This is a genomic window from Clostridium senegalense JC122 (genome assembly GCF_000285575.1).
Classification (GTDB): domain Bacteria; phylum Bacillota; class Clostridia; order Clostridiales; family Clostridiaceae; genus Clostridium_J; species Clostridium_J senegalense.
Genome location: NZ_HE611050.1, coordinates 105,668 through 163,338, shown reverse-complemented (window position 1 = coordinate 163,338; position 57,671 = coordinate 105,668). Strand labels below are relative to the sequence as shown.

The 57,671-nt window shown below is 26.8% G+C and carries 69 protein-coding genes; 67 read left to right on the top strand and 2 right to left on the bottom strand.

From position 1 onward, the window contains the following. The first annotated feature begins 509 nt into the window (after positions 1-509). From CSGHG_RS01205 to CSGHG_RS01165, 9 genes are all read left to right on the top strand, one after another. Complete coding sequence (locus CSGHG_RS01205; protein ID WP_010291958.1) at positions 510-779, top strand: CD3324 family protein; 270 nt, start codon at positions 510-512, stop codon at positions 777-779. Between the two features lie 177 nt (positions 780-956). Then, positions 957-1,370 (top strand): RidA family protein, encoded by a 414-nt coding sequence (locus CSGHG_RS01200; RefSeq protein WP_010291957.1) that lies wholly within the window; start codon positions 957-959, stop codon positions 1,368-1,370. A gap of 276 nt (positions 1,371-1,646) precedes the next feature. Further along, a complete protein-coding gene (locus tag CSGHG_RS01195) occupies positions 1,647-1,937 on the top strand; it encodes a DUF3795 domain-containing protein (protein ID WP_010291955.1) in 291 nt (96 codons plus the stop codon). After that, positions 1,934-2,296 (top strand): MmcQ/YjbR family DNA-binding protein, encoded by a 363-nt coding sequence (locus CSGHG_RS01190; protein ID WP_010291952.1) that lies wholly within the window; start codon positions 1,934-1,936, stop codon positions 2,294-2,296. The genes CSGHG_RS01195 and CSGHG_RS01190 overlap by 4 nt, the downstream gene beginning before the upstream one ends. Positions 2,297-2,533: 237 nt before the next feature. Further along, on the top strand, positions 2,534-2,878 hold the full coding sequence (locus CSGHG_RS19490; protein ID WP_010291950.1) for a hypothetical protein: 345 nt from the start codon (positions 2,534-2,536) through the stop codon (positions 2,876-2,878). Positions 2,879-3,374: 496 nt separating this feature from the next. After that, a complete protein-coding gene (locus CSGHG_RS01180) occupies positions 3,375-4,478 on the top strand; it encodes a GNAT family N-acetyltransferase (protein WP_010291947.1) in 1,104 nt (367 codons plus the stop codon). 442 nt (positions 4,479-4,920) lie between these two features. After that, positions 4,921-5,319 (top strand): hypothetical protein, encoded by a 399-nt coding sequence (locus tag CSGHG_RS01175; RefSeq protein WP_010291945.1) that lies wholly within the window; start codon positions 4,921-4,923, stop codon positions 5,317-5,319. A gap of 342 nt (positions 5,320-5,661) precedes the next feature. Beyond that, positions 5,662-6,282: an NUDIX hydrolase N-terminal domain-containing protein gene (locus tag CSGHG_RS01170; protein WP_010291943.1), complete on the top strand. Its 621-nt coding sequence runs from the start codon at positions 5,662-5,664 to the stop codon at positions 6,280-6,282. A gap of 475 nt (positions 6,283-6,757) precedes the next feature. Next, entirely contained in the window at positions 6,758-7,150 is a 393-nt protein-coding gene (locus tag CSGHG_RS01165; protein ID WP_010291942.1) for a membrane protein, read from the top strand. A gap of 299 nt (positions 7,151-7,449) precedes the next feature. On the opposite strand, the gene CSGHG_RS19485 is transcribed toward CSGHG_RS01165, so the two are convergent. Beyond that, complete coding sequence (locus tag CSGHG_RS19485) at positions 7,450-8,031, bottom strand: TetR/AcrR family transcriptional regulator (protein WP_010291939.1); 582 nt, start codon at positions 8,029-8,031, stop codon at positions 7,450-7,452. A 227-nt stretch (positions 8,032-8,258) separates the two neighbouring features. Here CSGHG_RS19485 and CSGHG_RS01155 point away from each other — a divergent pair, with 227 nt between their 5' ends. From CSGHG_RS01155 to CSGHG_RS00945, 43 genes are all read left to right on the top strand, one after another. Beyond that, the gene (locus CSGHG_RS01155) at positions 8,259-8,969 is read left to right on the top strand and encodes an ABC transporter ATP-binding protein (RefSeq protein ID WP_010291936.1); all 711 of its coding nucleotides are present in this window, start codon (positions 8,259-8,261) and stop codon (positions 8,967-8,969) included. A 2-nt stretch (positions 8,970-8,971) separates the two neighbouring features. After that, a complete protein-coding gene (locus tag CSGHG_RS01150) occupies positions 8,972-11,284 on the top strand; it encodes an ABC transporter permease (RefSeq protein WP_010291934.1) in 2,313 nt (770 codons plus the stop codon). 432 nt (positions 11,285-11,716) lie between these two features. Further along, positions 11,717-12,187 (top strand): GNAT family N-acetyltransferase, encoded by a 471-nt coding sequence (locus CSGHG_RS01145; protein ID WP_010291932.1) that lies wholly within the window; start codon positions 11,717-11,719, stop codon positions 12,185-12,187. 27 nt (positions 12,188-12,214) lie between these two features. Further along, positions 12,215-12,466 carry a hypothetical protein gene (locus tag CSGHG_RS01140; protein WP_010291930.1) on the top strand — a complete coding sequence of 84 codons (252 nt, stop codon included), beginning with the start codon at positions 12,215-12,217 and terminating at the stop codon, positions 12,464-12,466. 272 nt (positions 12,467-12,738) lie between these two features. Beyond that, positions 12,739-13,215 (top strand): GNAT family N-acetyltransferase, encoded by a 477-nt coding sequence (locus CSGHG_RS01135; protein ID WP_010291929.1) that lies wholly within the window; start codon positions 12,739-12,741, stop codon positions 13,213-13,215. Between the two features lie 47 nt (positions 13,216-13,262). Beyond that, entirely contained in the window at positions 13,263-13,712 is a 450-nt protein-coding gene (locus tag CSGHG_RS01130) for a GNAT family N-acetyltransferase (protein ID WP_010291927.1), read from the top strand. A 145-nt stretch (positions 13,713-13,857) separates the two neighbouring features. Continuing rightward, positions 13,858-14,310 carry a GNAT family N-acetyltransferase gene (locus CSGHG_RS01125; protein WP_010291925.1) on the top strand — a complete coding sequence of 151 codons (453 nt, stop codon included), beginning with the start codon at positions 13,858-13,860 and terminating at the stop codon, positions 14,308-14,310. Between the two features lie 93 nt (positions 14,311-14,403). Continuing rightward, positions 14,404-15,312: a DUF2268 domain-containing putative Zn-dependent protease gene (locus tag CSGHG_RS01120; RefSeq protein WP_010291923.1), complete on the top strand. Its 909-nt coding sequence runs from the start codon at positions 14,404-14,406 to the stop codon at positions 15,310-15,312. A gap of 188 nt (positions 15,313-15,500) precedes the next feature. Beyond that, on the top strand, positions 15,501-15,743 hold the full coding sequence (locus tag CSGHG_RS01115; RefSeq protein ID WP_010291920.1) for a hypothetical protein: 243 nt from the start codon (positions 15,501-15,503) through the stop codon (positions 15,741-15,743). Between the two features lie 54 nt (positions 15,744-15,797). Next, a complete protein-coding gene (locus CSGHG_RS01110; RefSeq protein ID WP_010291919.1) occupies positions 15,798-16,016 on the top strand; it encodes a hypothetical protein in 219 nt (72 codons plus the stop codon). A 347-nt stretch (positions 16,017-16,363) separates the two neighbouring features. Further along, positions 16,364-16,834 (top strand): NUDIX hydrolase, encoded by a 471-nt coding sequence (locus CSGHG_RS01105; RefSeq protein ID WP_010291916.1) that lies wholly within the window; start codon positions 16,364-16,366, stop codon positions 16,832-16,834. A gap of 47 nt (positions 16,835-16,881) precedes the next feature. Beyond that, on the top strand, positions 16,882-17,730 hold the full coding sequence (locus tag CSGHG_RS01100; protein ID WP_010291914.1) for a hypothetical protein: 849 nt from the start codon (positions 16,882-16,884) through the stop codon (positions 17,728-17,730). Positions 17,731-17,766: 36 nt separating this feature from the next. Next, entirely contained in the window at positions 17,767-18,285 is a 519-nt protein-coding gene (locus CSGHG_RS01095) for a GNAT family N-acetyltransferase (RefSeq protein WP_010291910.1), read from the top strand. A 220-nt stretch (positions 18,286-18,505) separates the two neighbouring features. Next, positions 18,506-19,009: an HIT family protein gene (locus CSGHG_RS01090; protein WP_010291908.1), complete on the top strand. Its 504-nt coding sequence runs from the start codon at positions 18,506-18,508 to the stop codon at positions 19,007-19,009. 41 nt (positions 19,010-19,050) lie between these two features. Then, the gene (locus tag CSGHG_RS01085; RefSeq protein ID WP_010291906.1) at positions 19,051-19,521 is read left to right on the top strand and encodes a GNAT family N-acetyltransferase; all 471 of its coding nucleotides are present in this window, start codon (positions 19,051-19,053) and stop codon (positions 19,519-19,521) included. Between the two features lie 197 nt (positions 19,522-19,718). Next, positions 19,719-20,093, top strand: a complete 375-nt coding sequence (locus CSGHG_RS01080; protein WP_026022166.1) for a hypothetical protein — start codon at positions 19,719-19,721, stop codon at positions 20,091-20,093. A 52-nt stretch (positions 20,094-20,145) separates the two neighbouring features. Beyond that, positions 20,146-20,895, top strand: coding sequence for a GNAT family N-acetyltransferase (locus CSGHG_RS01075; protein ID WP_010291903.1), 750 nt, complete (start codon positions 20,146-20,148; stop codon positions 20,893-20,895). Between the two features lie 134 nt (positions 20,896-21,029). Continuing rightward, positions 21,030-21,548, top strand: a complete 519-nt coding sequence (locus CSGHG_RS01070; RefSeq protein WP_010291889.1) for a GNAT family N-acetyltransferase — start codon at positions 21,030-21,032, stop codon at positions 21,546-21,548. A 163-nt stretch (positions 21,549-21,711) separates the two neighbouring features. Next, positions 21,712-22,344: a class I SAM-dependent methyltransferase gene (locus CSGHG_RS19480; protein ID WP_010291885.1), complete on the top strand. Its 633-nt coding sequence runs from the start codon at positions 21,712-21,714 to the stop codon at positions 22,342-22,344. Positions 22,345-22,419: 75 nt separating this feature from the next. Continuing rightward, positions 22,420-22,641, top strand: coding sequence for a hypothetical protein (locus CSGHG_RS01060; protein ID WP_010291884.1), 222 nt, complete (start codon positions 22,420-22,422; stop codon positions 22,639-22,641). A gap of 207 nt (positions 22,642-22,848) precedes the next feature. Then, complete coding sequence (locus tag CSGHG_RS24015; protein ID WP_235700113.1) at positions 22,849-22,950, top strand: DUF6440 family protein; 102 nt, start codon at positions 22,849-22,851, stop codon at positions 22,948-22,950. 432 nt (positions 22,951-23,382) lie between these two features. Then, a complete protein-coding gene (locus CSGHG_RS01055; protein WP_010291883.1) occupies positions 23,383-24,006 on the top strand; it encodes an HD domain-containing protein in 624 nt (207 codons plus the stop codon). Positions 24,007-24,056: 50 nt separating this feature from the next. Then, a complete protein-coding gene (locus CSGHG_RS01050) occupies positions 24,057-24,905 on the top strand; it encodes a Nif3-like dinuclear metal center hexameric protein (protein ID WP_010291882.1) in 849 nt (282 codons plus the stop codon). Positions 24,906-24,969: 64 nt separating this feature from the next. After that, on the top strand, positions 24,970-25,512 hold the full coding sequence (locus CSGHG_RS01045) for a flavodoxin domain-containing protein (RefSeq protein ID WP_010291880.1): 543 nt from the start codon (positions 24,970-24,972) through the stop codon (positions 25,510-25,512). Between the two features lie 107 nt (positions 25,513-25,619). Next, positions 25,620-26,159, top strand: coding sequence for a GNAT family N-acetyltransferase (locus tag CSGHG_RS01040; RefSeq protein ID WP_010291876.1), 540 nt, complete (start codon positions 25,620-25,622; stop codon positions 26,157-26,159). Positions 26,160-26,218: 59 nt separating this feature from the next. Beyond that, complete coding sequence (locus CSGHG_RS01035; RefSeq protein WP_010291874.1) at positions 26,219-26,710, top strand: GNAT family N-acetyltransferase; 492 nt, start codon at positions 26,219-26,221, stop codon at positions 26,708-26,710. Positions 26,711-26,796: 86 nt separating this feature from the next. After that, complete coding sequence (locus tag CSGHG_RS01030) at positions 26,797-27,267, top strand: ASCH domain-containing protein (RefSeq protein WP_010291873.1); 471 nt, start codon at positions 26,797-26,799, stop codon at positions 27,265-27,267. A gap of 75 nt (positions 27,268-27,342) precedes the next feature. After that, complete coding sequence (locus CSGHG_RS01025) at positions 27,343-28,050, top strand: GNAT family N-acetyltransferase (RefSeq protein ID WP_010291872.1); 708 nt, start codon at positions 27,343-27,345, stop codon at positions 28,048-28,050. A gap of 189 nt (positions 28,051-28,239) precedes the next feature. After that, positions 28,240-28,776 carry a GrpB family protein gene (locus CSGHG_RS01020; RefSeq protein WP_010291871.1) on the top strand — a complete coding sequence of 179 codons (537 nt, stop codon included), beginning with the start codon at positions 28,240-28,242 and terminating at the stop codon, positions 28,774-28,776. Positions 28,777-28,908: 132 nt separating this feature from the next. Continuing rightward, complete coding sequence (locus CSGHG_RS01015; RefSeq protein ID WP_010291870.1) at positions 28,909-29,760, top strand: cell division protein; 852 nt, start codon at positions 28,909-28,911, stop codon at positions 29,758-29,760. A 69-nt stretch (positions 29,761-29,829) separates the two neighbouring features. Beyond that, positions 29,830-30,012, top strand: coding sequence for a hypothetical protein (locus CSGHG_RS01010; RefSeq protein WP_010291867.1), 183 nt, complete (start codon positions 29,830-29,832; stop codon positions 30,010-30,012). A gap of 163 nt (positions 30,013-30,175) precedes the next feature. Beyond that, entirely contained in the window at positions 30,176-30,805 is a 630-nt protein-coding gene (locus CSGHG_RS01005; RefSeq protein WP_010291866.1) for a CatB-related O-acetyltransferase, read from the top strand. Positions 30,806-31,125: 320 nt separating this feature from the next. After that, a complete protein-coding gene (locus CSGHG_RS01000; RefSeq protein WP_010291865.1) occupies positions 31,126-32,553 on the top strand; it encodes a serine hydrolase domain-containing protein in 1,428 nt (475 codons plus the stop codon). 169 nt (positions 32,554-32,722) lie between these two features. Beyond that, positions 32,723-32,914 (top strand): hypothetical protein, encoded by a 192-nt coding sequence (locus CSGHG_RS00995; protein WP_010291864.1) that lies wholly within the window; start codon positions 32,723-32,725, stop codon positions 32,912-32,914. Positions 32,915-32,960: 46 nt separating this feature from the next. After that, a complete protein-coding gene (locus tag CSGHG_RS21620; protein ID WP_010291861.1) occupies positions 32,961-33,317 on the top strand; it encodes a YopX family protein in 357 nt (118 codons plus the stop codon). A gap of 133 nt (positions 33,318-33,450) precedes the next feature. Next, complete coding sequence (locus tag CSGHG_RS00985; RefSeq protein WP_010291860.1) at positions 33,451-33,882, top strand: VOC family protein; 432 nt, start codon at positions 33,451-33,453, stop codon at positions 33,880-33,882. Between the two features lie 417 nt (positions 33,883-34,299). Next, positions 34,300-35,277 carry a C45 family autoproteolytic acyltransferase/hydolase gene (locus tag CSGHG_RS19470; protein ID WP_010291858.1) on the top strand — a complete coding sequence of 326 codons (978 nt, stop codon included), beginning with the start codon at positions 34,300-34,302 and terminating at the stop codon, positions 35,275-35,277. Between the two features lie 148 nt (positions 35,278-35,425). Then, entirely contained in the window at positions 35,426-36,298 is an 873-nt protein-coding gene (locus CSGHG_RS00975) for an AraC family transcriptional regulator (protein ID WP_010291855.1), read from the top strand. Between the two features lie 684 nt (positions 36,299-36,982). Beyond that, positions 36,983-37,528, top strand: coding sequence for a GNAT family N-acetyltransferase (locus tag CSGHG_RS00970; RefSeq protein ID WP_010291853.1), 546 nt, complete (start codon positions 36,983-36,985; stop codon positions 37,526-37,528). A 386-nt stretch (positions 37,529-37,914) separates the two neighbouring features. Beyond that, the gene (locus tag CSGHG_RS00965; protein WP_010291852.1) at positions 37,915-38,619 is read left to right on the top strand and encodes an alpha/beta hydrolase; all 705 of its coding nucleotides are present in this window, start codon (positions 37,915-37,917) and stop codon (positions 38,617-38,619) included. Between the two features lie 254 nt (positions 38,620-38,873). Further along, entirely contained in the window at positions 38,874-39,413 is a 540-nt protein-coding gene (locus CSGHG_RS00960) for a nitroreductase family protein (RefSeq protein ID WP_010291851.1), read from the top strand. Positions 39,414-39,477: 64 nt separating this feature from the next. Next, on the top strand, positions 39,478-40,401 hold the full coding sequence (locus CSGHG_RS00955) for an AEC family transporter (protein ID WP_010291849.1): 924 nt from the start codon (positions 39,478-39,480) through the stop codon (positions 40,399-40,401). Between the two features lie 465 nt (positions 40,402-40,866). After that, positions 40,867-41,856 carry an alpha/beta fold hydrolase gene (locus CSGHG_RS00945; protein WP_010291838.1) on the top strand — a complete coding sequence of 330 codons (990 nt, stop codon included), beginning with the start codon at positions 40,867-40,869 and terminating at the stop codon, positions 41,854-41,856. 439 nt (positions 41,857-42,295) lie between these two features. Here CSGHG_RS00945 and CSGHG_RS00940 read toward each other — a convergent pair whose 3' ends face one another. Continuing rightward, positions 42,296-43,597: a TraB/GumN family protein gene (locus tag CSGHG_RS00940; RefSeq protein ID WP_010291836.1), complete on the bottom strand. Its 1,302-nt coding sequence runs from the start codon at positions 43,595-43,597 to the stop codon at positions 42,296-42,298. A gap of 483 nt (positions 43,598-44,080) precedes the next feature. Here CSGHG_RS00940 and CSGHG_RS00935 point away from each other — a divergent pair, with 483 nt between their 5' ends. From CSGHG_RS00935 to CSGHG_RS19465, 15 genes are all read left to right on the top strand, one after another. Continuing rightward, entirely contained in the window at positions 44,081-44,479 is a 399-nt protein-coding gene (locus tag CSGHG_RS00935) for a hypothetical protein (protein WP_010291834.1), read from the top strand. Between the two features lie 501 nt (positions 44,480-44,980). Beyond that, on the top strand, positions 44,981-45,679 hold the full coding sequence (gene pduB / locus CSGHG_RS00925) for a propanediol utilization microcompartment protein PduB (RefSeq protein WP_010291832.1): 699 nt from the start codon (positions 44,981-44,983) through the stop codon (positions 45,677-45,679). 227 nt (positions 45,680-45,906) lie between these two features. Then, the gene (locus CSGHG_RS00920; RefSeq protein WP_010291830.1) at positions 45,907-46,641 is read left to right on the top strand and encodes an AAA family ATPase; all 735 of its coding nucleotides are present in this window, start codon (positions 45,907-45,909) and stop codon (positions 46,639-46,641) included. Positions 46,642-47,758: 1,117 nt separating this feature from the next. Then, positions 47,759-48,535 (top strand): ABC transporter ATP-binding protein, encoded by a 777-nt coding sequence (locus CSGHG_RS00915; protein ID WP_010291824.1) that lies wholly within the window; start codon positions 47,759-47,761, stop codon positions 48,533-48,535. After that, complete coding sequence (locus CSGHG_RS00910) at positions 48,525-50,555, top strand: ABC transporter permease (RefSeq protein WP_010291822.1); 2,031 nt, start codon at positions 48,525-48,527, stop codon at positions 50,553-50,555. Before CSGHG_RS00915 ends, CSGHG_RS00910 begins: the two co-directional genes overlap by 11 nt. Before the next feature lie 11 nt (positions 50,556-50,566). Continuing rightward, complete coding sequence (locus CSGHG_RS00905) at positions 50,567-51,250, top strand: response regulator transcription factor (protein WP_010291820.1); 684 nt, start codon at positions 50,567-50,569, stop codon at positions 51,248-51,250. Continuing rightward, positions 51,243-52,271, top strand: coding sequence for a sensor histidine kinase (locus tag CSGHG_RS00900; protein ID WP_010291818.1), 1,029 nt, complete (start codon positions 51,243-51,245; stop codon positions 52,269-52,271). Before CSGHG_RS00905 ends, CSGHG_RS00900 begins: the two co-directional genes overlap by 8 nt. Positions 52,272-52,654: 383 nt before the next feature. Continuing rightward, positions 52,655-53,002: a TIGR04076 family protein gene (locus CSGHG_RS00895; protein WP_010291815.1), complete on the top strand. Its 348-nt coding sequence runs from the start codon at positions 52,655-52,657 to the stop codon at positions 53,000-53,002. 77 nt (positions 53,003-53,079) lie between these two features. Beyond that, positions 53,080-53,271, top strand: coding sequence for a hypothetical protein (locus tag CSGHG_RS00890; RefSeq protein ID WP_010291814.1), 192 nt, complete (start codon positions 53,080-53,082; stop codon positions 53,269-53,271). Positions 53,272-53,465: 194 nt separating this feature from the next. After that, positions 53,466-53,729, top strand: a complete 264-nt coding sequence (locus CSGHG_RS00885) for a hypothetical protein (RefSeq protein WP_010291812.1) — start codon at positions 53,466-53,468, stop codon at positions 53,727-53,729. A 384-nt stretch (positions 53,730-54,113) separates the two neighbouring features. Beyond that, on the top strand, positions 54,114-55,088 hold the full coding sequence (locus tag CSGHG_RS00880) for an alpha/beta fold hydrolase (protein WP_010291808.1): 975 nt from the start codon (positions 54,114-54,116) through the stop codon (positions 55,086-55,088). Positions 55,089-55,189: 101 nt separating this feature from the next. Next, on the top strand, positions 55,190-55,711 hold the full coding sequence (locus tag CSGHG_RS00875; protein WP_010291806.1) for a cysteine hydrolase family protein: 522 nt from the start codon (positions 55,190-55,192) through the stop codon (positions 55,709-55,711). Between the two features lie 111 nt (positions 55,712-55,822). Continuing rightward, entirely contained in the window at positions 55,823-56,314 is a 492-nt protein-coding gene (locus CSGHG_RS00870) for a GNAT family N-acetyltransferase (RefSeq protein ID WP_010291804.1), read from the top strand. A 322-nt stretch (positions 56,315-56,636) separates the two neighbouring features. After that, positions 56,637-56,930 carry a PadR family transcriptional regulator gene (locus tag CSGHG_RS00865; RefSeq protein WP_412766357.1) on the top strand — a complete coding sequence of 98 codons (294 nt, stop codon included), beginning with the start codon at positions 56,637-56,639 and terminating at the stop codon, positions 56,928-56,930. Next, positions 56,920-57,480, top strand: coding sequence for a DUF2812 domain-containing protein (locus CSGHG_RS19465; RefSeq protein ID WP_010291792.1), 561 nt, complete (start codon positions 56,920-56,922; stop codon positions 57,478-57,480). The genes CSGHG_RS00865 and CSGHG_RS19465 overlap by 11 nt, the downstream gene beginning before the upstream one ends. Positions 57,481-57,671: the final 191 nt, after the last annotated feature.

Sequence of the window (57,671 nt, the reverse complement as noted above, 5' to 3'; positions counted from 1 at the left end):
GCTTGGATTTTACCATACAGGTGAAGTAGATGAAAATGAAATAATTATGGCTTTAGATTTTTAGATTAACTGCATATTTAAACTTAAAAAATAAAAGTAGGATATGATGTACATTTTAATTAAAGTGCGACAGAACCATTGAAAATAAAATACGAACGATACTCTTTGAAAATTGAAAAATGCAGTGTTAAAAAGGAAAGATATTTTACTTCTGTTACAAAAATAACCATATAAGACAGTGTAAATATGATATAATTACCATTAGTTAAATTGAAATAGTAAAAAATTGCATATCTTCTTAATAAACAATATAAATAGGGAGTGTGATATCATGAATATTAATTTCATGGATAGAAAAATGCTTAAAATACTCTGTGCAAAGTCTGTAGATATGAGTTTGGGCGACAATTTGCACAGAGATAGATATTTAGTCGCTTTTCATAAATAAATTCATACATATACAGGCTTTGTTTCCTTAATTAAATAATAAATTTAAGGAAGTGAGTTTTATGAAATATGTAAGAATTGATAGAATATTACCAGATGATTTAATTAAAGAAATTCAAAAGTATATTCAAGGTGAATATATATACATCCCTTCCCTTCCTGAAAAGAGAAAAAGATGGGGTGAAAAATCTAAAAGCCGAGATTATCTAAAAGCTAGAAATGAAAAGATATTAAACCAATATATAGGCGGGCAATCAATTAGCAATCTGGCTGAGGAATTCTTCCTTTCAGATAGTAGTATTAAGAAAATTGTATATAAAAAGGATAAGTAAGCTAAAGCTACCACTCTTTTAATGTGTGGTAGCTTTTGTGTAAAAGATGATATAGAAGTGATTATTATCTTTCTTAAAAAATATAGAAGCTTTAAAATGATATTAAATATAAAATTCATTTTTAAAATGAATTTGTAATTCTTGTCCTAGATATTAGAACAAAAGGAGAGAGTCAAAATGAATAAAAAAATATCATTAATTCATTCTACAAATTTAGCTCTAGTAGATTATGCTTACGTTGGACGTATACCTTCAGGAATGGACTTATTATTTTTAGCGGGAGCATGTCCTATTAATAGAGACGGAGAAGTACCCGATTTGAGTGATTATGAGCTTCAGGCAAAACTTTGTGTAGAGAATTTGAAGGAAGCACTGAGGGAAGGTGGGGCCACTTTAGAAGACGTTGTATATACCAGAGTTCTTGTAGCATCTCAAAATCAGTCAGATTTGGTAACTGCATGGGAAGCAATAAGAAAAGAATTTGGTAATCATGATGTTCCAAGCACCTTATCTGGAGTTACAGTATTAGGATATACAAATCAATTGGTAGAAATTGAAGCAGTAGCAGTAGTAGAAAATAATACAAAATGATTGAAGTATAAAGTTGAACTAATTCGCACCATTCTTATTTAACGTAACAACTAAAAGACGAACGATTTATTAAAACACTGTATTATTCAAATTTGAATTTTACAGTGTTTTTACGTCGTAATTCAAATAAAATATGAAGCAAAATGTTGTTTAAAAATTGAACAAACAAAGTATTTACAAAATATGTTATAATTGATTCATGATAATAAAATAATCTTAAGTAAAAATTATTTGTATGAGAGACAGAGATAAATAGAATTTTATAGGGAGGATATCATGATTAAAAATGGAATTAACAAAATAGAATCTAGATGTGGAATATTGTGTAGTGACTGTGAGTACAGAGAGCAAATGGGGTGCGGTGGATGTGCTAATATTCAAAAACCATTTTGGGGAGAAAAATGTTCTGTAAAATCATGTTGCGAGTCAAAAGGAAATGAACACTGTGGAACTTGTGAGAAGTTTACATGTGAACTACTTAATAAATTTGCATATGATAAGGAACAAGGGGATAATGGAAAACGCATTAAACAATGTAAAGAATGGAGTGACAAAGATACTATATGAAATATCAATGGATAGATGAATATTTGGTAAAAAAAAGTGGTGTGTCTAAAGACTTGCAGAAAGATTGGAATTGGATACGTTATTCCTTAGGAGATAAAATGTTTGCGGCAATTTGTTTAGATAAAAATGATGAACCTTATTATATAACTTTAAAATTGGAGCCAACAGAAGGGGATTTTCTTAGACAACAATATGAGGATATTATACCAGGATATTATATGAATAAAGTACATTGGAATTCGGTTAAATTTAATGGAAATGTACCAGATGAATTATTAAAAGACATATTAGACAAGTCTTATCAACTAGTGCTATCTAAATTCAGTAAAAAGAAACAAAAAGAACTTTTACAAATATAATATAAATTCCAATTTGTTAAGAAACTTAAAAAGTAAATATAAATAATATATTAAAATACTGCAGTATTCATAGGTGAATTTGCGGTATTTTTGCGTCATACTTTAATTATTATGAGATATGAAAATCAAGGGTAAAATACAAATCATGTTTATTGAAAATTGAATAATGTGGTGTTAAAATTATAGATATGTTTGATAATGGCAAAATATACAATAATTTAAGGCGGTAAAGGATTTATGAACTCAAAAGAAGATGAAATCTTTAAAATTATAACAAGAATTATTAATATTATACTATGCTTGCTACTTCCTTTTAGCATATTAATAGCAATGGTTTCTCCAATGATGTTTGATGCTCCAGGTTCAAATGAGAGTTTTTATACATGGATACTTTTCATATCTAATTTTTCAGCTCCAGTGATTATATTAATATCAATGATAATATCAATATATTTACTTAAATTAAAATTATATAAAAGAGCATTTATATTTAGTCTATTACCACTAATTAATTTAATTACTATTTTGGTTGCTTATTGGGGGATTGCAGTTTTTCAAAATGGAAAATTTAGCATTTATTAAAGGTAAGTATATATTCTATCAGAGTAAGGGAACAAGACTAATATTAAAATCGAAAAAATAAATAATTTATCCAAATACCGCATTATTCATTAATTGAATTTTGGGGTGTTTTTACTTTGAAATACATATAAGACGTGGAATCCATAAAAACAAATAAAAGTCATCCTTTTATATATTATTTAATTTAATATGCTATAGTACAGAAAAAATAAATTTAAATTAATATACTGTGGACATTGTTAAAAATGTTTATATAAATGTTGCGAATAGAGTACAGTATTCTTCAAAAAATTTGAAAATTTAAAAGTATAATATAAATATAATCTAATGTAGAAACTGCAAAGCAACTTGAATGTCAAAGTAAATATTGTTATTTTTATAAAAAAACTAGGTTAGAATAATTATTTTGAAGAAAATTTTGGAGGGTATTTTAATAAAGAAATTATTGCTAGGAGAATAGTTTTACAGCAGAAAAATAAGAGGGGATGTAGGTACTATGGTAGTAGAACTTAATAGATCAAATTTTAATAAGGTTACGGATTTGTTTAAAGGTTTAGAATATAATTTATCAATTTTTAGTGTTATAAATAAAATCAATCCAGGCAGGATTTTTGTTAACGATGCAAACAATCCAACGGCAGCATTGTTAATAAGTCCAGAGGGCATGTATTTCACAGGAGATACTAAGGATAATGCCTTTAATTGTGAGTTAAATAATGTATTGAAAGATGATATTTTTAAAAAAGCACTAGAAAAAAGTGATGTAGATTATATGGTTTTTTATTCTTCAAAGGAATGGGAGAACTCATTTAAAGATATATTCAATTCATTATATCCAATAGAGGATGATAGAAGATATTTAGAACTAGAAATAGGTAAATTTGATATTGTGGAAGTATCGGAGAATGTAAAAAAAATTGATAGGGAAATGTTGTTGGATAGTAATTTAAAAGAAGTTGATGATGTAAGAGAAAGCATAATTGAAAACTGGTCTTCCATTGATAATTTTTTAGAAAATGGATTTGGTTATGTATATATAATTGATGATGGAATTGTAAGTAGATGTATAACTGACTGTGTAGTTGAAGACAGATGTGAACTAGGAGTAGAAACAGAAAAAGATTATAGAAAAAAAGGGTATTGCACACAAGTGGTTATTGCAGCTTTAAATTATTGTAAAGGTAACAATATAAAAAATATAGGTTGGCACTGTTGGGATAATAATATTCCATCCTATAAATTAGCTGAAAAAGTTGGCTTTGAGCAGAAAAGGAATATTAAAGTATATTTTGGATGGTATAATTTATATGCTAATTATTTAATAAATGGCAATTATTATCTTAAGCGAAAAGTAAATTACAAGCTTTCAGCTGAATTTTACAAAAGAGCATTTGAAAATAATTATGGAGTTGTTTGGCAATTTTACAATGCAGCATGTGCTTATTGGAAAATTAACAATAAGGAAGAAGCAAAAAAATATTATAAAATTGCTTTGAAAAATGGGTGGAAAGGTATTGAATCATTAAAATCAAGTCCACTATGTGAATATCTATATGATTTAGATGATAGCATAATGATTGAATCTGAGTTGAAAATCTAGGAGGCTCTTTTAGGTGTTACATTTACTATTTATATGATTAAGAATATGAAGAAAATAATAAATAAAGATGATATAAACTTAATTGAAGTATAAAATGATTTGAAATTTATGCTGCTTATTTTAATCACATTAAATGACCCAAATTAAGAGAAAATAAGGATAGATTCTTTACAAAACTATTGTATGAGGAAAACATTTTGAAGGATTGCAGATTATGGGAAGTCTAAGTTACAAATAATGTAAAAAATAATATTTGTGAATGGATATAGATTTATTAAGCTTAACTAAATTTATTTCACATTTTAATTATAAGCGAAATAAGTATTAAAATTTGTTCTTTTAAAATTAAATATTACGCATTTGAGAAATATACAATAATTACATTATAATAGTTATAAAATGTGAGTTAACTATATATAAATTGGAAGTTTGTGAGGTAACTATGAACAATAAAGACAAAAAAAACAAAGTAGAAAAATATATGACACTATATATGAGCATTGGAATGTGTTTCGGTGTTTCAGGTGGTTTAATATTTGGAATGATTATTTATCCTGATAATATGGCACTTGGAATGTGTTTTGGAATTCCAATCGGTATGTGTATCGGCATGGTAATAGGTCAATTAAAAGATAAACGTCTTTCTGAAAATATGATGATAATAAAAAAAATCAAAACTGTGAACGATTCAACAGATTTAGTAATTTATGTTAGTGATAAAAATGAGATAGAAAAACAATATAGTGTCACTAAGCAAAAAATGCAAGAAGAAAAATTCTTAGAAGGTTACCGAGTTGCAGAAGAAATAGATGGCTCTTTAGTATCATTAGAAAGCAAATAAAATTATATGAAATTCAGTTTAGTAGTTGATCATATTAATATATTATGAAAATAAAGTATAAAGCAGATACCGTATTATTTAAAAATGAATATACGGTATTTTTTAATTCGCAATACAAAAATTTGACGAACTAATTAATGAACTATGATATTTGAAATTAAATAGTATGTTATTTTAGGAGAGCTTAATAAGTATCTTTCTCCAAGGTAAATACTATGAAATTGTATTTAAGAGGGGAAAAGGAAATAAAATATTTAAAGAGTAAATAATAGACTATTTACAAAATATGTTATAATAATTATAATATTGTGTTCAATAAATAGAGTTTTGAAGGGGAGAATTATGGATAAAAATGAGCAATGGTTACAGTGGGCGATAGAATTACAAAGTCTTGCACAAGCAGGTCTTACATATGGTAAAGATGTTTATGATAAGGAACGATATGAACGTATTAGAGAAATATCAGCAGAAATTGTATCTAATATGTCGGATATTCCTTTAGGAATGGTGAAAAGCATTTTTTGTAATGAAAGTGGATACCAGACACCGAAACTTGAAACTCGTGCATCTATTTTTGAAAATGGAAAGATTCTTCTTGTTCGAGAGAATGATGGAAAATGGTCACTTCCAGGTGGTTGGTGTGATGTAAATGTGTCAGTTGGCGAAAATACAGTAAAAGAGGTAAAAGAAGAATCGGGTTTGGATGTGGTTGCAGACAGAATTATTGCAGTTCAGGATAGAGCAAAGCACAATCTTCCTGTCTATGCATACGGTATTTGCAAAATATTTGTGCAATGTTCTGTAATTGGTGGACAGTTTGAAGAGAATATTGAAACAACAGAATATGGTTATTTCGAAGTGGATAATTTACCAGAACTTGCAACAGAGAAGAATAATGAGGAACAAATTAAAATGTGTTTTGATGCATACCATACAGATGAATGGAAAACGCTATTTGCTTAACAAATTCCAATTTGTAAGATAGATTAAGGCAACTTTAAGGAACTAATTTTAAAAATATTACGAAGAATAAATTAAATATTAAATTACTTAGAATACCGTATTATTCAAATGAATATGCGGTATTTTTACATCATTTTGTTATATTACGAATTAATTTTTTAATCTAAAAATACGAATAATGTTCTTTTGAAATTGAATAATGCGGTGAAAAAATTGTTTAAAAATCTTCTTTCATATATGGTTTATCCAGAATTAATTGATTATAAATGATACGATTTTTGACTAATACATAGTTATTCTTCATAATGAATTGCTTAATGTAAATAAGTTTCTATAATACACTACAAAACTTACAATAATATGGTAAAATGTATATAGTATGAAACAAATTTATTTTATTACTTATAAATAATACCTGCATAAAAAGTGGAACTAACAATAGTTATATTATTATAAGATATGTGGAGGTTTTAGTATGAATATATTGATGTTAACTTGCAATATAGTTATTCCTTTATTAATGATTTTTATAGGGATTTTATTTAAATGCAATTCATATAAAAAAATAGATAAAACATTAGATTTAATTATACCTATAGCAATGTTTTTTAATGGATTTTTAGACAGAGAGAAAGAATATTTGTGTAAGGATACCAATAAATTAGATTCTGTTAATAGAAAATATGGTTTAATATGGAGTATTTCAGGAGCAGTTACATTACTATTTACTATGATATCGCTAATATTAAATAAATCTAATATTTATAATACAAGTGTTACTTTACTAGAAGCTGAATGTTTAATATTAGTTTCTGTATTCGTTACTGTAGAGTATATTTTAAAAAGAAATTTTAAAAAAGGTTACTGAAAAAATAAACAATTATCTAAACACCGCATTATTCATGAATTGAATTTTGGGGTGTTTTTATGTTGCATTTCAAAAAAAGAGGTTAATATAAAGAAAGATGAGGAACTAAGTTAATGCAAGAATTTAAATTTCCTTATAAAGAATGATACTTATTTAAGTGATATAGATTGATAGAAGTTTATAGAGGAATTTATACGTTAGAATAAGTAATAATAGAAAACAAATAATGAAATAGCTGTAATACTTTATAAAAAAGTATTACAGCTATTTACTTTAAAACATCAGAAAAAATACATATTTTAATTTATTTGTAATGATGAAATGGAATTGACAATTAAAACGTTCATTATTTCTTTTAGCTTCTCAATTGGAATTTTTGTATCATTTTTAACCCAATTTTGGATTAAGCCTATGCAACCAGAAATGTAAAATGAAGATATTAAGTTATAGTGCTCCTTATTTATATGAGCACTTTTTCCTATAACATCTTTTAAAAATTTTTCAGTTATAATCCTTCTAAAGCTTGTCATAAATTGCATATTACCATGTCCATTTAATAATATTTTAAAAACTTCCTTATTATCTTTTATGTATTTTAGAAGTATAGAAAGTTGATTTAAATCACTATTATTAAAGCTATTAATAGTAATATTTTTATTAATTGCATTGATGTCATAAAGGATTTTATTTTGTACACTTTCTAACAAATCATAAATATCATAATAGTGATCGTAAAAAGTACTTCTATTAATATCAGCTAATGTTGTTATTTCTTTTACTGTTATTTTGTTAATATCCTTTACTTTTAATAAATTAAAGAGAATATCTTCTAATCGTTTTTTAGTTTTTAATGATCGTTTATCTACATTATTATTTTTCATATATAAAAGCTACACATAAAAGATAGCTTCTCCTTTCTACTAACTTAAATTATGAATTACTAAATAAATAATAAAGCATTTTGAGTAAAAAAACAAGGTAAATATTATTTTAACCAACACTATTATAAATAATGTTGGTTAACCCACTTATGTTTATAATGTGTTCTAGTTGTATTTAAATTGTAATGATAAACTCTAGCTATAAACTAGTGAGGAGATGATGTTTAATGAATAAAGATATTGCTATAAGTGTTAAAGATGTGATTAAAGAGTATGAGATGGGAGAAACAAATATTAGGGCTATAGATGAAATAAACTTTCAAATAGAAAATGGAAAGTACACTATTATTTTAGGGTCAAGTGGTGCAGGAAAATCAACAGTTCTAAATATTTTAGGTGGTATGGATACACCATCTAGCGGTGAGGTTATAGTTCATGGGATGGACATATCTAAATTCAATAACTTAAAGCTTACAAAGTATAGAAGAGAAAAAATTGGATTTGTATTTCAATTTTATAATTTAATGCCTAATTTAAATGTACTTGAAAATGTTCAGCTTGCAAGTCAAATATGTAAAAATCCATTAGATGCAGTTGAAGTCCTTGAGTTAGTTGGTTTAAAGGATAGATTATATAATTATCCATCTCAATTATCAGGTGGAGAACAACAGCGTGTTGCCATAGCTAGAGCATTAGCTAAAAATCCAGATATTTTACTTTGTGATGAACCTACAGGAGCATTAGATTATAAAACAGGTAAATCAGTATTAGGTTTATTATATGATATATGTAAAAAAAGTAAGAAGACAGTGATAGTTGTTACCCACAATAGTGCATTAGCATCAACTGCGGATGTAGTAATACGAATGAAAAATGGAAAAGTTGAAAAATATGAAGTAAATCATAATCCACTTGCAGTGGAAGAAGTGGAGTGGTAGAAATGATTTGGAAAAATTTTTTGAAAGATTTAATTGATGTAACCTCAAGGCTTATTTCTGTAATTATAATTATTATTATAGCAGTTATGGTTTATGTAGGTTTAGATGGGATAACTTATAATGGAAGTTTAATTGTTGATAATTATTTTAACGAACAAAATGTTGCCGATTATTGGATAACAGGTAATGGTTTTGATGAAAATGATTGTAGGTATTTAAAAGGTATAGATGGAATAAATGAGGTTGAAAGTAGATTAGTATTTGAAGCTAGTGAAAATAATAATGAGAATATAAAGCTATCATTATATGGTGTAGATAATGATAGTAGTATAAACAAGCCTTATATAATAGAAGGAAGATTACCAGAGAATAATGAAGAAATGATGATAAGCTCAGAATTTGCTAAGAAGCAAGGCTTAAAGCTAGGTGATGAATATAGCATAAAAATATTAGGGACGAAAAATGAGATAAAGTTTAAAATATCTGCATTGATTAAAAATCCTGAACGTATGCATAACATAAGTCCAATAATGCCTTCACCAGACTATAGTAAGTATGGGTTTGCATATATTAATAAAGAAGCAATTTCTAATGTATTAGGAAAGAGTAAATATAACCAAATAGTTATAACATTAGACAGTGATGCAGATAATGAAAAAATAAAGAATGACATAATTGAAAATTTTGATAGCAATATTATAAATATAGTAAGTCTTGAAGATAATGTTAATACTAATAATTTGCAAGAATTTATAAATGGAATAAAGCCTATTACTAAAGGTTTACCATTAATCTTTTTTGTTATTGCAGCTTTACTAATGGTTAGTACAATGAGTAGACTAATAGAAAATTCAAGATTAGCAATTGGAACACTAAAGGCCTTAGGATATACAGATTTGAAAATACTTTTATATTATTTTATGTATGCATTTATAGTAGTTGTATTTGGATTTATGATAGGCGGAGTTTTATCAAAGATTATAATAACAAAGCCTTTATTTAAAATTCTATTTGGTTTAAATGATTTGCCGTATTATATAATAACTTATAATAAGGTAGCCTTAATGAAGGCATTTATACTAACAGCTATATCTTGTATGGGTACCTCTATAATAATTACAAGAAAGGCATTAAAGGAAAATCCGGCTCGATGCATGAGGCCTAAATTACCTAAAAAAGAAAGAAAACTATTAATGGAAAGAATTAAATTTATATGGAGTAGATTAGGATTTAATAAAAAATATATAATAAAAAATACTTTCAGAAACAAAGGAAGAGTGTTTACTTGTATTGTTGGAATTGCAGTATGTATGGCACTAGTATTAACTTGTTTAGGACTTAAAGATTCAATTAATAACTTTACAAATAATATTATTAAAAATCAGCATAGGTATGATATGTATATGACTTTAAACACAAAAATGAAAGAGTATAATATAGAGAAAGTAAATGAATTAGAAGAAATAGAAACTGCTCAATATAATATGAATACAAGAGCTATAATAATGAAAAATGACAAGCAAGATATTATAAATATGATAGTTTCAGAGGATACTACCGATTTAAAGTTAATAGACACTTATGATGAAAATATTAACTTACCTAAGGAAGGAATAATAATTAACGATACGTTAGCTAAAGATTACAATTTACAAATAGGAGATTATGTAGACATTAAATTTTATGGAAAAGAAGATACTAGAAAAGTAAAAATTTCAGATATAAACAGTAATATTAATGGAGCATATATTGGCAAAACTTATTTTGAGAAAAATGGAGAAATATTTACCCCAGATTATGTATATGTTAAAACAAGTAATATAGAGGATTTAGAAACAGATATAGAAAATATTGATTTTATTACTGAATATGAATTAAAAGAGAACATAACAGATGGGATTATAAGTAAAGTATCTCTAACATCATTAGTAGTGTACAACCTTATTATTGTAGGTGGAATTTTAGCAATGGTTGTTTTATATAATCTAGGTATAATGAGTTTTTATGAGCAAATAAGAAGTCTTGCAACATTAAAGGTACTTGGATTTTATGAAAAGGAAATTAAAAAATTACAACTAACGGAAAATATTATATTTACCATATTCGGTATTATTATAGGAATACCACTAGGGAATGCACTAATAAATGTTATTACGAGAAAGATGACATTAGCAAATTTACAACCAGCAACTTCTATAAGTTCATATATAATTGCTATTTTGCTAACAGTTACATTTGCTTATATAGTTAATGTGATAATAGGAAGAATGATGAGAAAAATAGATATGCTTGGAGCATTAAAAAGTGTTGAATAAGATTGAAAATAAGAGTTTAGTGGTGTGTTATATTTTAATCAAAATTGGAGTATTATCATATAAGTAATTCAAAAATGAGTTTTATGGCATTTTTATGTTGCAATCCATATAAGAGGTGAAATATATATAATACGATGTTTGAAAATTAAATGCTGTGTTATTTGAAAATATGGGGAAAATAGAACACTATAAGAATTATGCAATATAGGAGAAAATCGATAAAAAAACAAATAAAAGTTATCCTTTTTTATATTATTTAATTTAATATGCTATAGTACAGAAAAAATAAATTTAAATTAATATACTATGAACATTGTTAAAAATATTTATATAAATTTTGCAAATAGGGTACAGTATTCTTCAAAAAATTTGAAAGTTTAAAAGTATAATATAGAGATAATAATATTATACTTTGTTTTAAGGGGGATAATAATGATAGAGTTAAGAAAAATTACAGAGCATAATTTTCATGAGTGTATTAAATTAAAGGTAAAGGAAGAACAAAAAAATTATGTTGCAAGTAATATATATAGTATTGCTGAGGCTTATGTTGTTTTAACAAATAATGAGTGCATTCCTATGCCATATGCTATTTATGACAATGATATAATGGTAGGCTTTATAATGTTATCATATAATGAAAAAGATGAAAATGATGATAAAAATACATATTGGGTATGTAGATTAATGATTGATAAAGATCATCAGAGTAAAGGTTATGGTAAGAAAACTATGATAAAAGCCCTTGAACTTATTAGGACTTTCCCTTATGGAAAAGCTTCGGCAGTTTACCTTTCTTATGAACCAGAGAATGTGGTAGCAAGGACGCTTTATGCATCCATGGGTTTTGTAGAAACAGGCAAAATAGAAGAGGGAGAAATGGTAGCAAAATTAGTTTTATAAATTAGGTATGATAAAGGATGGTGTAGCATGATTGAATATAAATTTGATACTCAATTATTAATAGAAGGGCACAATCTTTCAGAGGATGCAATCAACAAATATATTAAAAGCAATATTAAGGGTGATTGTTTGATTGCTGTTGGAGATGATGAGTTGATTAAAATTCATTTTCACACTAATACGCCATGGAAGGTACTTGAGTATTGTGCGTCATTAGGTGATATTCATGATGTTGTTGTAGAAAATATGGAACGTCAAACAAATGGACTTCAAGGCTAAATAGTAAACTATTTTCTACTATAGAATGTGTTAGTTATATAAAATTTTTTTTAAGAAGTGCACAATTAAATACATCTAAAAGGTATACGAGAATACTATTTATAGATAATGAGAAAAATTTATAATTTAAATGTTTTAATATAATCATGAAAATTAATGATATATATCGCATTATTCAAAAGAAATGAATTTGCGATATTTTTTTATATGGAATTTTAAAGAAAATATAAAATAATATGTGTTTTGGGAATTGAATAATTTTATAGGAGAGTATGTATGATAAAGGTAAAAAAATTTCGGGGGATGTTGCAGAGATTATTTATAATATACAAAGGAAGTCATTTGAACCATTGCTCAATAAATATCATGATTATGATGTTAGTCCTGCAATGGAAGGCATTGAAAAGGTTAGAGAAAAGATTGATAGAAAAAATACAACGGCATACATATTTCAACTAAATGATATTAATGTTGGATGTGTTAGGGTAATGGAATTAGAAGATATGACGTATAAAATTTCAGCTTTGTGTGTCCTTCCAGAATATCAAAATAAGGGAATTGCACAAGAAGCGCTGAAACAAATAGAAGGTTATTATTATAATGCACATAAATGGATTTTAGATACAATATTTCAGGAAAAGGGAAACTGTCACTTGTATGAAAAATTAGGGTACGTAAAAGTTGGACAACTAAAACAAATAAATGAAAGAATGACACTTATTAATTACGAAAAGGTATGTAAAATATGAATATAATAAACAATTAGATTAATGAAAGGAGACTAATAATAGGTAATATGAATATTAATTTTAGAAATATTGACAATAAAAATATAGAAATGGTGAAGAATTTAAAAATAAAAAAGGAACAAGAAAGATTTATAGAAACTGTGACTGAATGTTTAGAAGAAGCAAATTTATATAATGAATGGCATCCAGTAGCTATATATAATTATGATGATATTGTTGGTTTTGCAATGTATGGCTCTTTTGGGCCTAACAAACATACTTGGATTGATAGAATACTTATAGATGAAAATTATCAAGGCAAAGGATTTGGAAAAGATGCAATGAAAAAGCTTATAGATATAGTTTTAAAAGAATATGAGGTAGATACTATATATTTAAGTATAGTGGAGGGAAATACAGTAGCTTATAATTTGTATACAAGTATTGGTTTTGAGTATATGAATGAAAGAGATCCTAACAACGGAGAGTTAATGCTTCATTATAGAATTAACAAATAAAAACTTGTAAAATTTATAAAAATACTAGTTTATATCTTAATTAACATTTAGCTTAATATATTGAAAAAATAATATACTAAAGTATTATATTATTCAATAATGAACATATAAGATTTTCATTTTTCATAGCAAATAAAAGTCAATATTGTTTAGGAGGGGTAAGTTAGAAATTATTATTAGAGAATGTAAATTAGAAGATTATACTGATATAGCTTTATTAAATAAAAATGAAATGGGATACGAATATTCTGCTGAAGATACAAAGAAGAAACTAGAAAAATTATTAAATGATAGTAGCAATAAGATATATGTAGCTGTATTGGAAGAAAAAGTAGTAGGATATGTCCATGCAAATAATTATGACTTACTATATGCACCACATCTAAAAAATATTATGGGAATCGCTGTTTTAAGTGATTTTAGAGAAAATGGTATTGGAAAAAAGCTTTTATATGAAGTGGAAAAATGGGCAAAGAATACAGGAGCTTATGGTGTAAGACTAGTATCTGGTTCAACAAGGATAGGTGCACATGCATTTTATATATCTTGTGGATATGATGGAAATAAAAAGCAAAGGAATTTTAAGAAAATGTTTTGATTGCTTTTTTTATAATTTCATTTTTTTAGGTTGACTCTAACATTGTGTAATAGTTTATTGTATAACTATACTAAAAAGAAAAGAGGTAAAAAAATGAAAGTTACAGCAATTAGATCAGATAAAATATATAAGAAAATGATTTTTTCAAAACAAGAGGAGCGTGACGATATATATCGCTATGAATTAATGAAACCATTTAAATTTAAATGGTCATGTGTTGGAGTACCAATTAAAGCAGAGCATTTAGGCGGTTATGATGTTGTTATGGCAAGTAGTATGACAGGTGGCTTTGCTCCAAGCCAAATTAACAGTGAACGAATTGATGATGTAGAAAAAATAAGTGATGAAAATTTTTGGCAGGCTTGTGAAGAAAGTATTACAAAAACAATTAAAGAATTTGAAAAAAATGGTATATATCTTCGCACAAAAGATTATATCTTTACTGTTTTACTAAATGATCCATTAAGTCCAATGTCAAAAATGACTGGTGATTATTGTGGAGATGGTGGTATTCCTGGATATATAATTGGAACAATTATTCCAAATGAGCAATCACTTAAAATGTTACCTGTAGCTCTTGCTCACGAAACTAACCATAATATAAGATGGCAATTTATCCAGTGGAGTAATGAAATTACACTTGGTGATATGATTGTTAGTGAAGGTTTAGCGGAAAATTTCGCTGCATTTATGTTCGGGGAGGATAAAGTCGGTATGTGGGTTAAAAATACAACGTTAGAAACTCTTGAAGATGTAATTAAACCTGCAATTAAACAAAATTTAAATAATAGTGACTTTAATACACTTTCGGCTTTTCTATATGGTGATGAAATTATGACTATTCGTGGTATAGAACCAGTTGGTATGCCATATTGTGGTGGATATGCTTGTGGTTATTATCTAATCAAGTATTATCTTAAAAAGACAGGTAAAACAATATTTGAAGCTACAATTACACCAACTATAGATATTCTAAGGGAAACAGAGGATTTTTGGAATTAAAGGAATGAATAAATTTAAGAGCCATATATATTGAAATGAAATATAAAAAATACCGTAGTATTTAAAAATGAATATGCGGTATTTTTATTTTGACAATTTAAATAAGTAAGGTGTTATAAGTAGAGCAATATGGTGTTTACAAAATATGTTATAATAGTTTTGCATTGTTCAAGAGGGAGAAAATTCAAATGAGAAAAATTAAAAAAATTGTTATTTTGGTGATACTATTTTTTATAAGTTTATATGGTTTTATAAAGTTTACAGGTACATCAGATGTTGATTATGTTAAAGAACAAATTAATATTAATATACCAAAACCAATAAATATAATTTATGAAGATACAGAAGATACACATAAAGGATTTCATGGAGATGGAAAAACATTTGCAAAATTAGAACTTGCATCTGATAATAAAAAAAATGTCTTATAAGAATTTAAAGATAACGTTAGTTGGCATAAAACACCATTAAGTGAGAATATTAATATGTTTATTTATGGAGGAATAAGAAATGGAGTTTACTATGACTATGGTGTAGCTAAAGATTTTAAAATTCCTGAAGTAGAAAATGGATATTGGTATTTTGTTGATCGTCATAGGGAAAGTGATGATTCTTTAAGTGATGCAAAGATATTTTATCGAGGATCTTTTAATATAACAGTAGCTATTTATGATATAGATAAAAATGTATTATGTAGAGTTTGATACATAAATTAGTGTATTAAAATACAAGCAGATAGTATGTATTGTAGTAAGATATAGTGGACATAGTACAAAAATTGGGATGTTAAGCCAGATTTTGTGGCTTCATCTACAAGTGATATTTTTAATATTATTAATAGTATTGAAAGAAAGTAATTATATGTTATAAGTTTGATTAAGGATAAAACACCGTATTATTTAGAAGTAAATTTTATGGTGTTTTAAATTTAGTCTGTTTTTTATAAACTTGTAAAAATATACAGAATATATGGTATAATTTTCATATTAATTAAATTGCAGTTCTAAAAAACTATATATTATAAATATATTTCAAGAGGTGGAGGTTTAATATGGATTGTGGATTTACGGGAGAAAATGGGTGGTTTAGATATAGAGCAGCAGCAATTATTGTGGAAAATGGATGTGTTCTTTTTGCTAAAAACCAATTAGAAAATTATTATTATTCTATTGGTGGAGTAGTTCATTTAGGAGAAAAAGCAGAAGAGGCCGTTAAACGAGAAGTACTTGAAGAAACTGGTGTAGCATATGAGGTTGAGAAATTAGTATTTATACATGAAAACTTTTTTGATGGAACTGGAACGTTAGATGGGGTAAGGTGTCATGAAATTGCATTTTATTTTCTTATGAAGCCTAGAGGAACGCAAGAATTAAACAGTAATAGTTATACACAAGGAGTTCGAGAATATATGCATTGGTTACCTATTAAAAATCTAAAAGACTATGTAGCTTACCCAGGTTTTTTTGCAGAAAAATTATTAAATATTGGTGATACTATTGAACATATTGTTACATTCGAATAATGAAATAATTTGTTGTACATTAAAAAGATGTAGAGGTGCAAATAAAAATGATAAAAACGGTTAATGATTTTAGTGAAATTCTAGATTTTGCATGGAGTTTGTGTCAGGATAATAAAAAAAATAGTTATCCAAGACGTAAAAGTAAAGAGGATTTACAAAGTGGTATTGAAAAGGCAATTAATTCAGATACACGAAAAATAATCGCTTGTTATAAAGAGAATATGCTTATGGGGGTTTGTAGTTTTTTTTGGATAGAAGAAGAGATGTATGTACAAACCAATATGTTTTTAATAAAAGATAATTATAATATTACTGCTGATGAAATAATAAATTATCTTAAGAATGAGTTTAAAGGATATAATTTACTTATAGGTATCACATTTGATAATAAAGAGGCAATAAAATATTTAGAAAGTAGAAATTTTAAATGTATTGAATCTAGTATTGATACAAGATTATACAAAGAAAATTATAAAGTTCGCAATATTGAAAAAACAATAAATTTATTACAAAGTAATCAATTTGAAGAATATGCTAAATTTCATGATAAGTATGCAAAAGATATGTATTGGAATAGTGAACATATTAAGGAAAGTTTTGACGACTTTAATATTTTTGTATATATGGAAAATGGGACTATTATGGGAAGTATTTTTGTTAGAGATCTCAAAATTGAGGCAGAGGTAATTGGTTTATTTATTGATGAAAGAGTTAAAGGAAAAAGAATTGAAAGCGATCTGATTAACGTAATGATTAAAAACATTTATAAAAAATATACTGATATCAATGATATTGTTTATTTCATTGATGATGATAGTGAAATTGAATTAGATTCCGCAAAAGAATTAGGATTTGAAATTATTGATAAATATAGATGTTATGAATGTAAATTATAATTAACTATAAATACCACATAAAATGGAGGACGGTCTATGAAAGATTTATTTTTAGTTGAGCCTAATAAAAATTATCAAAAGAGTTTTGAAAGTTATGCTTTAGCTTATAGAAAGATAAATGATGAACATTATTTTAATAAATATAAAAAAGCATTAGAAAATTTCCAAGGTTATTTAAATGACTTGGACGATTATTCCAAAGGAAATAATCTACCTCAAGGTGATGTTATAACTTCAACATTTTGGTTAATTGATAAAAAAGAAGTTGTAGGAGTAGTGAGAATTAGACATGAAGAGGTAGAATGTGCTGGGCATATAGGTTATGATATATCACCAGATTATAGAAATAGAGGTTATGGTTTTCAAATTTTAAAATTGGCATTGGAGAGGTCTATAAAGATAGGGCTAGAAGAAGTAATTTTAACTTGTAATATAGACAATATAGCCTCAAAGAAAATTATAGAAAAGAATAATGGAAAATTTTTAGGAACTATTTTTGATGAAGAGGAAAATGAAGATATGAACAAGTATAGCATTACATTAACAACTAACTAATTTTTTCTTTTATTCTATATAGGGTTTTAAACATAGGCGTAAAGTTAAGTTTAAAAGCTTCAAAATTATAATATTAAAAAGTGATAATGAAAAAAATTAAAATAATAGTATGTAAAAATTATCTATATGATAAATATATAAAATAGAATTTGAAAGCAAGTTAATTAAATATTTCATGACTCATTATATTACAATAATAAAGGGCAATGGAGGGGTTTATTTGTATATTAAAGCATTATCAGAAAGCGAAAAAATGCAATTAAAACAAAGGTCTAACAGAATAAAAGAATTACAAGAGCAAGGCATATGTTTTGGGTGCTATAATTTTGAAACAGACGAGATATTCCCAGGAGAAGGTTTGATTATTTACGAAGATGATAAGGTGAGATGTCAATTCGAAAAATTTCCACGAGCAACTGGTCAAACAACTATAGTAGCGAAGGAACACTATGAGGATATTTCAGAAATGCCACTTGAATTAGGTACTCATATATTAAAAATATCAAATGCAATTATAAAGTTGCATAAAGAAATTATAGGGGCAGAAAAAGTATATATGTGTACACTGTGTGACGGTAAAAGAAACCACTTGCACTTCTCGCTATTTCCGCGATTAAAAGGAGAAACAATTGGTTTTAAAAATTTTGTCAAAGAAGATGGTATTTTAATGGATTATCATGAAACCGTTGAAATATACAAAGAAAAAATGAAGGAGTTAGTATAAGATAATAAAACATAAATACAAAAATTAGGAGAATAACATATATGAGTAAAAGAGTAGGTATGATTTACAAACTTATACCACAAGAATTAGAAGGAACTTATGCATTTGATAAGATAAGTTCTGATGATATACATGAATTATCAATTTCTATGTTAGAAGCATTTAAAGATACTACGGACTTTGATGGTGAAACTTTAGAAGAGTTAAATGAGGAGATTTACAGTGTTATTGAAAGCACATTTGGTACATTTATTAGTGATGCGTCATTTCAAATTAAGCAAAATGGTGAAATTGCGGCTGTAATTCTTATAAGTTTATATAAAGATAAACCATTTATTTCAGAATTATTTACAGCTAAGAAGTACTTGAAACTAGGTATGGCAAGTAATCTTTTGAAAAAGAGCATAAATACATTATTGAATTTAGGATATAAAGATTTAGTTTTATATGTACATCCTGAAAATGTTGAGGCTATTAATCTTTATAAAAAAATTGGGTTTTCAGCGCTATAGTCTTACTTATTATAAAAAATAAAGTATAAAGCAGATGCCGTATTATTCAAAAATGAATATGCAGTATTTTTGCATCACAATTCAAAGGCAATGTGAGCTAATAACTTGGTGTACATTTAAAAGTGTATAAAATGATAGGAGGTGAATGTTAGTAAGAGTTTGGTACTTATAATGTATTCTCTTACTAAATATAAAAAATGAAAAGAGAATTAGGAATTGCACGGTGTGGGCTTGCTTGTTGTTTGTGTTCAGAAAATTCGAAATGCTCTGGTTGCAGTTCGGGAAAATGTCCAGATAAAGAATGGTGTGAAAATCGTAAGTGCTCTATAGAAAAAGGGTTAGAGGCTTGTTATTTATGTAAAGAAAAATGTCATAAGGGATTATTAAATAAGATAAAACCATATGGATTCACTATATTTATACAAAGATATGGAGTAGAGGAACTTCTTGATTGCTTAGAACAAAACGAAAAGAATGGTATTGTATATCATAGGCAAGGGATAAATGGAGATTATGATGATTTTGATGATGCAGATAAATTAATAGCATTCATTAAATCAGGTAAGAGATAAATTTAATACAGGAAAAGTATATCCTGTAAATCAGAAGTTTAAGGTGAGATAAATGAATAAGATGCAAATCAAAAAAATCGTAAAAGAGAATCTTGGAAAATACTTAAATTGCGAACAAGAAATCTTTGAGCATGATGGAGTAATTTTTCATAAACCAATTAGATTAAATGAATTTCAACAAAATCCATTTTTAGAAATTACAAACATTGAAAAAGCAATTATTGTTTCAGCTTCTTATGAAATTATGGATAATATGAAAACTTTATTGGTTGGAAAATCAAGAGATGAGATATTTGAATGTCCTTTAATATATGGGCAATCAATTTATTATATTCCTGATATTAAAAATCTGAAATTATGTGATCTACTACCAAAATATGAATATTTCTATTTAGAAGGAAATGAGATAAATAAGTTAAGAGAAATTAAAGGATTTACTAATTCATTAGAATTTGACGAAGATGGAAGTACATCTACTGCAATTGTATTTTTTGCTATGAAAGATGGAGAAATTATAGGGCTTGCTGGGGCATCGAATGAATATAGTAATATGTGGGAAATGGGCATAGATGTTAAGAGCAATTACAGAACAGATGGTTTAGCAACTGTACTTGTAAATCATTTAATGCATAAAATATTAAGCAAAAGTGTTTTACCGATATACTGTGCTTCATCATCTAATATTGCATCACAAGCAGTAGCTCATAGAGCAGGATTAATACCTTATTGGATAAGCACATATAAGAATATACTTGATGGGAGTTCATCTTATAATGAATTAGTAAAACCATTATATAAATAATTTAAAGTCAAGAAATGTATTTGAAAAATTAGGCTTTTTAAAGTATAAACATCCAGATGGGGAAGATGGACTTATTTATAGATATGATTTAGGTACATCTGGCAATGAGCATTGATTAATATGGGGGAACAAAGATGGAAAGTAATAAAGTAGAGTTAAAAATACCTAAATTTGAAGAATTAGATTATAGAAGAAAACTTTTAGCCGATAAAGAAACCATGGCTTACAATATAGGATACGGAGAGAATGATGAAACAGGATGTATAGAATTTAAAGAAAATCATTGGGAAGATTGGTTTTCTCGATGGATAAATAATATACCAGAAAAGTATTATGCGTATATAATCAGTATTGATGAAAATATACCTGTTGGTGAGGTTGCCCTACGATATGTTAGTGAAAAAAATTCTTATTGTATTAATATAATAATTGAAGCGCAGCATAGAGGAAAAGGATTTAGTGAACAAGCATTAAGATTATTAATTAAGGTTGCATTTAATGAATTAGGAGCAGACAAGGTCTTTGATGATTTCCCAAGTTCAAGGATAACTGCAGAAAAGGTATTTAAGAAAGTTGGGTTTAAAAGGGTTTCAAATGATATTGTTGAATTAACAAAACAGGATTATTTAAGTAAAGGGCAGGATATTATCTAACCTAAAGATAGGACAATATAAATAATATGAAAAGTAAAGGTATTATTTTATTAACAGAGCAACGATATCCAAAAAAGAGAGAATGACATATGGGGAAAATTTGAAAGATAAGGACTCTGTTAAAATAATAAATAGTAATTTATAAAAAGTAGGAGGGGATGAAATGGATATCAGTGTGAAAGAAAGATTTGATAATGCAAGTAAAGAGTATGTAACTGATAACTATATTTGGAGATATAGATCAGGTAAGTTGGTAAGTGAATTAGCCAATCCAAATGTAAATGATGTTATTTTAGATATGGGATGTGGAACAGGTAAACAAATTATTGAACTTTCAAAAACTATAAAACATGGTATAGGAATTGATATAAGTGAAGGAATGATTAGACAATCAACTGAAAATGGTAACGACGAAAACAGAGAAAATATTGAATTCTTTATTGGAACCTTTGATAAGCCTGATGAAAATGTTGATTTGAAAGAAAAGAGAATTACTAAAATTATTTCAAATTACGCATTACATCATTTGAATTCACAGGAAAAGAAGAAAGCAATTGAAAGTATGGTTTATATAGGTGGACAAAGCTTAGAAACTATTGTCATAGGTGATTTAATGTTTTTTGAAAATCCAGATAAGTATAAAGATGAATACGATGAAATTGGTTATGGACCAGGTAATGACCAACCATCAACGGTTGAAGAGTTAGTTAAATGTTTTTCAGAATTAAATTTTAATATTGAAGTATATCAATTACATCCACTCGTAGGTGTTTTAGTAGCTAGTAAAAGATTTTAATTAAAATAGTCAGTATATAGTACAACGCAAGATGTTATGCACCAGTAACAAATGTGATAGCAGGAGGGACAAATATTGTCTAAAGAGCAAAGCAAAAGTTATAAAGTTGATTCTATAAAAAGATTTAAGATTTTTATGTTTGGAAGTATTCTTTTGGCTACAATATTGGGTGTATTCGCTCAAGATATTGCTTATTATATAAGTAATAATATAAATATAGTGAAATTATCTGCCGTATATTGTTTAACAGCGTTAACGTTGATAAGTATACTGTTATTTTTAATTACACCTAATTGATATGTAGATGCATAAAAAAACAAGGGCAGAAAAAAGGAAGATTTATTATCTATATTTTTATTGACAGTATTATAGGAATTTTGACATCTACTTTTTCAATGTTTGTTATGATTATGTGGTGGGGTTAACAGCAATTATATCACGATTTTCTTATAAGATATAACAACTATAAAAATGAATAACTTATAAAAAAGTAATAATTTAAACATAGAGGGATTAAATTATTTATATGTTAGTAATGGTACTTCTGGTGGATTAACAGTGTTGTTAGATTCGAAAGGAAAACCAATTATAACAAAAGACAAATAATATTATTATGTTATGAACTAACAAAAATAAGTTAAAATGTCAAACTATTCAGAAGAAAATTTATGGAATATTTTAAATATAATATAAAATAGCTTGAAGATAAAACTATTATTTAAATTAAGTTCAGATATGGGACAAGTAATTAAATATTATTTATTAGATAATTTTTATAAAGGAAAATTATCTTTTTTTATATATTTAAAAAGATACAGTAATTTAAGTGTAATATGAGAAACTATAAAAAACTATTAAAAATTAATGTAGTATGAACAAATTCTAAAATATTTATACAAGTGTTACAAACAACATACAATATTCTGCAAAAAAGTCTAAATTTTAGACGTATAATGTAATAATAGTAAGATTATCAGAGTAAATGAGAATATAAATTATATATGATTATAAAAAATTATTATTAAGGGGATGAGTAATTTGCAAAGTTACATTGTAGAGGGCGTTCCAACTTTAGAAGAAGCAAAAATAATATTAGAAGAAGGGAGTAAATTAAATCCTGGACCATGGGTAGAACATTCTTTATATGTAGGGAGAGCTGCAGAACTAATTGCAAAAGAAGATAAAGAATTAGATTCTAATGTAGCATTGGTACTTGGAATGTTACATGATATAGGGAGAAGATATGGTGTAACTAATGAGAAGCATAGTTTAGATGGTTATAAATTTGCTATGGAAAAAGGATATGATTTATTAGCAAGAGTATGTATGACACATGGATATCTATGTAAAAATATTGATGGTATATGTGGAAAGAAAGATTGCACTGTTAAAGAACGTGAATTTATTAAAGAGTATTTAGAAAATATTGAATTTACAGCATATGATAAATTAATTCAATTATGTGATGCTTTAGCATTACCATCAGGATTTTGTTTATTAGAAAAAAGGATGATGGATGTTGTTATGAGATATGGATTTAATGAATTTACACTTGAAAAATGGAAAGTAACATTTGATATACAAAAATATTTTGAAGAAAGAATAGGAAAGTCTATTTATAGTGTTTTACCAAATGTAAAGGAAACTACTTTTGGATTTTAAAATTTGAATTTTACGGTGTTTTTAAGTATTAAAGTTAAGGAGTGGATTTTATGAAGGCTATTGAAATATATAATCATTTAGAGAAAGATTTTATATTTAAAGGGTTAAAAGATGATTGGGCAAAATATATGGATGAGGTTAAAGATTATCTTTCAACAAATTTTAAAGAAAGAAGTATGGGATTAGTGTGTGATTTTGCAGATGAAATCAATAAAGTTTATACTGCAGTATTTCCAACTAAAGAAGTTATGCAGAAAATTATTGATGACGACACAACGGACGCTATGTTGTTTTTACACCATCCATCTATTTGGGATATTAAAAGGGTAAAACCATTTTATCAGATGAATAAAGAATTATTAGAAAAGTTTAGGGAAAATAGAATATCTATATATAATTTACATGTACCCTTAGATAATTTCAGTGAATATTCAACAAGTAAGACTTTAGCAGATATTTTAGATATAGAAGTTGAAAAACCATTTAAAGTTTATTGTGGAGCTTTAAGTGGTGTAATTGGCAAAACTAAGTGTAAAAGTATGGAAGAATTGCATACTAAGTTTTCAAAAGCACTAGGACATAATACAAGTCTTTATATGTATGGAGATAACAATATAAAAGATGGCAAGGTAGCTATTGTAGCAGGTGGTGGTAATAATAAAGATACTGTTTATGAAATGATTGAAAATGATGTTAAAGTTCTTATCACAGGTATTTCAGTAAAGAACGAAAAACACTCGGAAGTTCACAGGCTTGAGCAAGAAAATGGTATTAATGTTTTAGGTGGAACTCATTATTCTACTGAAAAATTTGCATGTGAAAAGATGTGTATTTATTTTGAAAAGTTTAATTTAGTTTCTTCTTTTATTGAAGGAGAACCAGTATATGAAGATATGTAAAATTGATATATAGTTTAAAAATTAAGAATGCATTATTTATATAAATTATGAGGAGATGGAATAGATGCCTAATATAATAGTAATGTATCAATCAAAATATGGTGCCACTAAAAGATATGCACAGTGGTTAAGTGAGGAATTAGCATGTGATTTAATAGAAACTAAAAAGGCTAACCTAGATAAAATTAAAGAATACGATACAATAATTTTAGGTGGTGGTATTTACGGAATGGGGATATCTGGAATAGCTTTTCTAAAAAAGAATTATGAAAAGCTAAGGAATAAAAAAATTATTGTATTTGCAGTTGGAGCATCTCCATATAACGATGATTCTGTGAAACTTTTGAAGAAACAAAATTTTAAAGATGATATGGAGAATATTCAAATAGTTTATTGTAGAGGTGCTTGGAATGAAGAAAGAATGTCTCTTAAGGACAAGCTTTTATGCAATATGTTAAAGAAAGTTGTTTTAAAAAAGGATTCTAAAGATTATGAACCATGCGAAGAGGCATTAATGCAAGCAATTGGATCTGAGCATGATTGGACTGAAAAAGAAAATCTTAAACCCATTCTTGATTTTATAGAAAGAAAAAATAATGCATATTAGAAATTGAGTATTGCAGTATTAAAGTTAAAACTGATTTTTATTTTATAGTAATACTTAAGACATTTATGATAATTTTATCAATATAAATAATTTTGGAGGAAGTTGTTATGAAAATATTAGTTACAGATAGATTAATATTAAGGAAATGGAAAGAAAGTGACAGTACAGATTTATATGAATATGCCCAAAGTGAACTTGTAGGCCCTAATGCTGGTTGGCCACCACATAAAAATGAGGAAGAGAGCAAAAAGATAATAAAAATGTTCATGGAAGATAATGAAACATATGCTATAGTTTTAAAATCAGAAAATAAAGTTATTGGTGGGATAGGACTTCATAATACAAAACCTGATGATAAATCTATTCATTTAAAACAAAGGGAAATAGGATATGTTCTTAATCCTAAATATTGGGGAAAAGGAATTGTTCCAGAGGCCGTAAATTCCTTAATTGATTATGGTTTTAACGAATTGAAACTAGATATAATTTGGTGCGGACATTTTAGTTTTAACTATAATTCTAAAAGAGTTAATGAAAAATGTGGATTTACATATAGATTTCAAAAAGATGAGAAGTTAAAATTATTAGATAATAAAGAAGTCACTACATTATATTATAGTATTTTAAAGTCTGAATACTTTAATTAATTTCCATTTAAATTATATGCATAAATTGATAATTAAAAAATTCAAGGAGAATAAGAACAATGAATATACGTTTAGCAAACCTTAATGATAAAGAAAAAATAGCAATTTTAATAGCCCAATTTAGAGTTGATTTAAAGGAACTTAAAGGTATAAAATCAAAATTTAATGTAGAGCAATCCAAAGAGGAATTTGAAGAATATATAGAAGCAAATTATCCTATATTTGTTGCTGAAGAAAATAATAAAGAATTATTAGGGTATTTAGTTTGTAGAATTGATAATGGAACAGTTTGGGCTGAATCTTTATTTGTTTCTCATGATGTAAGAAGAAATGGGATAGCATCAAAACTATATAAAAAAGTAGAGGATATTGCAAAAGAATTAGGTGAAAGTACAGTTTATAATTGGATTCATCCTAATAATGATAAGGTTATAAAATTTTTATCTAAAAAAGGATACAATGTTTTAAATCTTATTGAAATAAGAAAGCCATGGGACAATGAGATATTAACTAAAACAATAACTGTTGGAAACTATGAGTATAATTATTAAATATTGTTATAGGACAAGCTATAATTTTATTATTATAGAATAAATTTATTTATTCAATTGCTAAAATTTTAAGGGGGATAATAAACATGGTAAAAGATAAGTCTGTTAAAGATATGTGGGAAAAATATTTAATATCTATTGGTGAAAATATTATAAATACTAATAAAAAATATACGGCATGGTATTTTTGTGCTGATGAGGAAAGTGCCAATAACTTAGCGGATTTAACTAGAGAAGGAATTAAAAGAGGGACAACTTCTCTATATGATTTATATAAGCTGGAAAATGAGGAACTTCCTGAAGTGGGAGAGTATAGTATTATAACAGATTGGGATGGAGTTGCTAAATGTTTAATAAGAAATAAAAAGGTTACAATTCTTCCTTTTAAAGATGTAGGTAAAGAACTTGCTGCAATAGAAGGAGAAGGTGATAAATCTTTAAACTATTGGAGAAAAGTGCATATAGATTTTTTTACAAGAGAATTAAAAAATTTAGAAATGGAATTTACAGAAGACAGGATGGTTGTATTTGAAGAGTTTGAAGTTGTATATAAATAATTTGAGAGAAAAAACAAGTTTAATTAAGTGACAGAAAGAATATTAAAAAATAGTTGTATAAAAGGAGTTGCAAATATGGATAAATCAAGCAAAATTATTTTTGCGCAAGAACAATTGGCAATTGATTGGGAATGTGATTCCAATGTTTTTAAACAAGATAAAAATATTTTTATCAAATCAGAAAAGCAATTTTTTGAGATAGTTACATTTGGAAAAAATGCAGTTATTAAAGCGCATCCATATATTTACAATTGGTGCGTAGAGCTTTTTTCAATGACTCCTGCACATGATATAATGGATGGAGAAAACTTATTTGTTATTGAAGGTAAACTAAGAGAGTTCGGAAAAAAACTTGAAGGTGAGCACACTCGATATCTATATATAAATAAGAATGAAAATATTTGTCCACCTAACGAGTTTGAGTACAAATTTTTTGACAAAACTAATATCAATACTCTATATGATAATAAAAATTTTGATAATGCATTAAACTATGACAATGACATTATTGCATTTGCAGCATATAAAGATAATCAACTTGTTGCTATAGCTGGAGCTGATGATAGTATGCCAAGTTTATGGCAAATTGGAATAGATACTTTGCCTCAATATCGTAATAGAGGGCTAGCTTCCTATCTTGTAAAAACTTTGGCTGATGAAATTGAAAGACGAGGCATATTGCCATACTATACCACATGGAGTCCCAATATTGCATCAACGTCAGTTGCACTTAAAGTGGGATTTTTACCTGTTTGGGTTGGGTATTATGCAACTAATGTATAGTTAAAATTACCTTAAGAGTATACTTGAAATTTAATATAACATTTTTAATAATAATGAAAATTTTTAAATTCAGGTTTGTTTTCCTAGATTTTTATTTAATTTATAAGTCTAATTATAATTAGAATTTTTTTATAAATTTTCTATAAGTATTAAAAATAGAATATAATCTTAAAAAATGGGGGATTTAATATGGGTGAACAGAATCAGGTTAGAGAAATAGAAGTTGCTGAATACAATTCTAGTTGGAAAAAGGAATTTATGAAAGAGTCAAAATTAATAGAGGATATTATGAAGGAAGAAATAATAAAAATTCATCATATTGGAAGTACTTCAATTCCTGATATTTTTGCAAAGCCAGTAATAGATGTTTTACTTGAAGTAAAAGATATTAACAATACAGATGAGTATAATAATGAGTTGAGTAAGTTAGGGTACATATCAAAAGGGGAATATGGAATAAGTGGACGTAGATTTTTCTTAAAAGGTGTATATCATAGAACACATCATATACATGTTTTTGAGACAGGTAATTTAGAAATAGAAAAACATTTGAATTTTAGAGATTATATGATAGCTCATCCAGAAGAAGCAAAAATGTATGGAGAATTAAAAAAAGAGTTAGCGATTAAATTTAAGCATGATATTGATAGTTACTGTAATGGAAAAAATCAATTTATAAAAGATATAGACAGAAAAGCATATGAATGGTCAAAGTTAAAAAAGTAATTAAAAGATTAATTTACAACTAAAAAATGATTATCAAAGCGAAAAATAGTAGTTTAAATATGTTAGTGATTCAAGATTAATCTCATGATATAATTTTTTATGATTAAATTATTATATCTTAAGGAGATTAAAATGAAAAAGTTGAAATTATTTAATTTTATTCCGATAATAATGACAGCACCTGCTATTGTTATTGGAACAATAGCAATGTATTATAATAGAATTTCAAATTTTATTATAATACAAAATATTATAGGATTGGTTATAATGGGGCTAATTTCATATTATCTATTGTCAGGGAACATTAATATATGTAGAAATAAAAATATTAAAGATATTTTTAAGTTAATTCCATTAATACTTTTACTTTTAACTTTTATAGGAGAAGGTATGATGGGAGTTCATAGGTGGATAGCTATAGGGCCAATAAGATTAAATATAGCTATGATAGTGATGCCTATAATAATATTATCATTATGGAAATTGTTAAAAAATAATAGTTGGTGGAAAGTAGCAATTATAACAATTTTTATATCTATAGTACTTTTTATTCAACCTGATGCTTCACAGTTATCTGGTTTTGCTATTCCTATGATTTTTATGCTATATAAGAATGGTGATAAAAGAAATTTTTCTACAATAATTTCAGTGGGGCTTTTTATATTAGTTATTTTATCATGGATACATTTAGATAATCTTTCGCCAGTATCATATGTTGAAGAAATTTTAAATTTAGTAGCTAATATGGGACAAGTGTGGTTTTTATTAGGAATTGTGTCATTAGTAATATTACCAACCCCTTTTATATTATTTCCACCTGAAAAGTTAAAATTACCATCATTATGCATTGGTATATACTTTATTATCATTATAATTTCTACATTTTTTGGTAATTTTCCAGTTCCTTTAATGGGGTATGGAATTTCGCCTATAATAGGATATATAATATCAATAACATGGTATACAAAATTAAAATTTAATTAATAATTTATAATACTATAATTTTATTTAATTAGAATTGAAATATTATACATAATGACATGGAGGTACGTTTTGAAATTTAAAATATTCTTTTTAATTGGTTTTCTTATGTTTATTCTTGGAATATACTTTTCAAGTAAGTCCAATTTTATGATTATAATAGGAATATTAGGTGGGGGCATAATGGGATGCATGTCAGCACTTATAGGTCATTCTTTAGCAAAAGATATTAAAAATAAAAAAGGCAGTTTATAAACATGTAATTTATTTGTAAAATCGTATTATTCAGAAATGAATATAAAAAGGTAAGGATCTAATATAAAAAATAAAAAGTATTTAAGGAGTAATTTTATGAAAAAATGCATTGTAATAATGGAATAGTCAAAAAAGAAATATAATACGAAGGAGCGAGTTAAATATGACTATTCCAAATTCAAACAAAGTATATCCAAGAAGTAATGATTATCAAACTGTATATCTCAAAAGTGTAATTACAAGAGATAATATAAAAGTTGGAGATTATACAATATATAATGATTTTTATAATGATCCAAGAGATTTCGAAAAAAATAATGTATTATATCAATATCCTATAAACAAGGATAAATTAATAATTGGTAAGTTTTGTTCCATTGCATGTAAAGCAAAGTTTCTTATGACCAGTGGAAACCATATAATGCAATCACTATCTACTTATACATTTCCTATATTCGGAGAAGAATGGGATAAATCATTAAAACCCACATATGCTTGGGATAATAAAGGAGATATTATAATTGGAAATGATGTATGGATAGGATATGATGCTATAATTATGTCAGGGATTAAAATTGGTGATGGTGCGATTATTGGAACTAGAGCAGTAGTTACTAAAGATGTTGCACCTTATACTATTGTTGGAGGTATACCAGCAAAAGTTATAAGAAAAAGATTTAGTGATGATATAATTTTGGAATTGTTGAAAATTAAGTGGTGGGATTGGACATATGAAAAAATTCAAGCAAATATTAAATACATTCAATCAGGAAATATTAATAAATTAGTTTAGTATTCTGTTACAAATTTATTATTTAACCTTTCAACTTAAAAAACATATAATTTATTTTAACACCGTATAATTAAAAATGAATATGCGGTGTTTTTGTTATATTTCAAATAAAACGAGAAAAAGTTTAAAGATTCAATCATGATAGTGGAATATTTATAACAAATAATTTTGCCACAAATGTCAGATTACCCTAATGTTACAAAAAAGTAATATTGCTAAGAAAAAAGTAATGTTAATAATGGGAAAACAAATGAAAAAAGAATTAGCATATTATTAAAGGGTAAATTCAATATAATTAAGAGAAATTTGGAGGCAGAAATATGTATAAAGTATTAAAAGCGAAAAATAAGACAATAGCAATAGTAATTATTTTATTGTTATTAATCATTATAGGGGTAATAACAAAATTAAATAAGGACAAGGATTATATTGATAAATTGATTAATCAGTACAATCCACAAGGTGCAACTGCTGTGATTATAGAAAACGGCGTTATTACCAATGTAAGAAATTATGGATATGCAAATATTGAAAGAAAAGCTGTGGTTACAGATGAAACTCAGTTTAAAATTGCATCTATTTCAAAGACAATAACCGCATACGCTATAATGAAATTAGTTGATGAGGGTAAATTGGATTTAGATGTTCCCATAAATACATATTTAACTAAATGGCATCTTCCTGAAACTGAATTTGATGAAAGTAAATTAACTTTGAGAACACTTATGTCTCATACAAGTGGCGTAACTGGAAGTGATGAATGTGGTTATAAAAAGCCATTACCCACAATTGACCAGGCTTTAAAAAATAGAGATGTTAAATTGAAAAGAGAGCCAGGTGAAACATTTGAATATTCAGAATTTGTAGGATTTGGTATCTGTCATCTTATTATTGAAGAAGTCACAAATTCTAGTTTTGAAGAATATATGGAAAGAAATATATTCAAACCATTAGATATGAAAAATACAAGCTATAAAAATGAGAATTCAAATGGAAAGTTTGCAACTCCTTATGCAGGAATAGGTAAGCCAATTGAGATAACACCTATTGTTATGAACGGAGGAGGCGGTGTTTCAACTACAGCAGTAGATTTATCAAAATTTGTAGTTGAACTAATGAATTACTATAATAATGGAAACAAAGAAATGTTTAAGCCACAGAAAAATACACAAAGTATAGGAGGATTATATGCTTTAGGAATCATTCCAAGAAAACTTAAAAATGGCAAAACTGTTTATGAACATAATGGAACATTCACAGGATGGAACGCACAAATAGCTTTTGAACCTGTTAGCAGAAATGGAATGGTTATACTTACAAATTCAGATAAATCCTATTATTTGACATACGGTTTAATGGAAAAATGGGGTGAAAGAGTTATTGGGGAAAAGGTTATTGATACTCAAATGAAGCAAATTGTCAAAGTGGTTTTCAACACAATAGTAATATTGGCTATGATTCTATTATCCTTATTTGCAGTATTAGTTATTAAAATTAAAAAAGGAACTATTATTTTATCTGAAAAGCGTAAAACAAGATATATTAAATCAGGTATTATAGTGTTTTCATTAGCAATTTTATATTATGGCTTTATGTATACTGATTTACCATGTAAATTATTGTTTAATGTGGATGATTATTATTTGTTTACCTTCTTGCCATTAAATTTTAAATGGGTAAATATTATATTGATACTTACTGGTGCTTTTATTATTTTTAGAAGTAGATATAGTAAAAATAAATTTTAAGCAAAAATAGGTATGGGTTAGAGTTGTTAAGTGAAATTTAGTACTGAATATTCTTAAATGATAAAACCGATATACTATTAAACAATTTATAAAAATACCGTAATATTCAGAGATGAATTTATGGTGTTTTTTATGTCTTATTTTGATTATGAAGTAAAGGAGGATAGAAGTGAAAAGATATAGAGTTGAATCTAGAAGTGGTAAAAATAATTTTAGAGCAGATTGTGATGAAAAGGATTTTAAATATTGGAAAGCGATATGTAAATATATTTCTATTCAAAATAAAGGTAAATGCTACTATAGAGAATTTCCAATAACTAAAAATAAAAAATTTATTATGCAAAACAAAATTCTCAAATGACAAAAGATGAAATTTTAATAATATGTAAAAGGTTAGGAGTGAGAATGTGAAAGCTAAGGAATTAACTCTAAGAGTAGTTAATGAAATTGAAGAAGGTAAATTTGAACTTAAAGAATTTAAACTATATATGACATATGAAAGTTTTATAGGTTGTATATTGGGAGAAGCAGAAATATTAAGACCTACTGGCCGTAAAGATAGAAACAATAGGGAAATATATGAAAGTGACTATTTAGGAGTTGAGCTTGAATATGATGAATTTATTAATCCAATGTGTGTTACATGGAATGATAAAAAGTGTTGTTGGAGTTTATATATAAACGGATGCCATGAATATGATTTAGATGAATTTACGGATTATGAAATAATAGGAAATGAGTACGAAGGAATTAAAAGATATTAATTTGTATTTTAAGTGAAATGTTCTTTGAAAATTGAATAGTACGGTGTTTGAAAATATGTTATAATATGGTTTAAATAAAGATTATTTGTGTGATATACAGGTAAAATAAATAGTAATTTGAAGGGGTGTTATAGTGAATAAAATTACATGTATATGCTTAGGAGTAAGAAGCATGGAGAAATCTATAAATTTTTATAGAGATAAGCTTGGATTCGAAACAGATGAAAAAAGTAATAATCCAGAAGTAATATTTTTTAATACACCAGGAACAAAATTTGAACTTTATCCATTGGAGTTATTAGCAAAAGATATTAGTGAAGAAGATACTCCGCAAATTTCTAATGGATTTACTGGAATTACATTAGCATATAATGTGGAGCATAAAGAGGATGTTGATAAAGTTATAGAAAAAGCTAGAAATGCTGGAGCTAAAATAGTTAAAGAGCCTCAGAATGTATTTTGGGGTGGGTATCATGCATACTTTTCTGATTTAGACGGATATTATTGGGAGGTAACTTGGGGGCCAAACTTTAAATATGATGATAAAGGTATGCTTATTTTTTAACGTATAAATTCAAATTTATCCAGAGAATTAAATCAATTTTAGAATAATATTATAATGTGAAATAAAGATTATTTTAATACAATGTAGATAAACAGCAATTTATCAATGAACTTAAAAATTAAATATAAAATAATATATTGAAATACCGCAGTATTCATAAGAAATTTGCGGTATTTTTGCGTCGTAATACAAAAAAATTACGAATTAAATAATCTTTTAAGTTTGAATGATACAGTGTTTACAAAATATGTTATAATTTATTGATGATAATAGGAAAATTTCAAATGAGAATTATTTGTATGAGAGATACAGATAAATAGAAATTTGAATAACAGATTATATAAAAAATTCGCAGAAAATATCAAGTATATCATCTTATCTTATCTTATAATTTTTTTGAAAGATGAGGTGTTTTTAATGAAAAGAACAAAGACATACTTAAAGAATTTTGTAGGAACAAGTTATGAAGTTGGGACACAGATTGGTAATTGGATTTTATCGCAACCCGATTTATTGAAAAGGGTGATTTTACCACCTAAGGCATATCCTCAAAGCAAGTTAACAGAAATATTCGATTTGCTTAAAAAATATTGCAGTGGTGTAAACGAGGAAATCAAAGGGTTTGTAGATACAGTTGGAATTTCAAAAGAACAAGCAATCTTTTATGCAATGACATATTTGGAACGTGGGTGCAGTTTGATGGCAGCAGTTTCAAACAAGATTGAAACTGGACACACTTTAATGGCGCGTAACTATGATTTTAATGATGAAATGGAAGAAATGTGCTTCGCATATACAGCTATTAAAGGAAAATATCGTTACATTGGTTCTACACTCAATTTATTCGGACGATGTGATGGAATGAATGAATATGGGCTGGCAGCTTGTAAAGCCAGCAATGGATTGCCAGTGGGTAACTTTGAGGGAGGACAGAAAGCAGGTGTAACTGGTTTTTCTTTTTGGGTTGTTATCCGAAGTATTTTGGAAAACTGCAAAAATGTTGATGAAGCTATTGTATGGGCAATGAATGCACCTATTGGATATAATATAAATTTAATGCTTTCTGATAGTAATAATAAAATTGCGCTATTGCAATGTATAGATGGTCATAAAGCATATCGTATTTTAGATAATGCCTCTAAGGAGAGTTTTCTAATTTCTACAAACCATGCAATTTTGCCAGAAATAAAGCCATATGAAAAGATGTTGATTGAAAACTCTGTGATTCGTTATAAAACAATAGAAAAGATGTTTTCTGAAAAAGAAAAAATATCAGTGCAAGATTTAAAGGTGATACTATCGACATCTTATCCGCAGGGATTGTGTTGTCATTATTACCCTGAATTTTTTGGAACTTTACGTTCTATGTTGTTTAATACAACCGAAAAAAAATAGAAGTGACATTCGGTTCACCACAAGTCAATAATTGGAAAATTTTCACTGTGGAAAAATTACAAGAGCAAGAAATTATAGTAAATCTTCCATGTGAAAAAGTGGGGACAGATTTTTACAATATTACCTATTAAAAAAGGAGAATACTGTATTGAAAGATAAACAAATCATTGGTAGAGCAATTATATTTATTGAAACAAATTTGTATGAGCCTTTGACTGTAGAATCAGTTGCTAATGCAGTTTCCTATTCTTATTATCACCTTCACCGTTATTTTCAAGCTGTGATGGGGGAAACAATTGGTAGTTATATCAGAAGTCGGAGATTGACTCAAGCGGCATATGACCTTATATATAGTGACATAAAAATTTTAGACATCGCAGTTTCATTGTATTTTGAGTCTGGTGAAAGTTTTACAAGAGCCTTTAGGAAGAGATATGGTATTACACCAACAGAATACAGAAAAAATGGGATTGATGTGTTGATTGGAAGTCATCAGCCGATGCAAATTGACAAACTGACTGAATGCAATTATGTAAATTTCTCACCAGAAATCGTAATATTTCAACCTAAATCTGTTGTTGGGTTTAGATTTGACATGAGTATTGAGAATAATAACATTATTGAAATGTGGAAAAAGTTGAACACTCAATTGGCAAAGCAAAAGTATATTTCAATGAATAATAATAGGTATAGTATTTATGAAACAGGTGGTACATGCTTGCCAAATACATTTAATAAAAATAGTGAAGCTACTGTATTTATAGGGATTGAAACATCATGTGACTCTAAGGTCCCAGAAGGTATGAAGTTAAAAGAAATTAGTGGTGGAAAGTATGCTAAATTCATACATAAAGGCACAGTAAAAAATTTACTTTCTACATATTATTATATTTGGGGTGTTTGGTTGCCTAAGAGTAGTTTTCAACTTGATGACAGAGATGATTTTGAATGTTACACAGAACAATTTTTAGGAACTGAAAATGAAGAATCACAGATTGAAATTTATTTTCCTATACAATAGTAAAAATATAATAAGAATTCGTTAAATTCCAATTTAAAAATGAGCTTAAAAAGTAGATATAAAAGAATATATTAAAATATCGCATATTCATTTTCGAATACTGCGGTATTTTTATTTTACAATTTGATTTAAATACGACATATAGGGAAACAAGATCCAATTCAAATTTATAAAAAGATATGTTGAGAATTACTAGGAACGAAGTTAATAGTAATAACCATAACTATTAACTATTCACTCTTAACTCTTAACTAAAATAATCTGTTAGTTATTGAAAAAAATATTAATTTCAGTTTTCTCATTTGATAAATGAATAACTTTAAAACTTGGATACCTAAAATAGTGAGACATGCTCCGAATCACTTAGAATTTAACACTGCATCTTGTATGAAAATATTTTAAAGTTATTGAATAAATTTAAGTTGGGGCTTGTTTCTTTATAACTATTGAAATTAGAAATGTAAAGAATGGTCTTTGAAAATCCAATAATGTGGTGTTAAAAAAGTAACTATGTAAAACTATACAAATAAAATATAAGTACCATAAGTTAAGTTAAAATGAGTAAGAAAATACGTAGCAAATCAATTGTAAATTTTAGTTTACTATTAAATATATATTTGTATTCAATTGCCTTTTCAAATATAATTATATAAAAATATAGATAACTTTATTAGGAGGATTAAAATGGGAAAAATAGGAGAAATTAAATATATTATTAATAATAGAACAATTAACATAAGAAATGGAGAAGTAAAAGATGCTGAAAAATTGATTAATCTTATTAAAAAAGTTGGTGAAGAAACTGATTTTCTACTAAAGAACCCTGATGAATTTAATCCAACAATTGAAGAAGAAAAAAATTTTATTCAGAATCAGGCAGATTCAGAAGTAGATTTATTGGTTGTGGCAGAAACAGACGGAAAAGTAATTGGAATATGTGGATTGAATGGAAATGTCAACAAAAGGATTAGGCATTCTGCTGAATTTGGACTAGCAATTGAGCAAGAATTTTGTGGAATGGGTATAGGTAAAAAATTAATGAAAGCAGGAATTGAATGGGCAAAAGAAAAGGGTATATCTAGAATTACACTTAAAGTTGATACAAACAATTATAGAGCAATAAGTTTATATTTAAAGTTGGGTTTTGAAATAGAAGGCACATTAAGAAATGACAAGATGTTATCTGATGGTAGCTATATAGATGGTTATACAATGGCATTATTATTATAATCAAGCATCCTATATATATCGTAACATTAATTAATTTACAACATTCTTATCTTGTGACATAAATGAAAAAAGAATGATTTACTCAAACACCGCATTATTCAATTTTGAATTCAGTGGTGTTTTTTCGTCGCATTTCAAAAAAATTACTAATTAAATAGTTTTTTAAGTTTGAATGATATGGTGTTTACAAAATATGTTATAATTTATTGATGATAATAGGAAATTTTTAAATGAGTATTATTTGTATAAGAGATACAGATAAATAGAAATTTGCAGTTAGCATACTTTATATACAATTAACTGAGAAAGGAGGAGTTTATTATGATAAACAAGAAAAATAAAGAACTTTTATGGAGGGTTTTACCTCTATAAATTATGGAGGAAATATGTTTAAAGATAAATTTAATATTAGTAATATTCCTGCAGTTTTGTGGGGAAAAAACAGTGAGAAACTTTTTATTGCAGTACATGGAAATATGTCAAATAAGGAAGATGTTGTGATTCAAATTTTAGCTGAAGAAGCACTTAAAAAAGGCTATCAAGTATTGAGCTTTGATTTACCAGAGCATGGAGAAAGAAAAAATGAGAGCACTCCTTGCAAAGTACAGTTTTGCGTTAGTGATTTATCTATAATTATGAATTATGCAAAGGAACATTGGAAAGAAGTGAATTTGTTTGCATGTAGTATGGGGGCTTATTTTAGTCTTTTAGCATATAAAAGTGATATATTAAGAAAGGCATTATTTTTATCACCAGTAGTTAATATGGAAAGAATCATAGAAAATATGATGAGATGGTTTAATATAACACCAGAACGTTTGCAAAAGGAAATGATTATAGAAACACCTATTGGTCAAAAGTTGTATTGGGACTACTTTTGTTATGTAAAACAACATCCTATTAATACATGGAATGTAGATACAGATATTTTGTATGGGGCAAAAGATGAGTTGTGTGAATTTGAAACTATTAATTATTTTACAAAAAAATATTATTGTGAATTAGAAGTCGTAGATGAAGCAGAACATTACTTCCATACGGAAGAGCAATTGAATGTATTCAAGTATTGGTTACGAAAACGTATTGACTAACGAATTCCAATTTGTCAAGAAATTTAAAAAGTAATATGAGCAATATATTAAAACACCGTATTATTCAAAAGAGAATTTTACGGTGTTTTATATTGCGATACAAATAAATTTGGGATTAAATAATTTTTGAAGTTTGAATGATATGACATTTACAAAATATGTTATAATTAATTGATTAAAATGTAAAGTATAAAAAGATTGCATGTAAATTGTGTACAAACTACACAAGAATTTAAGTGGAGGAATGTATAAATATGATTAAGGAAATTAAAACTCGTAGAAGTATAAGAAATTATAGTAATAAATTAGTTGAAAATGAGAAGATAATTCAATTAATTGAGAGTGCGAGACTTGCTCCATCAGGTAGCAATACACAACCGTGGAATTTTATTATAGTAAAATCAGAATTAGTTAAGCAAAAAATAGCACAGGTAGCTCATAAACAAAAATGGATGTTATCTGCGCCAGTTTTTATTGTATGTGTGGCTGATATACGTTGTAGAATAAAAGAAAATGTAGATGTAATATTAAATGAAAATAGTCCACAAGAAGAACTTAAGCAAATAATAAGGGATACATCTATTTCTGTAGAGCACATATTACTTGAAGCTGAAAGTTTAGGGTTAGGAAGTTGCTGGGTTGCATGGTTTATTCAAGATGAAATTAGACAAGTTTTAAACATACCTAATGATAAATATGTAGTTGGGATTATTACTATTGGCTATGCAAATGAGACACCAGAAGCTCGTCCAAGGAAGACAATTAAAGAAATAATACATTATGAAACTTGGTAAGAAATATAGGAAAATCAACAAGTGATTAGTAAATAGTTCAGAGTTAAATTGTGGAGGTGAAATTTTGATTAGTTTGTTATTAATGAAGCAGATTGCTGAACTTTTTTTAGTTATGGCCATGGGATTTATATTAGTGAAAACAAATTTATTGAAAGCAGAAGAGAGTAAAAGTCTTTCAATAGTTGCACTTTATTTGGTAATGCCTTGTGTGATTATTAATGCATTTCAAGTTAAATATACAGAAAGTATACGGAATGGATTGATTCTTGCTTTTGTAGCAGCTGTATTGATTCATATTGAATTATTAATCTTAGTAAAAATACTTGAAAAGATATTTCATTTGGATTCAGTTGAAAAGGTATCTATAATATATTCAAATGCTGGAAATCTAATTATTCCAATTGTAACTGCTGTTCTAGGAAAAGAATGGGTTATTTACACTAGTGCATTTATGTGTGTACAGTTAGTTCTTTTATGGACTCATGGAAGAATGGTGATTTGTGAAGATAAGAAAATAGATTTGAAAAAAATCTTTTTAAATATTAATATGATTACTATTTTCTTTGGAGTTTTATTATTTGTTACGAGGCTTCAACTTCCAGATTTTATTACAGACACTATGGAGTCAGTAAGTGTTATGATTGGCCCTATTTGTATGATTGTAGTGGGAATGTTGATTGCAAATATGAGTTTTAGAAAGATATTTGCTTATAAACGAATTTACATAATTACTTTTCTTAAGATGATAGTATGTCCATTTATAAGTTTACTTTTACTTAAATATAGTGGAATGGGAAGTTTAGTACCTAATGGCAAGATAATTTTACTTATTAGCCTTCTTGCAACAATCACACCATCTGCATCATCAGTTGCACAAATGGCTCAGATATATGATAAAAACGGAGAATATGCTAGTGTTATAAATGTAGTTACGACTATTGTATGTATTGTAACAATGCCAATTATGGTTTGGTTATATCAAATGTAAGATATATTAGTTAAGTGACAATAGAACTATAATATAGTCATCCAAGATTAATAGTTAATTTATGCAAGAAATTTATTTTAAAAAATGGTCTACAGATAGCATGCAAATGGTTGTTGAAGGGTCAACGCATGCTATACACCACACTTATCCTGACGTTATAAGTAATGAGATAAAAAAATTAATAGAAGATCAGAAGTAGAATTTACTAGAACACCATATTATTCAAGTTTGAATTTTAGGGTGTTTCTTAGTTTGTAATTTGATTAAAATGCGAATTGAAATGTTCTTTGAAAATTGAATAGTACGGTATATTAAACAAAACATCTTACAAGATAGATAAAATATTATGTATAATATTGGAATATATGCTATAATTTTAATTAGCATTATTATACAATTATTTCAAGAAGCATATTAATAATACCAGTTAAAGATGGATTATATTATTTTTAGGGAGGCTAACAAATGAGTGTAAATGGAAGAAGGCACAAAAGAAAATCTAAAAAAAGATTTAGAAGAGGCATATTTTTAGTATTAATTTGTATATTTTTTATTTCACTAATTGGTGTATCTTATGAAAAAATTGGAGAATATAAGGATTCTAAGAAGTATCCTCCAGTAGGGCAAATGGTTAATGTAAATAATCATGGAATCAATGTATTTACCAAAGGAGAAGGGAATGTAACTGTAGTTTTTATTGGAGGATTAAATGAGCCAAGTGCTTATGCAGATTTATATCCTCTTTATAATGTAATATCAAATCATGCTAAAATAGCTGTTTATGATAAACCAGGACATGGTTGGAGTGAAATAACAGATGTTTCAAGGGACATTGACTCCATCGTAGACGAAATGCATACAGCTCTTTTAGAATCGGGGCAAAAGTCACCATATATATTAGTTGGACATTCGTTAGCATCATTAACATCAATAAGATTTGCACAAAAATATAAAGATGAAGTTTCAGGGGTTGTGTTAATTGATGGGGGTAGTCCAGAATATTATTCTGAAAATAAAGTAGGAATAAGTAGTAGTTCAGGATTTAAATATCAGATGCTAAAATCATCAGGAATTGCTAGATTAGCAATTTATCATACAAGCTATTTTTCAAAAATTATAAATCTTGAATTGTTGCCTGATGATTTAAAACAGTTGTATAAGTCGATGACTCTTAAAACTATGTATAATAAGAATATTATAGATGAAAGTAACATGGCAAATGATAGTGCAAAAATAGTATTAGATAACGGAAAATTAGGAGATATTCCGCTAAGAATATTTACTGCTGAAAGTAATGTTTCAGCAATTTCTGAATGGGAAAGTAGTCAGATAGCCTTGAAGGAGTGGTCTACAGATAGTAAGCAAATAGTAGTCAAGAATTCAAGACATGCTATACATCAATTCGAGCCTGATGTTATAAATGATGAAATAATGAAATTAATAAAGAAGCATTAGTAATTAAAATAACAAATGGAAATACCGTATTATTCGTAAATGAATTTGCGGTATTTTTGTTTCGTATTTCAAAGACAATACGAACTAAAAGTGAAATATGCTATTTGAAAATTGAATAATGATGCATTTGCAATATGTGTAATAGTTTATTTATAATGGTAAGTGGTGGTAAAAAATAGATATACTTGAGTGGGAATGAGTAAAATAAAGTATAAAAAATTGAAAAAAAAGGATATTTACTTCAAAATTATTTATTTTTAGTAATTTTTGCATACAATCATCATCTTGGTTATAATGTAATTTTAAAGTATCGAATCTAGTATCAATACTAGATTCGATACATAATACATTTTCATCATAACATGCTACTATATTTTCTAATCTAAAATAATAAAGTAAGAAACCTTCATCAAAATATAGTATCTATATCCTAAGCTAACTAATTATACTCATCATTAAGTGGCTCTGTTGCTTTAGAATCTTTTATACAAACGATATATTGAAAAAAATCTAACATATTTGCTTCTATCTCTTCTCCATTAAAAGTATAATACATTGGTGTTTCAGAAAAAGGTGAATTCTCACTTGTCAATTTATAAATGTTCAAATTACCTTCTAATAAATTGTTAGTTTCCTTAATTTGAGGATACATAATGTTAAGTTCATTAGTAGTGTATTCCATAGTATCAGTTATGCCCATCATATCGCAATCATCATAGTTATAAATTACTGTTAAAATCTTATTTTTAAATATTGAGTCATCAGAATTTAGATAGGCAGCAAACCACATTATATCTTTTTCTTTACTTTGAAATGTATGGTTAAGCCCCCATTGTCCGTAATACTTACCCTTAGGTAATTCCTTTTGAAGAATTTGAAAGTTTTTATATATCATGTTATCTCTAGTATTATTCCAATCTACGTAATCCTCATGTTTATATGCCTCTACGCTATTTAATACGTTCAAATTTACAAGGTTAAAACCAGTAAAGTTTTCTCCAAGATACTCTTTATATATATTTTCATTCTTTTCTATGCTATTTTGCAATTCATTTGAACATTGAGCAAATGTTTTATCAAATTCACCTGAATTATTAAATTTATTTTTAATCTTATCTATTACTGATTTTATTTCTTTAGGCGCTTCTTTATCTGGTAAAACATCTACTAAAAACCTATAGGCATTAATTGGTTGATGTTCTATATCAGCGCCTACAACTTGAATTCTGCTTTCTTTAGGTAGAGTATTATTATACTCATATAACTTTTTAAAATGGTTATAACTATCTTTATTCCATGCAAATGTTCCTTTTAGTGGCTTATATATATCTTCTAATATTTTTATATCCCCAGTCTCTAAATACTTATTTATAAAATAAGCATCACTATAAGAGAGCTCACATAGATAATACTTAAAATCTGTTTTTTCTTTGAAATATTTTAAAAATTTCATATTTAATTGTTCATTAGCCTTAGTTCCATGAAGTTCAGCAGTAAAAAAAAGTTCCTTTCCTTCTATATCTGAATCCATAATAGCTAAATCTTTAAATTCACTTTCATCTTCTAAATCTACAGAACTATAATTTTTTTTCAAATACTCTTGCATAATTTCTCTTTTCTCAGGTGATTGTTCTAAACGTTTATTGGAAAATTGAATTGAACCTCCGTCTTTTTTACATTCAGTTAATAATATACCTAATATAAAAAAAATTGATAGTAATTTTAGACTCACTTTTTTCATAATAATATTCCAGCCCTCTCCATAATAATTACTTGTTGCTCACATCAATTGTAAAATATATACATGAAAATAACAATATTATTGGTAAAAAATTATATTTATTACATTTTTTAATTGATTGTTAAGAATAATCCTATACTATATGTTTTTATGTAATTAAAGTTAAAGGTATTGAAGGAAAACTTAAAAGAATAGCTGATTATTCAGCTTATATAAAAAAGTATATTAATAAAATGAAAATAAATTTCAACATAATTTATCCACATTCTTTTAATTTAACATTATAACTAAAAAATAATTTATTAAATCATCTCATCGTTCAGAAATGAATTTGCGATATTTTTTATGTTGTAATACAAAAAATGCGAAGTGAAACATTGTTTAAAAATTGAACAATGGAGTATTTACAAAATATGTTATAATCAATTTATAATAGTATTATAGGGTTTAGCTATAATTAATAACGATGAGGTGAAGGTAAATATGGATTTTATTATAGATACATTATTTCAGATGTTTTTTTGCTTCTTTTGGGTGATTGGATTAGTAATAATCTTATTTGATAAAAAAAATAGAAAAAAATATATATGTTTAACATTTTTAATTCCTCTTTTAATGGTATGGAGTAGTTATTCTTATATAAATATATTAAAGCCACGTTTTAGTGATATAAGCTATTACATTGATAAAAATTATGAGGTTTCTATTGGAAAGTGTAATACTATTAAAGGTGGCTCAAGAGGAATGACTCCATCGTTTATACTGGATGAAAACACATATTATTATAATCCGCGATTTAATAAAATTAGCGAAGGGAATAGTTATAAACTAAAATATCTTCCTAATAGCAAGTATGTTATTGATACAGAAATTATTAAATAAAGAAATATGTAGTACCGTATTATTGAAAAAGTAAATATACGGTATTTTTGTTTGTAATCAATAAAAATATAAATAAAAAATTTTATAAACTAAGAAATGCTATATTGAAAGTGTGTTACAATATGGATAAAAAATACAATAAAATTACAAGTGTAATAAATTTTAAAGCAAATATTATTAATAAAATTTATGATATAATTATATGGATGCAATCTATAATTTAAATTTATACATCAAATTTTTGTTATCAGTTGAGAAAAATAAGTACAAATATAGTTATTTAAGAATTGTGAATTATGAATTAAGAATTTAGGATGACAGTGAGTAGTAATAACCACTAGTAAAGTGAAAATAGCAATTAAAATATATCGAAGAAGTAATGATTATTAAGATATATAGTTAAAATAAAATTATATAAACAGTAGTAGAAAAAATACTTAATTAAGAAAGTTACTTAAGTAAGTGAAGATAATAATGTGATAGAAAAGAGAGGTACTAAAGATGAATACGTCAGCATCAATAACAGAATTTGTAGGAACAGCAATTGGAGATACTATTGGATTAGTCATAGCTAATGTTGATTGTTTTCTTCATGAAAAAATGGGATTAGATAAAAAATATAGGTCTATAGGAATAATTAGTGGAAGAACAGGTGCAGGACCACATATTATGGCAGCAGATGAGGCGGTAAAAGCTACTAATACAGAAGTAGCAAAGATTGAAATGCCAAGAGATACAAAAGGTGGAGCAGGTCATGGTTGCTTAATTATTATGGCATCAGAAGATGTAACAGATGTAAGAAGAGCAGTAGAAGTTGCTCTTAAAGAATTAGATAGAACTTTTGGAGATGTTTATGCATGCGATTCAGGACATTTAGAGCTTTCATATACTGCAAGTGCAAGCTTGGCATCAGCAAAAGCATTTGGCGCTCCTATTGGAAAAACTTTTGGAATAATTGCTGGTGCTCCAGCTGCAATTGGTTTAGTAATGGCAGATACAGCAATGAAAGCTGCAAATGTTCAGATGGTAACATATGCTAGCCCCGATTCAGGAACGGCACATACAAATGAAGTAATAATAACAGTTACTGGGGATTCAGATGCTGTTAGACAATCAGTAATAGCTGCAAGAGAGATTGGATTATCTTTATTAAAAGCAATGGGGCAAGATACTCAATCTTTGACTAAATCATATATTTAGAAGATGATTTTAATTTAAAAATAAATACTTTATTTGAGCACCGTATTATTCAAAGCTGAATTTTACGGTGTTTTTACGTAGTATATAGAAATGAAAATTTGTCGAAGTCAAATAATGTTTTATATAAAACATGTTATAATTTACTTATAATAGAAGTATATTATTTAGCTGTGATTGTATATTGTGTGAAAATTAAATTGTTATTTAATTACTTTTGGAGGGAAAAAATGAATTTAAATAAATGCAATCAATATTTAAGATATATTGAATTATGTAGAGAAAGAGTAGAGTCATTTTCTAAGTATCCATATAGTTTATCCGCGATAAAAGATTTATCTAGAATAGATTTTCATCCTAAAGTTACATATATTGTAGGTGAAAATGGTACTGGTAAATCAACGATACTTGAAGCTATTGCTATAGCATGTGGATTTAATCCAGAAGGTGGAACTAGAAATATTAATTTTTCAACAAACAATACTCATTCAGATTTATACAAGAATATTAAATTAATTAGAGGTGTTAAAAGGCCTAATGATGGCTTTTTTCTAAGAGCAGAAAGTTTTTATAATGTGGCTACAAATATAGATGATGTAGATGTGAGTAGAGCATATGGAGGAATATCACTACATGCACAATCCCATGGGGAGTCTTTTTTGTCAGTTATTAAGAATAGATTTAGTGGAAATGGTTTATATATTTTAGATGAACCAGAAGCAGCATTATCACCATCAAGACAAATGTCTATGCTTGTTATAATGAATGAATTAGTACAGAAAAATTCTCAGTTTATAATAGCCACTCATTCACCTATAATAATGTCTTATCCAGATTCAATTATTTATGAATTAAACAATGGTATAAAAGAAGTTATGTATAAAGATACTGAGCATTATAAAATTACTAAAAGTTTTCTTGATAGACCTGAAAAAATGTTAAAAGTACTTTTATCACAGGAATAAAAACAAAATATTAAGAAGATAGGTAATTTATTATAGTAAGATAATATTAAGTAAAAATTAAATCTATAAGATAGATAAATAGAGTTTATCGTTAAGATTAGTATTAAGAACTTAAATAAAATATAAAATAACTTAAAAGTAAAGAGAATTTTAATGATAAGTATATTATAAGATTTAAACCTAGTAAAGAAGAAATTATTAAAATTAAAAATATACTAAAAATTTATTATTGGAAGCCTATAGGGTTTCCATTTTTTCTTGTAAAGTATAGTGAACATATATTACAAGAATAGATTATTTAAAGCATTTTAAACATTAACCTCCTAATCTTTCACTAACTGTAAGTGTTTTATTTTAATAAATCCATTTATACTAATTATATAGGGAAACAAGCTACAATTTAAATTTATTCAATAACTTTAAAATATTTTCGTGCAAGATGCAGTGTTGAGTTCCAAGTGATTCGGAGCATGTCTCACTATTTTGGGTATCCAAGTTTTGGAATGGATAATTTTAAAAGTCAACTTGGAACCCTATATAGGGAAACAAGCTCCAATTTAAATTTATTCAATAACCTTAAAATATTTTTGTGCAAGATGCAGTGTTAAATTCTAAGTGATTCGGAGTATGTCTCACTATTTTAGGTATCCAAGTTTTGGAATGAATAACTTTAAGAGTCAACTTGGAACCCTATATAGGGAAACAATTTCTAACTTAAATTTATACATGAAATTTTTGTTATCAGTTGAGAAAAATAAGTGCAAATATATTTAGTTAAAAATTATGAATTATGAATTTAGGATGAAAGTGGCAACCACTTTCTGAAAATGATTTTAAAAAATCTATCAATATAATTTGATTTGAAAGTTTATAAAAATATACGTTGAGAATTATTAGGAACGAAGTAAATAGTAATAACCACAACTGTTCACTATTCACTCTTAACTTTTAACTAAAATAATCTGTTAGTTATTGATAAAATATTAATTTGAGTTTTCTCATTTGATAAATGAATAAATTTAAAACTTAACTTGGAACCCTATAGAATATGAAAAGCAAATAAAAATTAGGAGTTCTATTTATTTGCTATAAGGATATTACATGAAAGGTGATTATAATGAATGAAAGAATATTAGAGGTTAAAAACTTAAAAAAATATTATGGTAAAAAAGATTCTGTAACTAAGGCTTTAGATGGAATAAACTTTCAAGTAATAAATGGTGAATTTATTGGCATCATGGGCAGTAGCGGTTCAGGAAAAACAACGTTACTTAATTGCATTGCAACTACAACTCATCCTACAGAAGGAAATATTTTATTAAATGGTGAGAATGTAGAAAAATTTAAAGGTAACAAATTAGCTAAGTATAGAGGAAATAAAATAGGATATCTATTTCAAAATTTCGAATTACTAGAAAATTTAACAGCAAGGGAAAATATATTACTACCAATGGCTATTCATAATAAATTACAGGATAATAATAAGGTAGAAGTAGAAAAATTAGCAGAATATATGGAGATAAAAGATATATTAGACAAATTTCCAAATGAAATTTCAGGAGGACAAAAACAGCGTGTAGCTGCTGCAAGAGCTTTAATTTTAAACCCACAAATTATTTTAGCTGATGAGCCAACAGGAGCATTAGATTCTAAGAATGCAAAAGCCTTAATGCAAAAACTAGCTGATTTAAATGAAGAAGAAAAATCAACCATCTTAATGGTTACACATGATGCAAATGTAGCTAGCTTTTGTTCAAGAATTTTATTTATACAAGACGGAAAGCTTTTTCATGAGTTAAGGTATAAAAAATTAGAGGAATCTAGACAAGCATTTTATGAAAGAATACTTCTAGTTATGGCACAACTAGGAGGTGGAAGTGCAAATGTTTTATGATTTAGTTAAAAGAAATAGTAAAAGAAATCGAAAAGAAAATGGGTTGTTCTTTGTATCATTAATAGTGTCTATAGTTGCATTTTATATTATTTTATCTCTTGAAAAGCAAGATGTTATTATATTTTTAAAGACTATGGAAAGTCAGGCTTTGGAAAAGTTATTTTTATTGGTTCCAGTTTTATATGAATTATCTTTATTTATCTTATTCTTTCTTGTATATTTTGCAGGTAAATATCAGCTAGAAAGAAGAAACAGGGAACTTGGAATGTATTTAATGCTTGGTATGAAACGCAGTAAATTAGTATTAATGCTTTTTGTAGAAGAGTTATGGAACAGTATATTGTCATTAGCAATTGGTATTCCAGTAGCAGTTTTTATATCAGAAGTTATTAGTTTAGTGACAGCTAAAATAGTAGGGCTAGGTATAATAGGACATAGCTTTACCTTTTCAATTTCAGCTGTTATTGGGACTATTGTTGGCTATTTTATTATTAGATTTGTAGCAATTATTATTTTAAGTGGTAAATTTTCAAAAAAAGAGGTTATAGAATTACTTTCAGATTCCCAATCAGAAAAGAAAAGAAAAATTAACAAGGTAGTTGTTACAATTAAGTTGTTATTAGGAAGTATTTTACTTGCAGTAGCATTTACCATTGCAATAACGGAAATATCATGGTCAAGTTTAAATTTCTTTGGAATAACAGTAATAATAGGTCTTAGTGGAATGTTCCTATTACTTCAAGGAATAGGAGTTTTGTTTGAAATAATACTTAAAAAGAAAACTAACAAAAATGAATTAAAAATGTTTACTTTTAGGCAAGTGCAAGAATCAGTATTCCTAAAACCAAATACTATGGCTATTTCATCAATATTAGTTTTAATGACAATTACTTGTTTTGCATATGGTATATCAGTTGGATTCTTATTTAATTCAAAGGAACCACATATTATTGATTATACCTTTCAAGCAGATGAGGAAGAAGTAAAGTCTTTAATAAACAAGCTAGATTTAAATAAATATATTGATGGTTTTTATGATATGAGAATTGGAATGTTATATAGTGACACTTTTTCACCAGAAGGCTTAATAAAAGCTGTAGAAAATCAAAAATATGGTAAAGAAAAGGATATTTTATTAAATAACCTTCAAGTCTTTGATTCACCATATTTAATTTCAGTAGATTCATATAATAAAATTTTAGAATTACAAGGCAAAACTCCTATAGAATTAAAGAATAATGAAGTAGCGCTTTATGAAAATCCCCAGTTTAAAATTGGTGATATAATGGAAAGTGTTTTAAAGGAAAAACCTTCTTTATTCTTAGATGGTGAAGAATATATCATAGGAGAAAAATATTATTCTGATAGTATTGTAACGGATAGGTTAATTACTATAAGTAGAGGGTTAATAGTATCTGAAGAAGTTTTTAACAAATACACAAAACAAAGTAATGTGAATACTTATTGGAATGTAACTTTAAATAAGGGATTTGTTAGAGAAAAGGGGTTAATGCAAGCTATTAGTTATGTTAATGAAAAACTTGATACTACTGAAATAAGTTATGAAAGTTATCTTCAAAATATAGGAAGAGAATTATTTTTCACAGTATCAGCAAGCTATACAACTATTTATTTAGCAGTTATTTTTCTTATAATAGCCAACACAGTTATGGGAGTACAGTTCTTAATGCATCAAGAAAAAACAAAGAAAAGGTATTTATCATTAACTTACCTTGGTGCAAGTTATGAGATGTTATGCAAATCTGCAAGAAATCAAATTACTTGGTATTTTTCACTACCAATAATAGTTGCAGCTATAAGTAGCATATTTTCAGTAAGAGCATTATTTACGGGTCTTATACCAACAACAATGAAAGAGCAGGTTAGTAAACTAATGATAATTGCAATTCCTATTATTGTGCTAATATGTATGGTAGAATTATTTTATATGCACTTTGTAAAGAAAATTAGTGATAAGAATATTTTAAAGCTTATGGATGTTAAGAGAGAAGATAATTAGGGGTGATAATAGTGAAGAAGATTGTAATTGTAGAAGATGAGCTTTTTATGAGAGAAGAGCTCCAGTATATTTTAGAGAAGGAAGGATATGATACCTTTTCTATAATTAAATTTTCTAATGTGGTAGATAATATTATAGCTGCTTCACCAGACCTTGTATTATTAGACTTAAATTTACCAGAAATATCTGGCTTTGAAATATGTAAGGGAATTAGAAATAAAAGTAATGTTCCAATACTTGTTTTAACAGGGCGTGATCAAATGAAGGATGAGTTACATGCCCTTGATATTGGCGCAGATGAATATATAAACAAGCCTTGTCATAAAGAACGTTTGTTAGCAAGAATAACTAATTTGCTTCGTCGTTTAGAGGATAGAAGGCATTTTGTAGAAATAAAGGATGTAAGCTTAGATTTACAAACGTATACAATAAACATTAAAGGGAAGGTTGCTATCTTACCTGAAAATCAAGGGAAGATAATGGAGTTACTACTTGAGAATTATAAGGAACTTGTAACTAAGAAAATGTTATTAAATAAGCTTTGGGGTACAACAAAATATATTGATGAAAATGCTCTTCATGTAAATATGACAAGGCTAAAGAAATCTTTACATAAATTAGATACTAATTATAAGATAAATACAATTAGAGGAAAGGGGTATTCCTTAGAGCCTATAGGAGAAAACAATGATTAAAAAGATAAGAGGAATATTAATAAAAAATAGACTTTGGATCATTGTTATACTTATATTAAATTTTATATTTGGTGGACTGTTGTGGCTTAGCAATGATAAGGCTTTTCGTTATATTTTTCCTACAATGATAATTGGGTCAATGATTTTGTATTGTGCTATAGCATTTATTCTGTACAAAAATGATTTAAAAAGAGAAGATGCAATTTATAACTATTTAAATGAGCCTACTATAAATAATGAAAATCAAATTATAAACTTATTTAATTATGAAGAAGGTAATGTAATTAGAAAAATAGGTGGAATTTTAAGAGAAAATCAAAGTACTATAAATACTTATAAGCAAGGAATAGATGAATACGAGGAATACGTAGAAGCTTGGGCACATGAAATAAAAACACCATTAGGATTAATGACCTTTGTATTAGATAATAGAAAAGATGAAATATCACAATTAGCATATAAAAGATTGCAATATGTAAGAACAAAAATGCAAGAAGATATAGAAAGAATGCTATATTATGCAAGATTAAAATCTACTTGTAAAGATTACTTTTTTAAAGAAATTTCATTATATGATAATTGTGCAGAAGTAATTGAAGAATATAAAGTAATATTACAGGAAAAAGGTATAGACGTAAGTTTAAATGTTGGTGACTTTAAGGTTGTATCTGATAAACGAGGTATGCAATTTATAATAAGACAAATAATTAGCAATGCAATTAAGTACACAGATGTCGAAGAAACTGAGGCAAAAATAGTTATTACTTCAGTTGAAAATGAGAAATACATAAAGCTAAATATAAGAGACAATGGAATTGGAGTTAAACCTTATGATTTACCATTTATATTTGAAAAAGGCTTTACTGGTATGGTTGGAGAACAAAGAAAAAATTCTACAGGAATGGGCTTATATCTAGCAAAACAAGTATCAGAAGGATTAAAAATAAAGCTAGAATTAAATGAGAAGTATACTAAAGGTTTTGAAATTGCATTGATATTTCTTAAGATTATTGATTTATAGGTATAAGAGATAGTATTTGTTGTCTTAAAATTTTCTGTTAATTTTAATGATAAATAATTATTATATTTTGAAAAATATAATCTTAGAGCATTTAATCTAATTAAGAACTTAAGCAAACAGTATAGAAAAAACACTTAATTAATGAAATGTATAGTTTAAAGGGTGGATTTTATAAAATACCGTACTATTCTAAGGTGAATATGCGGTATTTTTTATATCATAATTCAATTAAATGACGAAGTAATTAATAAAAAGTGTTCTTTGAAAACTAAATAGTTTGATATTTACAAAATATGTTATGATTGAATCATGATAATAGGAAAATTTTAAATAAAAATTATTTGTATGAGAGATACAGATAAACAGAAATTTGGAGGTTAATCATGAAAAAGTGGTATGATGAGGAGTACGAATTTGAAATTGAGGTAACTGGGTTTCTTCGCAGTGACCATACAGAGCGATACTGCCGAAACGGTGAGGAAGTCGGGGACAAGTATACCTGCACTTATGGCTGCCCAATAAATGCGGATGGACAAGGTATCTGTTCTAAGGTCATGATGATTATGTTCCCAATCATGGAGTCGGTCAGAAGTGGCGGAGATTTAGAGAACATTGGAGGCGATGGCAAATATAGCAAAGACATTGTATGTCCAGATGGCTGCGTCATGTTCAGGCTAACGGCAAAGAAACTTGGCAATGAGAATTTTTATAAGGGAAAGTTTTTTGATTAGTTTTAATTTTTATTGTGCTTAGTTTGAAGAAAATGTGAAATAAAAATTATTTATTTTATATAGTGGGGGATACTTTGTTGGAAATTCTTAAACTAGATTTAAGGTATTGTAATGCTCTTGCCAATATATGTACATTACAGGAAGTATTTAAAAATATAATCCACGGTCTAAAAAGATGTGTGAAAAATGTGTTTCCATTTTTAAAGAAGGTTAATATATATGATATACAACATTCAAGTTATGGGAATAACTTTTATCTAATTTTATAATTGAAAAATAAATAGTTTCTTAAAATACCGTACTATTCTAAACTAAATATGCGGTGTTTTTTATTTCATAATTCAATTAAATGACACAGTAATTAATAAAAAGTGTTTTTAAAGATTACATAATACAAGTTTGAAAAATATGTTATAATTAATTAATAATGGTAATGAATGCGTTTAGAAGGGAGGATATTGTTATGGATTATGGTACAATTTTACTTTTTATTATCATAGGAATATATTTTATAATTAAATTTAGTAAAGATAAAAAGAGTTTTAATTTACTTATAGTTATGATGGCTATTACAGGAATTTTTTATAGAAAATCTTTTGGCATATATAGTAATGTAGGTGGAACATCACAAACAATCATTAATATAATATATTGGACTTCTTTATTGATTTTATTGGCAGTTTATTTTATTAATGAAAAGAGTAAGAGAAAAAAAGCAATTCAGTAACCTTTGAAGTTAGTTTAGTATACAACGGAAATAAAAATATCTGAAATATGTGGCCAGTAGGGTATAATATTCACATTTAGCAACTAAACTATAAAATTAAATAAATTATTAGAAATACCGTACTATTCTAAACTGAATATGCGGTATTTTTATGTCACAATTTAAATAAAATATAAAGTAAAATGTTGTTTAAAAATCTCCACAAAATATGTAACGATTTTTGAAAATATGAATATGAATAATGATATTTAAAAACTGAATAACTTGGTGTTAAAAAGTGAGAAAAGCTTATATTTATTAGTAAAATAACCATTGATTAACATGAGTGTGTGATATAATTACTAATAATTAAGTTATGGCAATGTTAAAAGGAGAGTTAAAATTATGAAAAATAAGCCCAATAGACTAATTTATTCTGAGGAATATGTATGCATTAATGGAATTAAGCAATATTTATTTCATTCTGGTACAAATTATAATAATCCAGTAATGTTATTTTTACATGGTGGTCCAGGAAGTGCAGAATCATTATTTGCATATATGTTTCAAGAAAAATGGGAAGACGTTTTTACAGTAGTTCATTGGGATCAACGTGGAACTGGAAAGACTCTTACAAAGAATAAAGATAAGTATCCTACAATTGAAGTGATGATAAAAGACCTATTTGAAGTTGTTCAATATTTAAAGAAGAAATATAATAGGGAAAAAATAATAATACTTGGTCATTCTTGGGGAAGTGCTTTAGGTAGTATATTTATAAAACAATACCCAGAAGAAGTAGCTTATTATATTGGAGTTGGGCAAGTTATCAATATGATTGAAAATGAGCGAGTTGGTTATGAAAAAGCTAAGGAGTTAATTATACAGTGTAACGATAAAAAAGATTTAAAAAAGCTGAAAGCTTTAGGGGAATATCCAGGGGACAAATTTGACGATAATTTTATGAAGAAGTGTATGAACATACGTAAAATTCAGGGAAAATATAATTTAGCTGTAAATCTAAGTTTTTCTATGCTTATATCTGTATTTAAAAGTCCTATTTTAAAGTTTTCTGATATTTCTGCAGCAATTAAAGGGAGCAAAGCAAATAAAAATTTGTTGGCATTTCTATTTCAGTTTGATTTAAATTCTGAATCTAAAGAATATAAAGTGCCAATGTATTATATTCTAGGTGAAAATGATTGGCAAACTCCTTATGTTATTGCTGAAAAATACTTTGAAAAAATGAATGCACCGTATAAAAAATTATATTTAATACCTAGTGCTGGACATATGACAATGATAGATCAACCTGATTTATTTTTTGATGCTCTGATAGACATTAATAATAAAGAAAAGACTAATGTAGATTTATATTAATAAATTTAATTTAAATAATTTTAAAAGTTTTAATGATTTTATATTTACAAAATATGCTACCTTTGTTAAAGGCATAAATGGGAATTTGAAAAGGAGAAAAAATGGTTTTATTAATTATCGATACACAAAAGCTAATAATAAACGAAAAATTATATAAATTTGATATGTTTGTATCTAATGTTAAAAAAATAATAAATCAGGCTAGGTTAAATAATGTTGAAGTAATATATGTACGTCATGATGATGGGATAGGAAATGAGCTAACAAAAGGAAATGATGGGTTGGAGATATATGAAAAATTTAAACCAATAAATAAAGAGAAAATATTTGATAAAGTTGTTAATAGTGCATTTAAAGGGATAGGCTTATTAGAATATTTAATAGACAAAGGTGAAGAAAATATAATCATTGTAGGATTGCAAACAGATTACTGTATTGATGCTACTATAAAATGTGGATTTGAACATGGATTTAATATTATAGTTCCAGCATATGCAAATACAACAGCAGATAATAAATTTATGTCAGCGGAGCAAAGTTATAAATATTACAATGAATATATGTGGAATGGTAGATATGCAGAGTGTATTTCAGTGGATGAAACACTTAAAAGAATGAAATAGTTAAGTTGAATAATACGATTTTAGAAAGTAAAAATATTATGCATGTTACTTAAATAAACATTAATTAAGTCAGAGTAGTAAGTTTAAGTGAAGTGTAATTGGGGGATTATGGTGATAAAAACAAATAGATGTAAGATGGTGAAAGTACAAGAGCGTGATTATGAAAAAATAAAAGAGCTGTACACTGACGAAAAAGTAAGAAAATTTCTTGGTGGGACTGTTAGTAATGAAAATTTCAATAGTAGTTTTAATGATATGCTCACTTGTAATAATGATTCTTTCTATTGGGTTGTAAGACTTAAGGATAATAACCATATTATTGGATTAGCATCTCTTGATAAACATCATGATGGTTTAAGCACGGAGATATCCTATCAATTTATGCCTCAGTATTGGGGATATGGTTATGCAGAAGAAGTTGTTAGAAAAATTATCGACTATGCTTTTTATGAGTTAATTATAAAAAAAATTATTGCTGAAACACAATCTGCGAATAAGGCTTCATGCAAACTTCTTAAGAAGGTTGGCATGAATTTGGAACAAATAGTTTCAAGATTTGGAAATGAACAATACATATTTAGCATATCAAAGGAAGATGTCTAATTGGTAAATTTCTTATTTAATCGACAAATAATAAAATTGAATAATTTTTTAGAACACCACATTATTCAGAAATGGATATTGAGGTGTTTTTTAGTTTTCAATTCAAATATAATGCAAACTATATAATGAATTATGAGTTGAAAAATTGAATAGATATTATGTTTTAGAATTTCATCTTTAATTAACTTCTAAATAAGTTAATAATTGACAAGTATATAGTAGTGCGATACTATGTAATTATAATATATAGCAGTGCTATGTATAGAGATGGAATATATAGAGGTGTAATATGAATGATAAAATTAAAAGGGTATATATCCCAATGACAGAGACAGCATTTTATATTTTGTATTGCTTGCAATGTGAAATGCATGGTTACAATATTATACAGAAGGTTGGGAAGATGACAAATGGAGAGATTATCATAAGTGCAGGAACAATGTATGGAAGTCTGTCAAAGATGGAAAAGGATGGTTTGATTCGCTTTGTGAAAGAGGAAGAAAAAAGAAAAAGTTATATTATTACGGAACTGGGAAAGGAAATTCTAGCTATTGAAATAAAAAGAATTGAACGTTTATATAAGAATAGTATAGGAGAATATTGTGATGGAATGTAAAATAGAAAAGAAAAACTTTGGTATTGCAGAATTCAAAGAGGAAGAATTTTGGTTAGAAAAAGAGCATAAAGATGGATGGCGTCTTATTAAAACTAATAGAGCTAAATATCAGTTTGAAAAGTGTGATGCAGATCAGTGGGTTTATCAACTTGATTTTAAAGAAAATGGTATAGCAGAGGAAGAGTATATTCAAATGTTTATGGATTGCGGTTGGGAATATGTACTAAAATGTGGTAAATGGTGTTACTTTCGCAGAAAGAAGGAAGAGGGGAATGATTTATCAATTTTTAGTGACAGGTTTTCAAAGATAGATATGTATACAAGAATAATTCAAAGTCGTCATCTTAGAATTACTATAATGTTGTTTGTTATTGGGTGTTTAATACAATGGTTGGCTATCTTCACTGATACGTTTAAAGGAGATGGTTTTTGGGACAGTGCAATGCCATGGATAGGTTGTAGCTTTTTTGTGGCTACAAGTTTTTCAGCTCAACAGTATATAAAGCTTAAAAAGATGGTGGAAGAATTAAAGTCGCCAGAAGAAAAATAATTTTTTATTAGTACATAATGTAGTAAAAGATTAAAAGAAAATATTTTAAAGTTATTGAATAAATTCAAATTTTTGTTATCAGTTAAAAAAAATATAAATAAAACCTAAAGTAATCAAAGCTGTTCCTAAAAAAATATGTTTAGTATTATTAGGAACATAGTGAGTAATAATCACCACAACTAGCGGACGGC

What these genes read in the sequence shown, in the direction of transcription:
- CSGHG_RS01205 (WP_010291958.1), top strand. Translation starts at nt 510, where the DNA reads ATGAAATATGTAAGAATTGATAGAATATTACCAGATGATTTAATTAAA.
- CSGHG_RS01200 (WP_010291957.1), top strand. Translation starts at nt 957, where the DNA reads ATGAATAAAAAAATATCATTAATTCATTCTACAAATTTAGCTCTAGTA.
- CSGHG_RS01195 (WP_010291955.1), top strand. Translation starts at nt 1,647, where the DNA reads ATGATTAAAAATGGAATTAACAAAATAGAATCTAGATGTGGAATATTG.
- CSGHG_RS01190 (WP_010291952.1), top strand. Translation starts at nt 1,934, where the DNA reads ATGAAATATCAATGGATAGATGAATATTTGGTAAAAAAAAGTGGTGTG.
- CSGHG_RS19490 (WP_010291950.1), top strand. Translation starts at nt 2,534, where the DNA reads ATGAACTCAAAAGAAGATGAAATCTTTAAAATTATAACAAGAATTATT.
- CSGHG_RS01180 (WP_010291947.1), top strand. Translation starts at nt 3,375, where the DNA reads ATGGTAGTAGAACTTAATAGATCAAATTTTAATAAGGTTACGGATTTG.
- CSGHG_RS01175 (WP_010291945.1), top strand. Translation starts at nt 4,921, where the DNA reads ATGAACAATAAAGACAAAAAAAACAAAGTAGAAAAATATATGACACTA.
- CSGHG_RS01170 (WP_010291943.1), top strand. Translation starts at nt 5,662, where the DNA reads ATGGATAAAAATGAGCAATGGTTACAGTGGGCGATAGAATTACAAAGT.
- CSGHG_RS01165 (WP_010291942.1), top strand. Translation starts at nt 6,758, where the DNA reads ATGAATATATTGATGTTAACTTGCAATATAGTTATTCCTTTATTAATG.
- CSGHG_RS19485 (WP_010291939.1), bottom strand. Translation starts at nt 8,031, where the DNA reads ATGAAAAATAATAATGTAGATAAACGATCATTAAAAACTAAAAAACGA.
- CSGHG_RS01155 (WP_010291936.1), top strand. Translation starts at nt 8,259, where the DNA reads ATGAATAAAGATATTGCTATAAGTGTTAAAGATGTGATTAAAGAGTAT.
- CSGHG_RS01150 (WP_010291934.1), top strand. Translation starts at nt 8,972, where the DNA reads ATGATTTGGAAAAATTTTTTGAAAGATTTAATTGATGTAACCTCAAGG.
- CSGHG_RS01145 (WP_010291932.1), top strand. Translation starts at nt 11,717, where the DNA reads ATGATAGAGTTAAGAAAAATTACAGAGCATAATTTTCATGAGTGTATT.
- CSGHG_RS01140 (WP_010291930.1), top strand. Translation starts at nt 12,215, where the DNA reads ATGATTGAATATAAATTTGATACTCAATTATTAATAGAAGGGCACAAT.
- CSGHG_RS01135 (WP_010291929.1), top strand. Translation starts at nt 12,739, where the DNA reads ATGTATGATAAAGGTAAAAAAATTTCGGGGGATGTTGCAGAGATTATT.
- CSGHG_RS01130 (WP_010291927.1), top strand. Translation starts at nt 13,263, where the DNA reads ATGAATATTAATTTTAGAAATATTGACAATAAAAATATAGAAATGGTG.
- CSGHG_RS01120 (WP_010291923.1), top strand. Translation starts at nt 14,404, where the DNA reads ATGAAAGTTACAGCAATTAGATCAGATAAAATATATAAGAAAATGATT.
- CSGHG_RS01115 (WP_010291920.1), top strand. Translation starts at nt 15,501, where the DNA reads ATGAGAAAAATTAAAAAAATTGTTATTTTGGTGATACTATTTTTTATA.
- CSGHG_RS01110 (WP_010291919.1), top strand. Translation starts at nt 15,798, where the DNA reads ATGTTTATTTATGGAGGAATAAGAAATGGAGTTTACTATGACTATGGT.
- CSGHG_RS01105 (WP_010291916.1), top strand. Translation starts at nt 16,364, where the DNA reads ATGGATTGTGGATTTACGGGAGAAAATGGGTGGTTTAGATATAGAGCA.
- CSGHG_RS01100 (WP_010291914.1), top strand. Translation starts at nt 16,882, where the DNA reads ATGATAAAAACGGTTAATGATTTTAGTGAAATTCTAGATTTTGCATGG.
- CSGHG_RS01095 (WP_010291910.1), top strand. Translation starts at nt 17,767, where the DNA reads ATGAAAGATTTATTTTTAGTTGAGCCTAATAAAAATTATCAAAAGAGT.
- CSGHG_RS01085 (WP_010291906.1), top strand. Translation starts at nt 19,051, where the DNA reads ATGAGTAAAAGAGTAGGTATGATTTACAAACTTATACCACAAGAATTA.
- CSGHG_RS01080 (WP_026022166.1), top strand. Translation starts at nt 19,719, where the DNA reads ATGAAAAGAGAATTAGGAATTGCACGGTGTGGGCTTGCTTGTTGTTTG.
- CSGHG_RS01075 (WP_010291903.1), top strand. Translation starts at nt 20,146, where the DNA reads ATGAATAAGATGCAAATCAAAAAAATCGTAAAAGAGAATCTTGGAAAA.
- CSGHG_RS01070 (WP_010291889.1), top strand. Translation starts at nt 21,030, where the DNA reads ATGGAAAGTAATAAAGTAGAGTTAAAAATACCTAAATTTGAAGAATTA.
- CSGHG_RS19480 (WP_010291885.1), top strand. Translation starts at nt 21,712, where the DNA reads ATGGATATCAGTGTGAAAGAAAGATTTGATAATGCAAGTAAAGAGTAT.
- CSGHG_RS01050 (WP_010291882.1), top strand. Translation starts at nt 24,057, where the DNA reads ATGAAGGCTATTGAAATATATAATCATTTAGAGAAAGATTTTATATTT.
- CSGHG_RS01045 (WP_010291880.1), top strand. Translation starts at nt 24,970, where the DNA reads ATGCCTAATATAATAGTAATGTATCAATCAAAATATGGTGCCACTAAA.
- CSGHG_RS01040 (WP_010291876.1), top strand. Translation starts at nt 25,620, where the DNA reads ATGAAAATATTAGTTACAGATAGATTAATATTAAGGAAATGGAAAGAA.
- CSGHG_RS01035 (WP_010291874.1), top strand. Translation starts at nt 26,219, where the DNA reads ATGAATATACGTTTAGCAAACCTTAATGATAAAGAAAAAATAGCAATT.
- CSGHG_RS01030 (WP_010291873.1), top strand. Translation starts at nt 26,797, where the DNA reads ATGGTAAAAGATAAGTCTGTTAAAGATATGTGGGAAAAATATTTAATA.
- CSGHG_RS01025 (WP_010291872.1), top strand. Translation starts at nt 27,343, where the DNA reads ATGGATAAATCAAGCAAAATTATTTTTGCGCAAGAACAATTGGCAATT.
- CSGHG_RS01020 (WP_010291871.1), top strand. Translation starts at nt 28,240, where the DNA reads ATGGGTGAACAGAATCAGGTTAGAGAAATAGAAGTTGCTGAATACAAT.
- CSGHG_RS01015 (WP_010291870.1), top strand. Translation starts at nt 28,909, where the DNA reads ATGAAAAAGTTGAAATTATTTAATTTTATTCCGATAATAATGACAGCA.
- CSGHG_RS01005 (WP_010291866.1), top strand. Translation starts at nt 30,176, where the DNA reads ATGACTATTCCAAATTCAAACAAAGTATATCCAAGAAGTAATGATTAT.
- CSGHG_RS01000 (WP_010291865.1), top strand. Translation starts at nt 31,126, where the DNA reads ATGTATAAAGTATTAAAAGCGAAAAATAAGACAATAGCAATAGTAATT.
- CSGHG_RS19470 (WP_010291858.1), top strand. Translation starts at nt 34,300, where the DNA reads ATGAAAAGAACAAAGACATACTTAAAGAATTTTGTAGGAACAAGTTAT.
- CSGHG_RS00970 (WP_010291853.1), top strand. Translation starts at nt 36,983, where the DNA reads ATGGGAAAAATAGGAGAAATTAAATATATTATTAATAATAGAACAATT.
- CSGHG_RS00965 (WP_010291852.1), top strand. Translation starts at nt 37,915, where the DNA reads ATGTTTAAAGATAAATTTAATATTAGTAATATTCCTGCAGTTTTGTGG.
- CSGHG_RS00960 (WP_010291851.1), top strand. Translation starts at nt 38,874, where the DNA reads ATGATTAAGGAAATTAAAACTCGTAGAAGTATAAGAAATTATAGTAAT.
- CSGHG_RS00945 (WP_010291838.1), top strand. Translation starts at nt 40,867, where the DNA reads ATGAGTGTAAATGGAAGAAGGCACAAAAGAAAATCTAAAAAAAGATTT.
- CSGHG_RS00940 (WP_010291836.1), bottom strand. Translation starts at nt 43,597, where the DNA reads ATGAAAAAAGTGAGTCTAAAATTACTATCAATTTTTTTTATATTAGGT.
- CSGHG_RS00935 (WP_010291834.1), top strand. Translation starts at nt 44,081, where the DNA reads ATGGATTTTATTATAGATACATTATTTCAGATGTTTTTTTGCTTCTTT.
- pduB (WP_010291832.1), top strand. Translation starts at nt 44,981, where the DNA reads ATGAATACGTCAGCATCAATAACAGAATTTGTAGGAACAGCAATTGGA.
- CSGHG_RS00920 (WP_010291830.1), top strand. Translation starts at nt 45,907, where the DNA reads ATGAATTTAAATAAATGCAATCAATATTTAAGATATATTGAATTATGT.
- CSGHG_RS00915 (WP_010291824.1), top strand. Translation starts at nt 47,759, where the DNA reads ATGAATGAAAGAATATTAGAGGTTAAAAACTTAAAAAAATATTATGGT.
- CSGHG_RS00910 (WP_010291822.1), top strand. Translation starts at nt 48,525, where the DNA reads ATGTTTTATGATTTAGTTAAAAGAAATAGTAAAAGAAATCGAAAAGAA.
- CSGHG_RS00900 (WP_010291818.1), top strand. Translation starts at nt 51,243, where the DNA reads ATGATTAAAAAGATAAGAGGAATATTAATAAAAAATAGACTTTGGATC.
- CSGHG_RS00895 (WP_010291815.1), top strand. Translation starts at nt 52,655, where the DNA reads ATGAAAAAGTGGTATGATGAGGAGTACGAATTTGAAATTGAGGTAACT.
- CSGHG_RS00885 (WP_010291812.1), top strand. Translation starts at nt 53,466, where the DNA reads ATGGATTATGGTACAATTTTACTTTTTATTATCATAGGAATATATTTT.
- CSGHG_RS00880 (WP_010291808.1), top strand. Translation starts at nt 54,114, where the DNA reads ATGAAAAATAAGCCCAATAGACTAATTTATTCTGAGGAATATGTATGC.
- CSGHG_RS00875 (WP_010291806.1), top strand. Translation starts at nt 55,190, where the DNA reads ATGGTTTTATTAATTATCGATACACAAAAGCTAATAATAAACGAAAAA.
- CSGHG_RS00865 (WP_412766357.1), top strand. Translation starts at nt 56,637, where the DNA reads ATGACAGAGACAGCATTTTATATTTTGTATTGCTTGCAATGTGAAATG.
- CSGHG_RS19465 (WP_010291792.1), top strand. Translation starts at nt 56,920, where the DNA reads ATGGAATGTAAAATAGAAAAGAAAAACTTTGGTATTGCAGAATTCAAA.